The organism is Methylobacterium aquaticum (assembly GCF_016804325.1).
Lineage (GTDB): Bacteria > Pseudomonadota > Alphaproteobacteria > Rhizobiales > Beijerinckiaceae > Methylobacterium > Methylobacterium aquaticum_C.
In genome coordinates this window covers 1256782-1314452 of record NZ_CP043627.1, presented here as the reverse complement: position 1 = coordinate 1314452, position 57671 = coordinate 1256782, and the positions used below count along the sequence as shown (strand labels likewise).

Sequence of the window (57671 nt, the reverse complement as noted above, 5' to 3'; positions counted from 1 at the left end):
GAGGGATTCCGGATCGAGACGGCGCGGCTCCTGTCGCGCATGGCCGTCCTCGCCCTTTGCGCCCGCCGCCGGCCGGACAGGCTGCCGATCGCGCTCTACCAGTGGCTGCGCCGCGACGCGCGCCGCCTGCGCAACACCCTGCGCATCGCGGCCTGCGTGCGGCCGGTTTCGCGATACCCGGTCTGGAAGGCGGAGCATGCGCGGCCGTTCGAGCCCGCCTTCGACCGGGTGCCCGCGGGTCTGCCGCGTCTCGGCCTGATCCTGGAGGCGGGGCCGGAGGACGAGGCGGCGGTCCGGCGCACCCTCGCGGCGCTGCTGGCGCAGAGCCATCGCGACTGGCGCCTCGCCCTGCGCTGGCGGGGCCCGGTGCCCGCCGGCCTTCCGGGCGATCCGCGGATCGCCGCCGATCCCGTCCCGGACGGAGCCGCGACCGGATTCCTGCATCCCGGCGACGCCCTCGCCCCCGACGCGCTCGCCCATCTCGCCGCCGCCTTCGCGGGAGCGGAGCCCGCCGACCTCGCCTACGCCGACAGCGAGGTCGAGACGCCCGAGGGCCTGCGACCCCGGCTCACGCCGGGATGGAGCCCGGACCTCGCCCTGACCACGCTCTATCCCGGGCGGCCGCTCCTCGTGGGGGTGGATCTCGTGGCGCGGAGCGGCTGGCGGCCGGGGCAGGGTGCCCGCGCGCTCCTGCTCGCCGCGACCCTGGCGGGACCTCGGCGCGTCCGGCGCATCCCCCGCCTCCTCGCCCGCGTCGCCCCGGAGGCGCCGGATCCCGACGGCCACGCCGCGGACCTCGCGGTGGCGCTGCGCCGTGCCGGCAATCCCGCCGTGCCGGTGCGGAACGGCGACATCCTCGACCTCGACTGGCCGCTGCCCGACCCGCCGCCGCTCGTCTCGGTCATCGTCCCGACCCGCGACCGGCCGGAACTGCTGCGCGTCGCCGTGCGGGGCGTGCTGCACGACACCGCCTATCCGGCCCTCGAACTGGTCATCGTCGACAACGGCTCGACCGATCCGGCGGTCGCCGCCCTCTACGCCGAGTGGGAGACGGACAAGCGGGTGCGCCGCCTCGACCATCCGGGTCCGTTCAACTTCTCGCGCCTCGTCAACGACGGCGCCAGCGCGAGCCGCGGCGAGGTTCTGGTGCTCCTCAACAACGACGTGGAGGTGCTGCATCCCGACTGGCTCTCCGCGATGGTGCGCCAGGCCCTGCGGCCGGAGGTCGGGGCCGTCGGGGCGAAGCTCCTGTTCGGCAACGGCCGGATCCAGCATGCCGGGGTCGTGGTCGGGCTCGGCGGCCGGGCCGGGCACATCCTGCGCAACCGCCCCGCCGACACGCCCGGCCATCTCGGCCGCCTCACCGTCGCGCACGAGGTCGCCGGCGTCACCGCCGCCTGCCTGGCGGTGGCGCGCCGCAAGTTCGAGGCGGTCGGCGGGCTCGATGCCGAGGCGTTTCCGGTCGATTTCAACGACATCGACCTCTGCCTGCGCCTCGGCGCCCGCGGCTGGCGGTCGGTCTGGACCCCGCGTGCCGTGCTCGCCCACCACGAATCGGTCAGCCGCGGTCCCAGCGTCGGCCCGGCCCGGGCCCGATTCGAGGCGGAGGGCGACCGCTTCGCCGCGCGCTGGCGCTCGGTGATCCGGGACGACCCGTATTACCACCCGGCCTTCTCGGTCACGACCTTCGGGGAGGAGCTGGAATGAGGCTGCCGCCTCACCCGGCCTTCGACATCGTGCGCTTCGCCGAACGACAGCCCGGGCCCGCCCGGCGCTGGCTCGTCCGGTTGCTGCTGGCGCTGATGCGCCCGGGCGAGGCCTGGGCGGTCGCCCGGGCGCTCCTCGCCGGCAAGAAAGTGCGCGCCCGCGACCGTGCCGCGATCCTCTGGGGCGCCCGCCACGCCCTCCGGCCGCCGCCGTTGCCGACCGGCGAGGCCGAGGCGGTCCCGAGCCTGCGCGTCGCGACCCCGGCCGAGATCCTGTCCGGCGGGGGCGGCGCGGCCGCGGTCGTCGTGCTGACGGCCCCGGGTCACCGGCTCGTGCCGGGCGCGCCCACCGCCATCGCGGAGGCCTTCGCGGCCGATCCCAACCTTGGCGCCCTCTATGGCGACGCCGTGGTGCTCGGGCGCGGGGGTGAGCCCCGGCTGCCGATCCTGCGCCCGGCCTTCGACCCCGATTACCTGCTCGCCGCCGACCTCATCGGCCCGGTGGTCGCGGTCCGCCGGTCGGTGCTCGACCGGCTCGGGCTCGATCCCGCCCTGCCGGGTGCCGAACCCGCCGACCTTCTGTTGCGGCTCGCGGCCGAGAACCCGCGGGCGATCCGCCACCTGCCGCGCATTCTCTCGACCTGGTCGCCCTTCGCGGCCGACCCGCCCGAGGGCTGGGGGCAGTCGCGCCGGGCCCTCGCCGAGCGCCATCTCGCGGGAGCCGGCCGCGTCGAAGCCGCCGGCGGGATCCTCACCCTGCGCCGCGACCTGCCCGTGCCGCCCCTCGCCAGCCTGATCATCCCGACCCGCGACCGGGTCGAGCTGCTGCGGGCCTGCATCGAGAGCATCCGGGCCCGGACCGACTGGCCGTCCCTCGAGATCATCGTCTGCGACAACGACAGCCGCCATCCCCGCACGCTCGCCTATCTCCGGCGGCTGGCGGGGAGGGCGTGCGCGTGCTGCCCTGCCCGGGCCCGTTCAATTTCGCGGCGATGAACAACCGGGCGGCCGCCGAGGCGCAGGGCGGGCTCCTGGTCTTCGTCAACAACGACGTGGTGGCCTGTCAGGGCGACTGGCTGCGCCGGATGGCCGAGGAGGCCCTGCGGCCGGGGGTCGGCGCGGTCGGCGCGAAGCTCCTCGACGTGCGCGAGCGGATCCAGCACGGCGGCATCGTGCTCGGTACCGGCGGCCTCGTCACCCATGCCCACCGCCACATCCCCGGCACGGCGCCGGGCTATCTCGCGTCGCTGCGGGCGACGCACCGGGTCTCGGCGGTCACGGCGGCCTGCCTGGCGGTCGAGACACACAAGTTCCGGATGGTCGGCGGCTTCGACGAGGCGACCTTCGCCGTCGATTTCAACGACGTCGATCTTTGCCTGCGCCTGGAGGCGGCAGGCTGTCGCACGCTGATGGTGCCGGGCGCCGTGCTCCATCACCACGAGGCCGCGAGCCGGCGCTGGAACCCGGAGGCGCGCACCCGCCACGAGGCCGAGGTGGCGGCGTTGCGGGCGCGGTGGGGGGCGCGTCTGGATGCCGATCCCTGGTACCACCCGGGCTTCGATCCGCAGGCGGGGACGTATGTCCGGTTGCGGGCAGGGGCCCGGTGACGAGGTCTCCGACCGAATCACGACGATCGTGACGCCCTCCGGGTCGTCTCCGGTGGGTGTGATCTAGGCTGCTCGCGCCCTTCGACCAAGTCGCATCGTCTTTCGGCGATGCAGCGCCCATCATCGGTGCTTACTAGCCGAATTTCGCACGATTACGTGGGATTCGTGAAGTCATTCAGAGCCTGGTTTAGCTGAGAGATTTGACGAACACTGAGAGATATCAAGAGATATCCTACCTTCCCACCTCATCCTGAGGTGTCAGTCGATCGCAGATCGACTGACCTCGAAGGAGGGCTCCAGAACTCTCAGGGCTAGCTGGAAGTCTCCTTCGAGGTCAGCCGATTTTCAATCGGCTAACACCTCAGGATGAGGTTGGAGGGTAGGATGATCCCGCCCGCCTCAAGTCTTGGGTAAAAATCCTGCTCAGACAGGCTCTCAGACCGCTGGTCTTCCTGTGTCTTCCGCGGCGAACCGGCGCCGGCTTCGTCGTCAGATGCGTCAGCCCGCCTCCTCCGGCTCCGGGCCGCGGGTCTGGTCGAGGGCCTTGCCCGTCCGCTCCTTGCCCTCGCCCGTTTCGTCCTTGCCGACGACCCGCTCCGGCCCCTTCAAGGCCACCGTCGTGCCGGTGCGGGCGGCCTCGTAGATCGCCTCCATCAGGATCTGGTCCTGCAAGCCCTCCTCGCCCGGGGTGCGGGGCGTACGGTTCTCCAGGATGCAGGTCGCCATGTGGTCGATCTCGAGGGCGAACTGGTTCTTCTCCCCCAGCACCCGCTCCTCCTTCGCCTCGGCCTTGCCCTCGCGGTGGCTCAGGAAAAGGCGCTGGCCCTGATACGCGAAGGCGTTCTGGAGCTGGATCGCGCCGCCCTCGGCCTGGACGGTGAGCGAGCGGGTCTCGTGCGCGCCGTAGCTGGTGGAGCAGAGCGCCAGCGCGCCGGACGGAAACCGCAGGGTGAACGCGACCGTCTCCTCGACCTCGCGATAGAGCGGATCGTCGGGCGAGTGGATCTGCGCCTGGACCGAGACCGGCTCCTCGCCGGTGAGCGCCCGCACGCCGTTGAGGCAGTAGAGCCCGATATCCGGCAGCGCGCCGCCGCCGGCCAGGGCCGACTTCATCCGCCACTGCTCGGGCAGGCTCATGGTCTGGGTGTTGGTCGCCTCGATCAGCTTGACCTTGCCGTATTTCCCGCTGCGCGCAAGCCGCACGACCTCGCGGTTATGGGGCTCGTACTGGCAGCGATAGGCGATCATCAGCTTCACCTTCGCCCGCGCGCAGGCATCGATCATCGCCCGCGCCTCGCCCGAGGAGACCGCCATCGGCTTCTCGCACAGGACGTGCTTGCCGGCGCCCGCCGCGGCGATCACCTGGTCGCGGTGGAGCGCGTTCGGGGTCACGATGTAGACCGCCTTCACCTCCGGGTTGCGGGCGAGCGCGTCCCAGCCGTCATAGCCGTAGACCGCATCGGGCCTGACGCCGTATTGCGCCGCCACCGCTTTGGCCTTCTCCGGCGAGCCCGACATCAGGGCGACGAGCTTCGCCTTGCGGCACTGAGTGAGCGCGGGAAGGATCTCCTCCAGCGACAGCCGGCCGAGGCCGACGACCGCGAAGCCGACCCGCTCGCCCGGCGGCAGCGGTGCCGGCGGCGGCGCGGAAGGGCGGTCGGAGGGGCCGCGCCAGTTCGGAAACGTCACCTTGCCGTTCTCGACCTTGCCGGTATCGACCGGCCGCTCGGGTCCGGGCGTTCCTTGCGCCGCCGCGCTGCCGAGTCCGACCAGGGTGGCGCCACCAGCCATCATCAGGCTCCGGCGCGAGAGGGCGGTGACATCGTCCGGCATCGGGCAACCATCCGTTGGGCCAAAGAGCCTGCGCAACGTGCCGGGGATGGGAGGGTTCCGCTGCCGGCCGGCGCCGGACCGGACAAGCGAAAGGCCGGCTCTCCCGGGCCGGCCTTCCAAAAAACTCCAGGCGGAAAAGAACGGACTATTCGCCCGCCATCATCTCCGGCGAGAAATGCCCGCACCAATCCTGCGCCGAGACCACCGGCCAGAGGCCGTGGCCCTGCGGCTCGGGCTGGCTCACCGGCGGGTTGAAGCGGCACAGGCCCTCCTCGCCCTGGGCCGAGGCGCCGTTGAGCTTGTGGTCGTCGAAGTAGCGGCAGCTGCGGCAGTTCGCGGACGGGTTCGTCGCCATCGTGTGCCTCCGTGCAAATCAGAACGATTCCAATCGAGCAGATAACGGGGGGCCGGGCGGCGGGTTCCCGGGTGACCCGATGCGGCTTTCGACCACGGGGGAAAGACAGGTTCCGTCTTGAACATATCAGGAACGACCGCCAGTTTGCGGAGATGGATGACGCCCTGAAGAAGAAGCTCACGGTTCTCGCCGACGCGGCGAAATACGATGCCTCCTGCGCCTCGTCGGGGGCGCCGAAGCGCAAGGCTGAGGCCGGCGGGCTCGGCTCGACCACCGGGGCGGGCATCTGCCATGCCTACACGCCGGACGGGCGCTGCGTCTCGCTGCTCAAGATCCTGCTCACCAATTACTGCCTGTTCGACTGCGCCTATTGCGTCAACCGGCGCTCCTCGAACGTGCGGCGGGCGAAGTTCTCGGTCGACGAGGTGGTGACGCTGACGGTCGAGTTCTACAAGCGCAACTACATCGAGGGATTGTTCCTCTCCTCCGGCATCATCCGCTCGCCCGACCACACGATGGAACAGCTGATCCGGGTGGCGAAGACCCTGCGCCAGCGCCACGGCTTCCGCGGCTACATCCACCTGAAGACTATCCCTGAGGCGAGCCCGTGGCTGATCGAGCAGGCCGGGCTCTATGCCGACCGGCTGTCGATCAACCTCGAACTGCCGACCGAGGCAAGCCTGGAGCGGCTGGCGCCGGAGAAGGACGGCGCGGCGATCCAGACCGCGATGGGCCAGATGGGCGAGCGCATCCTGCAGGCCAAGGAGGAGAAGCGCCGTTTCGCCCCGGCCGGGCAATCGACCCAGGTCATCGTCGGCGCCGATGCCAGCACCGACGAATCGCTGATCCGCACCAGCGCCCGCCTCTACGACCATTACGGCTTGAAGCGGATCTACTACTCGGCGTTCAGCCCGATTCCCGACGCCGCCTCGATCCTGCCGAGCAAATCGCCGCCGCTGCAGCGCGAGCATCGGCTGTACCAGGCCGACTGGCTGATGCGGTACTACGAGTTCTCGCCCGACGACGTGGCGGGGGCGACCGAATCCGGCATGCTCGCCCTCGACGTCGACCCGAAGCTCGCCTGGGCCCTGCGCAACCGGGACCGCTTCCCCGTCGACGTCAACACCGCCGACCGGGAGATGCTGCTGCGGGTGCCGGGCCTCGGCGTGCGGGCGGTGGACAAGATCGTGGCGGCGCGCCGCCACGCGACCCTGCGGCTCGACGACGTCGCCCGCCTGACCTCGGGCCTGAAGCGCGCCCGGCCGTTCCTGATCGCGGCCGATTACGCGCCGACCCGGCTCACCGACCGGCTCGACCTGCGCGCGCGCCTCGCCGAGCCGCCGCGCCAGCTGAGCCTGTTCTAGATGGGCGCCCACACGATCCGGCTCGAACCCGGCGCCGACCTCGACGGGTTTCGCACCGCGATCCGACACCTCGTCCCCGCCGGCATCCCGCCCGAGACGGTGACGTGGATCGAGGGCGATGCCGCCTCGCTGTTCCCCGAGGAGGAGCCGACGGAGCCCGGCCCGCCGCTCGCCCTGCCGCGGGCGGCGGCAGCCCTGATCCCGCCGGTCGTCATGCACCGCGATCCCGAGCGCTACGGCCTCCTCCACCGGATGGTCTGGCGGGTGGCGCGAGGAGAGCGCCACCTGGCGGAGGTGGCGAGCGACCCGCTCGTCCATCGTCTGGCCATGATGCGAAAGAGCGTGGCCCGCGACCTGCACAAGATGCACGCCTTCCTGCGCTTCCGCCGGGCAGGGGAGGGAGCGGGCGGGCGCGAGCGTTTCGCCGCCTGGTTCGAGCCCGAGCATCACATCCTGGCGGAGGCGGCGCCGTTCTTCTCCGCGCGCTTCCCGTCGTTCGACTGGTCGATCCTGACGCCGGACGGCTCGGCCCATTGGGACGGCCGGGCCCTGCGCTTCGGGCCGCCGGGCCGGCGCGAGGACGTGCCGGAACAGGACGCCTTCGAGGCCGGCTGGACCGATTACTATTCCAGCACCTTCAACCCCGCCCGCACCAACCTGGCGGCGATGCGGGCCGAGATGCCCAAGAAATACTGGCACAACATGCCCGAGACCGCAGCGATCGCCGGCCTGGTGCGCGAGGCCGGCCGGCGGACCAGCGAGATGATCGCCCGGGCGCCCGAGGCGCCGGTCAAGCGCGTGCCCGCGCGCGCGCTCGCCGCGATGGCGGCGCAGGAGCCGGCCTCGCTGGAGGCGCTGAACGCGATCATCCGCGCCTCCGCGCCGCTGGTCCCGGGCGCGACGCAGGCCGTGCTCGGCGAAGGCCCACTGGGTGCGGACATCGCCTTCGTCGGCGAGCAGCCGGGCGACCAGGAGGATCTGCAGGGACGGCCCTTCGTCGGCCCGGCGGGGCAGCTCCTGTCGCGAGCCCTGCGCGAGGCCGGGATCGACCGCGATCGCGCCTATCTCACCAATGCGGTCAAGCATTTCAAGTTCGAGCAGCGCGGCAAGCGGCGCATCCACCAGAAGCCCGGTGCCGGCGAGGTGGCGCATTACCGCTGGTGGCTCGAACGCGAGCTCGCCTTCGTGGCACCGCGCCTCGTCGTCGCGCTCGGGGCCACCGCCGTGCTGGCGCTCTCCGGCCGGCAGGTGCCGATCACCCGCGCCCGCGGGCCCGCGACCTTCGACGACAAGCCGTATCGGGGCTTCGTCACCGTCCACCCCTCCTACCTGCTGCGCCTGCCCGACGAGGCAAGGGGGGAGGCCTATGCCGGGTTCGTCGCCGACCTGCGGCGGGCGGCGGCCCTCGCGGCGGAGCCGAGAGCCGCGTGAACCCAGCCGCTCACCGCGCGTCAACGCTGCGTTGCGGCAACCAACCGTCCGCTGCCGAGTTTGTCGCCAGACCAAATCGGGAAACGAGGACCATGAGGCTGATCGTGTCCGCCCTCGCGGCGGGAGCTTGCCTGGCCGGTGCCGTCGCGCCGGCTCTTGCCAGAACCAGCGCCAAGGCACCGAACCGCTTCGACGGCACCTGGAGCGTCGAGGTCATCACCGAGAGCGGGGCCTGCGACAAGGCCTACCGCTACGGCGTCATCATCGAGAACGGCCAGGCCCGCTATGCCGGCGGCGGCGACTTCACCGTGACGGGCCGGGTGCAGCCGAGCGGCGCCGTGCGGGCGACGATCAGCCGGGGCGATGCCGCCGCGCAGGTCGTCGGCCGGCTCGCCGAGGGCACCGGCAACGGCAACTGGAGCACCTCCGGCGGCGCCTCCTGCAAGGGCCGGTGGAACGCCGAGCGCCGCGGCTGAGACGGTGCCGCGGCTCAAGCACTGGCTGTGTATGGATGTCCCACTCGCGACCTCGTTCTGATGTGCGAGCGAGGCGAGCCTCGAAGGAGGGCTCCAGAAGTCTCCGAGCTGACTGGAGATCTCCTTCGAGGTCAGTCGATCAGAGCCTGTTTGACCTAATTAAGCACTTACTCCCACACACGACCTCATCCTGAGGTGTTAGCCCATCGAAGATGGGCTGACCTCGAAGGAGGGCTCCAGGGATCGCGAAGACTTCTGGAGCCCTCCTTCGAGGCTCCTTTCAGTCGCACCTCAGGATGAGGTCGCGAGAGGGATGAAAAAGGTCGTTGCAGCTAAGTTTTCGCAAATCAAACAGGCGCTCAGAGACCGGCTGACACCTCAGGATGAGGTGGCGAATGGGAATGGCTGACGCCGCAGATCGCATCATTCCTGCGGCGGTCCCCGACGCTCGCCATAGGTATGCGCTTCCTCGGGGAAGCGTCCGGACCGGACCTCGTCGGCGTAGGTGCGTACCGCCGCGTCGATCTCGTCGCGCAGGCGCCCGAACGGCCTGACGAATTTCGGAATGCGCTCGGACAGGCCGAGCATGTCCTCCAGGACGAGGATCTGGCCGTCGCAGAACGGCGAGGCGCCGATGCCGATGGTGGCCGCCGTCACCTCCGGCGCGCTCGCGATCGCCCGGGCCACCGGCTCGACGATGCCCTCCAGCACGATCGCGAAGGCGCCGGCCTCGCTGATCGCCCGGGCATCCTCCAGGAGCAGGCGCGGGGCGTCCGGTCCTTTCCCTTGCACCCGGAAGCCGCCCATCGTGTGGATCGATTGCGGCGTGAGGCCGACATGGCCCATCACCGGCACGCCGCGCCGGGTCAGAAACGCCACCGTCTCGGCCAGGTGCGCCCCGCCTTCCAGCTTCACCGCCCCGGCGCCGGTTTCCTTCAGGATGCGGGCCGCGCTGGTGAAGGCCTGCTCGCGGCTCGCCTCGTAGGAGCCGAAGGGCATGTCGACCACGACGAGGGCTCGGGCCGTGCCCCGCATCACCGCCTGCGCCTGGAGGATCATCATGTCCAGGGTCACGGGCAGGGTCGAATCGAGCCCGTGCATCACCATGCCGAGAGAGTCGCCGACCAGGACGATGTCGCAATGCGGATCGATGAGGCGCGCCATCTGCGCGTGGCAGGCGGTCAGCGCGACGATCTTGCCGCCGTCGGCCTTGCGCCGGGCGATGTCCAGGGTCGTCAGACGGCGGGATTCCACGACCTGCGACATGGTGCCGGCTCCTCGTTCCGGCGGGGGCCCCGCCCGGTTGCGCGGGGCTTTATAGAAGGCCCCGGCCCCCGGTGCAGCCCGTACGAGCGGGGGGCGGTCTCTGCTCGGCTAAGCTTCGGGCGCCAATCACACGACTCTGAAAATTCGACATCCCGATCGGATTTTGCCCAAGATCCGCCCTTGATCGGCACGAGGCTTGCCGGGACGAAAGCGGTTGATTCGGCCGAGGCCCGGATATGAGAGTTCTGCTGTACGGCGCGATCTGCACCCTGGCGGCGATGGAGCTGGCCGCTGCGGCCCACCCGGCCGTGGCCGCTCCGGCGTCCCGCGCCGAGCACCGGCGCGCGGTGCTCACCCCCCTGGAACAGGCGGCGACCGATTGCTTTGCCGAGACCATCGGCAACAATCCGGCGGCGCTCGCCCATGCCCGGGCCGGGCGGTGGTACGAGGCGGCGGGCGTGATCGGTTTCCTGTGCCGGCCCGAGGTCGACGCGATGACGAGAGCCCGCGACCATTTCGAGGGGCGCGGCGCCGGCGGCCGCTACTTCACCGGCCCCTATGCCCGCCATCTCGGCCAGGAACTGGCCCGGCGCCTCGAACCGCTGCTGACCACCAAGGCCGTGGCCAATGCCGAGCCGCGTCCCGACAGCGAGGCGCCGGCGGCGGCCGGGGAGCCGTGACGGCACCGGTTCCGGGGACGTTGCTGGATTCGATCCGGCGCGCTTAACCCCCCCGCAAGCCCGACCGGCTAGCAAGGAGCCTCACGCAGCGCGTTTCGGAGCGGCGGGATGGCGGCCGGGGCTTCGATCAACGAGACGGAAGCCGGCGGCGGCGCCGGCACCGCGCTCGCGGTGTTCGGCGTGCGGATCGCCGCGGCGGCCTGCGCCTTCGTCGCCCAGGTGCTGATGGCCCGCCTGATGGGCGGCGAGGAATACGGGATCTTCGCCACGGTCTGGGTCTGGACCGCCCTGCTCGGCCACGGCTCGACCTGGGGCCTGTCGCAAGCCGCCTGCCGCTTCCTGCCGACCTACCGGGCGCAGGGCGCCGCCGGGCCGGAACGCGGCTTCCTCGCCTTCGGGGCCGTGTTCTCCCTCGCCGCGGCCTCGCTCCTGGCGGGGCTCGGCGCCGGGCTGCTCTGGCTCCATCCCGGCCTCGTCGCCGGGGCTTACGCCGGCCCGGTGCTCGTCGCGGCCCTGGTGCTGCCGCTCTTCGCGCTCCAGGATTTCTGCGAGGGCGTGGCGCGGGGCCGCAACTGGACGCTGCTGGCCGTTGCGCCGCCCTATCTCCTGCGCCAGGGCCTGATCATGGCCTTCATGCTCGCGGCGGTCGGGTTCGGCGCGCCGGCCGAGGCCGCGGTCGCGGTGGCCTGCACGCTCGCCGCCACCGCCCTGTCGCTGGCGGTGCAGGCCGCGACGCTGCTGCGGCGCCTGGGACGGGAGCGCAAACCGGACCGCGCCCTCTATCCGTGGCGCGACTGGCTGCGGGCGGCCCTGCCGATGGCGCTGATCGATCTCGCCGGCTCCGGCTTCAACTTCGTCGACGTGCTGGTGCTGGGCTTCCTGCTGCCGCCGGCCGAGGTCGGCGCCTACTTCGCCGCGACGCGGCTGTTGCAATTCGTGGTCTTCGTCCAGTACGCCGCCTCCTCGGTGACGGCGCAGCGCTTCGCCGAGGCGCAGGCGCGGGGCGACCGGGCCGGGCTCGAAGCCCTGATCCGGCGCTGGTCGCGCCTCACCCTGCTGGCGACGCTGGCGACCGGCCTTGCCGTCGTGGCAGCGGGCCCGCTGCTCCTCGGCCTGTTCGGGCCCGACTTCCGCGAGGCCCTGCCGCTGCTGGCGCTCCTCGTCGCCGGCCACGGCCTCGCCGCCGCCTTCGGCCCGGCGGAGGATCTCCTGACCATGCTGGGGGCCGAGCGGGCCTGCGCCGCCGTCACGGTCGCGCTCCTCGTCGCCGCGGTGCTCCTCACCCTGGTCCTGGTCCCGCTCCTCGGCCTCACCGGCGCGGCGCTTGCCGCCGGCCTGGTGACCGCCGGGCGGGGTGGAATCCTGGCGCTCCTGGCGCATCGCCGCCTCGGTCTCCTCACACCGTCCTTCATACCGGCCTTCGCCCGATGAACGCCCACGCGCTCCCGACCGCGACCCTCGCCCCGGCCTGCGAGGTCACGACCCTTGCCGCCCTGAGCCGGGACTCCGAGGCCTGGGATGCCCTGGTCGCCCGTGCCGATGCGCCGACGCCCGATTATGCGCCGCGGGTCATGGCGGCGCATCGCGATCACGGGCTGGCGCCCGCGGACCTGCCCTGCCTCGCGGTGCGGGCCGGTACGGACCTCCTGGCGCTGCTGCCGTTCCGGATCGGGCGCGGGCCCCTCGGGCTCGGCCGGATCGCCCGGCCCTTCGCCTCGCCCTACCTCACGGTGACGGCGCCCCTGGTGGCCGCCGGGCCCGCGGGCGCCCCGGCCCTCGCGGCGCTGGCCTCCGGCATGCGGGGGCTCGGGGCTCCCTGGTGGTGGCCGCTCCTGCCGGATAGTTCGGGCCTGCTTCCGGCGCTCGCCCGCGACGGCTGGGGCAGCGCGGAGGTCTCGCGCTTCCTGCGCCCGGTCCTCGACCGGCGCGCCAGCCACGATGCCTTCCTGGCGGCCCACCCGCACAAGGGCCGGCTCAAGGACCTGCGCCGCCGCCGGCGGCGCCTCGACGAGGCCGGTACCGTCACGTTCGAGGCGATCGGGCCGGACGGGGATCTGGCGGGGGCGGTCGCGGAATTCCTCGCCCTCGAACGAAGCGGCTGGAAGGGGCGGGCCGGCACCGCGCTTGCCTGCCGGCCCCGGACCGAAGGCTTCGCCAAGGCCCTGTTTCGCGCCGGCGACGGACCGGTGAGCGCGCGGGCCGACCTGCTGCGCCTCGACGGGCGGGTGATCGCCGCGAGCCTCGCGCTGGTCTGCGGCGGCACCGCGACCCTGCTCAAGACCGCCTATGACGAGGATCTGCGCGCGCTCGCTCCCGGCGTGCTGCTGGAGGCCGAGATCGTCCGGGCCCTGCACGAGACCCGCTTCGCCGATCGGCTCGATTCGGCGACCCTCGCGAGCGCGGTGCTCGACGACCTGTATCCCGAGCGCGCCCGGATCGGCGAGGTCGTGGTCTCGCCGCCGGGCGGGCCCCGGCGGATCGCCTCGCCGCCCGGGCGCTGCGGCAGCATGCCGCCAAGGACTGGATCAAGGCGCGGCTCGCCGGCTTTCGCCGTCGTTGACCTCCTGCGCGGTCTCACCAGACTTGCGAGGGCAGGCCAACGCTCCGCCCGCTCAGGTTCTTGTCCGGACGCAGATTTTTCGCGCCGAACCGGTCACCGCTTCGGCGAAGTCGGCTCAGGTGCGCCGCGATCCGACCTGGGCCTGCGGCCGGGCATCGGTCGAGGCGAAGTAGGGCTTGATGTCGAGGAGCGGGGTGCCGTCGAGGCAGTCGAGCCCGCGCACCCGGAGCCGGCGGTCCTCGATGCCGAGCAGTTCGACCACGGAGACGGCGATCGGGTTCGGGCGGGCCGGCGAGCGCAGGGAAAACGTGCCGCGCGGGGCTGGCGCGTGGCGCGGCTGCTGCGCCACCAGGTTCCGCGGCGCCCGGTCCATCCAGTAGAGCACGATCAGGTGGGTGGTGCCGTCCAGGTTCGCCAGGGCCGGGGCGAAGAGGGGATCGACTTCGAGGGTGCAGACCGCGTCCGATTGCGCGGAGTTGCGCGGGCAGTCCCTCCGCTCGGTCCAGGGCGTGCGCACCCGGCCGACGAAGTAGAGGCCGGCATCGAACCCCGCCGGCAGGTCCACGCTCTCCTCGCCCGGCCTCGGGCCGAATTCCGCATCGCTCATCGCTCGTCCCAATCGATTCCGAGGGCGGGATCCGGGTCGCCCCGCCGCTCCGCCCGGTATAGGCTGGTCGCCGGGGCATCAGGGAGACCGATCGACCGTGTTCGCCGACGAACTGAGACCGATGGAGACGGTGGCCGATCCCGAGACGGCGGTCGACCGCCTGGCAGCGTTGCACGCCGCCGCCACCGGGAGCCTGCGGGACGCGCTGACCCGCTTCCTCGCGGAGGGCGTGCCTCCCGACGCCGCCGAGCGGCTGACCTTCCGCTATCCCGAATTGCGCCTGACCTACGACCCGACCGGGCCGATGCCGCGGATCACCCGCGCCACCGCGAAGTTCCAGGGCCCGGGCGTCTACGCCACCACGCTCACCCAGCCGGCGCATTTCCGCGCCTACCTGCTCGAGCAGTTGCGGCCGCTGGTGCAGGATTACGGCGCGACGATCGAGGTGGGCCTGAGCGCCCAGGAGATCCCGTACCCCTACGTCGTCGAGCCCGGGGCGGAGCTGGCCCGCGGCGTCACCTCGAGCGACCTCGCGCGCCATTTCCCGACCCCGATGCTGTCGAGCGTCGGCGACGAGATCGCCGACGGGCTGTGGCTGGAGGCCGGCGGCGAGCCCCGGCCGCTCGCCCTGTTCGACGGGCCGCGGGTCGATTATTCGCTGCGCCGCCTCGTCCACTATACCGGGGCCGACTGGCGCCAGATCCAGCCCTGGATCCTGCTCACCAACTACCACCGCTACGTCGACCAGTTCGTGCGCGTCGGCCTCAAGGCGCTGGCCGCCGAGCCGGAGCGCCATGCCCGCCTGGTCCTGCCCGGCGGCATCGTGGTCGAGGCGGCGGATGCGGCGGGAGCCTCGGCCGATGCGCTCATCGCCGCCTCGCCCTGGCACCGGTTCCAGATGCCGGCCTACCACCTCGTCGCCCGCGACGGGCAGGGGACGAGCCTCGTCAACATCGGCGTCGGCCCCTCCAACGCCAAGACGATCACCGACCACCTGGCGGTCTTGCGGCCGCATTGCTGGCTGATGGTCGGCCATTGCGGGGGCCTGCGCCAGTCGCAGACGATCGGCGACTACGTGCTCGCCCACGGCTACCTGCGCCGCGACCGGATCCTCGACGAGCTGGTACCGCCGGACGTGCCGATCCCGGCTCTCGCCGAGGTCCAGGTCGCGCTCCAGGAGGCTGCGGCCAGCGTCACCGGCGAGCGCGCGGAGGCCTTGAAGCAGCGCCTGCGCACCGGCACGGTGGTGACCTACGACGATCGCAACTGGGAACTGCGCTGGTCGCAGGAAAGGCGGCGGATCAACCTGTCGCGGGCGATCGGCGTCGACATGGAGAGCGGCACCATCGCGGCGCAGGGCTACCGCCTGCGGGTGCCCTACGGCACGCTGCTCTGCGTCTCCGACAAGCCGCTCCACGGCGAGATCAAGCTGCCGGGGGCCGCCAACGCCTTCTACGAGCGGGCGGTGGGCGAGCACCTGCTGATCGGTCTTGCCACCCTCGATTCCCTGCGGCGCAACCGCCACGGCCTGCATTCGCGGAAATTGCGCAGCTTCGACGAGCCGCCGTTCCGGTAGGCCCGATGTCCCTGCCGATCTCGAACAGCCGCCACGTCGCCGTGGCCGACGACGGCACGACGCGCGTCGTCGCGATCGCCGAACTGGCCGCGTCGCTCGGCGCCGACGCGCTGATCCGCCTGCACGAGGAGGATTTTTCGGCGCTGGCGGGTCACGGAAGCGACCTCGTCCACTTCAACCTCGAACGCACGATCAACCGCGTCGGGCTGCGCTACGCCCTGCTGCCGATCCACCGGGCCGGCCGCCGCCGGCCCGGCGGCGCCGAGGAGCTGCCGGTTCTCGACCCGACCCGGTTCCGGACCGGCCTGTGCGTGGCGGTGCGCCAGCGCGTCCCCGTGGCGGCGGTGACGCCGGAGCTGTTTGCGGCCTCGCTGCCGACGATCCGCGACGCGGACGCCCTCGCGGGGGCCCTGGTGCGCCGCTATGCCGGCCTGTTTCCCGACCTCGACCCGGCGGACCTCGTGGCCCGGGGCTGCGCGATCACGCGCCTGCGGCTCGACGAGGAATAGCGCGGAGGATATCGAAACCGTCGATGAGGAGAACGGGGCTCCGGCACTCTTCGACGTCTCGTCCCCGTTTCTCCACGACGTTCCGCAAGGTGTGCGCCAGGTCCGGGCAGACTAAGACCACGTTCCTATTCGAACGTCTGCCGGCCTCCGTGGTGACGGATTCGGGGCGCTGCCACCGTCCGACCGTTCGAATCCCGTGCGGGACATGCCCGGAGGTGAGAATCAGCCGAAGTATTTTACCGGTTCGCAACCGGCTTTCCGCCACGGTACCGGGAGCCGAGGCTGGACGTGACCCTCTCATGCTGCAGACCGCCGAAACCCTGCTCGCCCTGCATGACGGGCGGCTCATCGGCCTGTCGCTGCTGATCGGCGTGCTCGCCGCGATCACCATGATCGACCTGCTCCAGCACGCCCGCGCCACCAGCGGCACCAGCCGGGGGATCTGGATCTCGGCCGCCGCCATCGCCGGCGGGTTCGGCCTGTGGGCGAGCCAGGTCATCGCGCAGGCCGCGATCCGCGACCCCGACGGGATGCTGCAGCGACGCGAGGTGCTGCTGCTCGGCCTCGTGCTGATGGTGATCTTCGCCGGGTGCGGCCTGCGGGCCGCCGTCTCGGCGCCCCGCCGCATCGCGCCCGCCCTCGGCGGCGGCCTGATCGGACTGGGTCTCGCCGCGGTCGGAGCCTCGGTGTCGGCGAGCCTGCCGGGAGCGGGGGGGCGGCCTGGCTTGCCGGCATCGCCCTGTCCGGCCTGGCCGGCATGGTGCTCTCCGGCTTCGCCCTGACCTGCAGCCTGCGCGACAGCCCGGCGAGCCGCACCGCCGGAGCCATGCTCCTGTCCTGCGCCGTGATGCTGCCGCACGTCGTGTCGCTCGGCGTGGCCGGCGACGGGCTCGTGCCCGCGATCCTCGGCGGCCAGTTCGCCGCCTCGCTCGGCTTTGCCAGCCTGACGCTCCTCGTCCTCGCCTTCACCGGCCTGACCCTCGACGGCCGCTCCCGGCGCCGGCGCGAGGCGCAGGAGCTGATGAACAGCCTCGCCGACGCCGCGGTCGAGGGGATCGCGATCTGCGAGGGACAGCGCATCGTGACCGTCAACACCAGCCTCGCCGAGATGATCGGCCGGACGCCGGCGGCCCTGGTCGGCCAGCCGATCACCGAGATCCTGCCCGCTTCCGTGGTCGCCCGCCTCGATGCCGGCCCGCATGGCCAGCTCGTCGAGGCCGAGCTGCGGGGCGCGGATGGCGAGGCGCTGCCGGTGGACGTGATCCGCCGGCCGCTCGGCAACCGGCCCTGCCACGCGGTCGCCGTCCGCGACCTGCGGGCGCGGCGCAAGGCCGAGCAGGACATCCAGTTCCTGGCCCATCACGACACCCTGACCGGCTTGCCGAACCGGGCGACCTTCCGCGCCCGCCTCGACGAGGAGATCGCCGCGGCGCGGGCCGGCGGCGGCCTCGTGGCGGTGCTGTGCCTCGACCTCGACCGGTTCAAGGACGTCAACGACCTCTACGGCCACGCCATGGGCGACGGCCTGCTCCAGTCCCTGGCGCGCTGGATCGCCCCGGTGCTCGGGCCGCGGCAGATGATGGCCCGCCTCGGCGGCGACGAGTTCGCGATCCTGATGCCCGCCGTCGCGCGGCCCGAGGAGGCCGGGCTTTTGGCCGAGGCGATCCTGCGGGTGATCCGCGAGGGCAACCAGCGGGCGGGCACGGGGCCGATCCTGGCGACCAGCATCGGCATCGCCCTCTGCCCGACCGACGCCGACGACGCCCAGACCCTGCTCAACCACGCCGACGCCGCGCTCTACTGCGCCAAGAACCACGGCAGGGGCGTCCACCGCTATTTCGAGCCGGTCCTCGCCGCCCAGATCCGGGACCGCCGCTCCCTCGAGCACGACCTGCGCCACGCCGTCGAGCGGGGCGAGTTCCGGATCGTCTACCAGCCGCAGATGGCGATCGACACCGGGATCGTGGTCGGCTTCGAGGCGCTCCTGCGCTGGCAGCACCCGGACCGGGGCAACGTCCCGCCCGACCAGTTCATTCCGATCTCCGAGGAGACCGGCAGCATCCTCGGCATCGGCGAATGGGTCCTGCGCGAGACCTGCCGCGAGGCCGCCTCGTGGGACAAGCCCCTGCGCATCGCCGTCAACGTCTCGGCGATCCAGCTCCACGCCCCGGGCTTTGCCGAACTCGTCCACGAGGTGCTGTTCACCACCGGCCTCTCTCCCGCCCGCCTCGAACTCGAGATCACCGAGACGGCGCTCGTGCGCGATCCGGTCCGGGCGCTCGCCGCCCTGCGGCGGGTCAAGGCGATGGGGGTGCGGATCGCCATGGACGATTTCGGCACCGGGTACTCGTCGCTGTCGAACCTGCGCGCCTTTCCGTTCGACAAGATCAAGATCGACCGCTCCTTCATCCGCGCCGTCGACGTGAACCACGAGACCGCCGCGATCATGCGGGCGGTGCTGGGTCTGGGGCGGGGGCTGGGCCTCCCGGTCCTCGCCGAGGGCGTCGAGACCTCGGCCGAGCTCGCCTTCCTGGGATCGGAGAACTGCCACGAGGCCCAGGGCTATCTCCTCGGCCGCCCCGGCCCGATCGAGCAGTTCTCCGAGCATACGAGCGAGGCGCCCGGACAGGGGATCGCGGCGGCGTGAGGGTGTCGGATGGGGAGCCTCCAAGCCTGTTGAACAGGGTTTTCCTGAAGGCTTTTGACAATCGATAATGCCCTGTCCACTCACCTCATCCTGAGGTGTCAGTCTATCGGAGATGGACTGACCTCGAAGGAGGGCTCCAGTGACCGCTGCGACATCGGGAGCCCTCCTTCGAGGCTCCTTTCAGTCGCACCTCAGGATGAGGTCGTGGGTGGGACAGATGCCCTATGGGCTTCATGCCACGATCGTATACCGTGAGGCGGGATAACGAGCCCGATCAGGGGCGTAGCACGGCTTGCGCTGGATCGCCGGCACCCCATGCGCGCCGTGCCGATCGGGCCGATCGAGGACACTTCCACCATGTCGAAACGCCGGCTGATCGCCGCTGCCGCCTTCATCGGCCTCCTCGCCTCGGCTCGGGCAAGCGAACCCCTGCACCTCGTGCTCGCCACCGCGACGCCCGGCGGCGGTTTCCCGGCCTATGGCGCGGCGCTGGCGGCGGCGATCCGGGAGGTGGATCCGGATCTCACCCTGGAGTTGCGCGCCAGCAAGGGCTCGACCGAGAACCTGATCCTCCTGCGCGAGGGGCGGGTCGATCTCGGCCTCGTCCAGGGCGAATACGCCTACGAGGTGCTGGCCGGGCAGGGTACGCTGCCTGCCGTGACGGTGGTCGCGCCGGTCTACGCGGCGCCGGGCCTGTTCGTGGTGGCTGCCGACAGCCCGGTCCGCAGCCTCGACGACCTGCGCGGGCGGCCGGTGGCCCTGGGCACGCGCAGTTCCGGCCTCACCGCCATGGGGCGGACGATCCTGCGCGGGGCCGGCATCGACCCCGATCACGAAATCCGGCCGATCCTCCTCGACCATGCCGGCGACGGCCCGGCAATGGTGCGGGCGGGCCAAGCTGCGGCCCTGTTCGGCGGCGGCACCGGCTGGCCGGGCTTCCGCACCATGGCGGAGGGGCCGGGCGGGGCCCGCTTCCTCGGTCCCTCGGCGACGGCACTGCCTGCGATCCTCGCGGCGAGCCCGTCGCTACGGCGCATCACGGTCGCGCCCGGCACCTTCCCGGGCCAGGACGCGGCGATCGAGACGGTGGGATCCTGGAGCCTCGTCCTCGGCAAGCCCGGCCTCGACCCGGCGGCGGTGTCCCGCCTCGTCGCGGCGATCGACAAGGCGAAGCCGGCGCTTGCCCGGCGCCTGCCCCATGAGCGGCCGAGCGACCCGCGCGACCTGGCGCAGGCGGTCCCGGCGGCCTGGCTCCACCCGGCGACGGCGGCCTTCCTGCGCGGCGAGTAGAAGCCGGGAGGCTCCCGCCGCGGTGTGTTCCTGTGGACACAGGGCAGGCAACATTATTACATTGCGTTTCCGAGTGTTGCTTACGCACGGTCGGCCTGCCATGGATGGTGCCGCCAAGGTTCCCCGGGCGCGAGCTCGGGGCGAAGAGGGAATTCGGTGGGCCATCGAGTGCGTGAGCATTCGCGGCGAGACCGAGGCTGCCCCCGCAACTGTGAGCGGAGAGGTCCCGCCGCCGACAGCCACTGGTGCCCGCGCACCGGGAAGGCGAGGCGGGATCGACGATCCGCGAGCCAGGAGACCTGCCTTGCGCGCGCGCCTGTCGGCGCGGTCACGTCCCGCGGGCGGTGCGGCCCGGGGGAGCGCTCCGGCCGTGCGCCGTGCGATCGTCTTCGCGCGGGCGCGGCCTGCCGCTCGCCCGGACGCAGCCTCGCTGCAACATCGAGTGTGCCTCGTGAGAACCCGTCCGCTTCACCGCCCGCTGCCGATCCTGGCGACCGCCCTGGGGGTGACCCTTGCGGCCGGTGCCGCGCGGGACAGGAAACTATCGCCCTCGACGAGGTCGTGGTGGAGGGGGCGCTCCCGACGCTGTCGCCGGCGGCCGGCACGATCGGGCTGATCGGCCCGACCCCGGGCTTTCGCGCCGACCGGGCGGTGAGCAGCACGAAGACCGACACGCCCCAGCGCGACGTGCCGCAGGTCGTCACGGTCGCCCCGCGCGAGGTCATCACCGATCTCGCGGCGACCCGCGTCGAGCAGGTCGTCGCCTACACGCCGGGCATCGTGCAGCAGAACAATTTCGGCGGCCTCTCGCCCCTCGGCTATGCCGTGCGCGGCGTCGCCACGGCGGAGATCTACAAGAACGGATTTCCCCTGGCCCGCGGATTCCCGCCGCAGCAGGACGCCCAGAACGTCGAGCGGATCGAGGTGCTGAAGGGCCCGGGCGGCGGCCTGTTCGGGCGCAGCGACCCGGGCGGCCTCGTCAACATCATCACCAAGCAGCCGACGGCGGAGCGATTCGTCGAGATGGGCGGGCAATGGGGCTCGTTCGAGCAGGTTCGCGGCACGGTCGATTCCGGCGGCAGCCTCAACCAGGACGGTACGGTCCTCTACCGCTTCAACCTCGCCGCCGGGCGCCAGAACAGCTTTCGCGATTTCGTCGACGGCGACCGGCTCCTCGTCGCCCCGGTGGTGAGCTGGCAGATCACGCCCGACACCAAGGTGACGGTCGAGACCGAGTTCCTCCGCAACCGCGCGGTGTTCGACCGCGGCGTCGTCGCCGTCAACGGGCAGCTCGGCCTCCTGCCGATCTCGCGCTTCCTCGGCGAGCCGGGCCTGCGCATCGACCAGTCCAGCGACACGCTCCAGGTGCGGGTCGACCACCGCTTCGACGCCGACTGGCAGATGCGGCTTTCCACCTACCTCAACTCCAACTCGTTCGTCGGCGAGGCGGTCGAGGTGCGGGGCCTCGGTGCCGACAACCGCACGGCCCTGCGCGACCGCAATTTCCGCAATTATCGCGCGGCCGTCGCCCTCGGCCAGGCCGAGCTGGTCGGGCGCTTCGACACCGCCGGGATCGGCCACACCCTGCTGCTTGGCTTCGAGCGCGAGAGCACCGACGGCACCTACCAGCAGATCCGCTCGAACCTGCGCCAGAATCCCTACTCCCTCGACCTCTACGCCCCGGTCTACGGCCGGCCGCTCCCGCCCTATACCCGGCAGACCAACGGCGTCGAGCAGCTCACCAACACCGCGCTCTACGCCCAGGACCAGATCACCCTGAACCCGCAATGGAAGGCGCTGGTCGGCGTCCGCTTCGATTTCTTCGAGCAATCGTTCCGGGAGCGCACCACCGGGGTGCGGAGCGACCAGACCACCTTCGCGGCCTCGCCCCGGGCCGGCCTCGTCTACCAGCCGCTGCCGGAACTCTCCCTCTACGCCAATGTCGGCCGCAGCTTCCGGCCCAATACCGGACCCGACGCCTTCTCGGCGTCGTTCAGCGGCCCCTTCGCGCCCGAGACCGGCCTCGGCTACGAGGTCGGCACCAAGCTCGACCTCTATGGTGGCGCCCTGGCGCTGACCGGCGCCGCCTTCCGGATCGAGCGCGAGAACGTGCTGACCCCCGATCCGAACAACCCCGGCTTCTCGCTCGCCGCCGGCGCGGTGCGCAGCCAGGGCTTCGAGTTCACCGCCGCCGGCCAGATCAGCCCGGAGATCAAGCTCCTGGCCGGCTACGTCTTCGCCGACGCGGTGGTCACCAAGGACAACGTCCTGCCGGTCGGCGCGCCCCTCATCAACGTGCCGCGCCACTCGGGCAGCCTGCTCGCGGTGCACGAGGCGCAGGACGGGCCGTGGAAGGGTTTCGGGATCGGCGGCGGCGTGCGCGCCGTCGGCGAGCGGGCGGGCGACGCCGCCGGCAGCGGCTTCCGCCTGCCGGGCTACATCGCGGTCGACGCCCTGGCCTATTACCGCTGGGAGAATTTCCGCTTCGGCCTGAACGTCGAGAACGTGTTCGACACGACCTATTACGCGAGTTCGCTGAGCGCGCTGCGGGTCTATCCGGGGACGCCGCGCCGCGTCACCGGCACCCTGTCGGTGCGGTTCTGATGGCGGCTCTTCTCCGTCACGGCGCCGCGGTGCCCAGGAAGGGCGATGCCGGCCGCCATGCGGCGGCGGCCCGCGCCCAGCGGTTCCGGCGCGACCTCGCACCGGTGCTGGTCGCCATCGCCGCCGAGGCCGGCGGGACGCCCGAGGGCATCGCCGCCTCCCTGACCCGGCGCGGGGTCCGGAAGCCCCGCGGCGGCCGCGTCTGGACGCCGCCGGACGTGCGCCGGCTCCTCGCCCGCCTCGCCACCGAAACCGCATCCCGCGAGACCGCCTCGTGACGCCCGACACCGCGCCCGCCCCACGCATCGGCGCGATCGACGCCCTGCGGGGCTTCGTCATGCTGCTGATGCTGGTCGATCACGTCCGGGACATCTTCTACCTCCACGCCCAGGTCCGCGACCCGATGGACCTGAGCGTCACCCCGGCGGCCCTGGCGATGACGCGGCTGACCTCGCATCTCTGCGCGCCAATCTTCATCCTGCTCACCGGCCTCTCGGCGAGCCTCTACGCGGCCAGGCACGGCACGGGCTCGGGCTCGCGCTTCCTCCTCACCCGCGGCCTGTTCCTGATCGGGCTCGAACTCACCGTGGTGAACCTCGCCTGGACCGGACAGATCCTGCCGCCGGTGCTCTACCTGCAGGTGATCTGGGCGATCGGCCTGGCGATGATCGCGCTCGCCGGACTCCTGTGGCTGCCGCGCGCCGCCCTCGTGGGCATAGCGCTCCTGATCATGCTCGGGCACAACCTCCTCGACGGGATCGTGCTGGCGCCGGACCAGGACGGCTACGTCCTGTGGTCGATCCTGCACCAGCGCGGCCTCGTCGACCTGCCCTGGGGCGTGGCGCGCACCTCCTATCCGGTCCTGCCGTGGATCGGCGTCGCGGCGGCGGGCTACGCCCTCGGGCCGTATTACGCCCTCGACCCCGTCGCCAGGCGAGGCCGGCTCCTCGCCCTCGGGGCGGCGGCACTCGTGGGCTTCCTTGTGCTGCGCGGGCTCGACGGCTACGGCGATCCGTCGCCGTGGCAGGCCGGGCCGAGCTTGGGAGGGACGATCCTGTCCTTCCTGAACCTCACCAAGTATCCGCCCTCCGCCGACTTCCTGCTGCTGACGCTGGGCCTCGGGCTCTGGCTGCTGGCCCTGTTCGAGGCTTGGCCCGCCCCGCGCCTCGCCTGGCTGCGGGTGTTCGGCGGCGCGCCGTTGTTCTTCTATCTCCTCCACCTCTGGCTGCTGCGCGGGCTCTACGCTCTCGCGACTGCTGCCGGCCTGACGGGCGCCTCCGGCAAGGTCGAACTCGGTTCGCCGGGGCAACTCTGGCTGGTCGCGCTGGTGCTCGGTCCCCCGCTCTACCTCGCCTGCCGCTGGATGGTCGGGCTGAAGCGGCGCGGACGGCATCCGGTGCTGCGCTACCTGTAGCGTTGCGCTCCACGCCGGCTCGCCCGGCGTCGAGCCGTGCGCTTCCGGGCTGGACAGGAGGGCGCTGTCGTCGTTTCCTGCCGCCAGAACAAACGGGGGGGGCGACACGATGCGCAGGGCGGCCATTCACGGTCTCGCGGTTCTCGGCGTGATGCTGCCGGTCGCGGCGCTCGCGCAGACGGCGACGAACCTCGTCGCGCTCCAGGGGCTCGCCACCGTCAGCGCCCTCCAGGCGACGCCGGAGGGGAAGGCGGCGCTCGACGCCAACCTGAAGGTGACCGGTGACATCCAGTTCGGCATTCAGAAGCAGCCCCACCTGCTGCCGTTCGACCAGCAGCGCCAGCTCGCCCTGCGCGACGCCTTCATCACCGACGGCAACGCCACCGAGCTCGCCGACGGCCTCGGCAGCCGCCTCGGCGCGATCTACCAGGACAAGGCGCGCTATTCCGACTACAAGACCTTCAGCAACGTGACGCAGTCGGTGGCCGACCTGCTCGGCTACACCAACAACATCACCAAGTCGGATTCGAACTCCGGCAAGTTCTTCTTCGCCAACGGCACCACCGACGGCAAGAACCCGGTCTCGGACGCGGCCAAGGGCATCTTCGCGGCGCGCGGCGGCGTGCCGGACGTGTTCGGCAGGGCGTATGGCCGGCCGGGCGGCAGCAAGGGCGCCGATGCCTACGGCAATTCGCGCCCGTTCCAGACCCTGCCGCAGCTCTATGCCTATCGCGGCGACGATTACTTCAAGAACGCCTCGCACAGCCTCGGCTGGCTGCACGGGCCGAGCCAGAACCTGACCGACAGCCCGTCCTACCCGAGCGGCCACACCACCTTCGGCTACACCGAATCCCTGGTCCTCGCGCTCCTGGTGCCCGAGCGCTACCAGCAGATGATCGTGCGGGCGGCCGAGTACGGCAACAACCGCATCGTCGTCGGCGCGCATTACGCCATGGACGTGCTCGGCGGGCGCACGGTGGCGCTCCACGCGGTCGCCCACCTGCTCGCCAACGATCCGGCCTATGTCGGCCAGATCCGCAAGAACCCGGCGGTCATCAACGAGATGAGCCGGCAGACCAACGACGCGGTGGCGATCACCGATTACCGCGCCGCCCTGGAGGCGGCGCGCAACGACCTCGCGATGGTCCTGAAGGATGCCTGCGGCGACACGGTCGCGGCCTGCGCCGCCACCGATACCGGCCGGTTCCGGGATGCGGCGGCGAACCAGGCCCTCTACGACACGACCCAGACCTACGGCCTGCCGGTGGTCCACGCGAAGACCGCCGGCACGGTCGAGGATGTGGGCAAGCTCGCGCCGGAGGCCGGCTACCTCCTCACCGCGGCCTTCCCGGCGGTGACCCTGGCCGAGGCCAACGCCATCCTGACCGAGACGCAGGGGCCCGGCGGCGGCTTCCTCGACGACGGCTCGGCCTTCGGGGTCTATTCGCGCCTGAACCTCTACGCCGCCGCCGGCAAGGCCTCGGCGCTCGCCGCCTCGCGCCGGCCGCAGCAGCAGACGACCCGCTGACCGCCCTGAACCCTTCTTCCCGACCGCAGCGGAGTCCGCGCTTGCCCAGCCTCCTCGACCCGATCCGGCTCGGCGCGCTCGATGCGCGCAACCGGGTGTTCATGGCGCCGCTCACCCGCGCGCGGGCGACCCGGGACCACGTGCCGACCGATCTGATGGTCGAGTACTACGCCCAGCGGGCATCGGCCGGCCTCGTCATCTCGGAGGCGACCGGGATCAGCCCGCAGGGCCTCGGCTGGCCCTACGCGCCGGGGATCTGGAGCCCTGAACAGGTCGCGGCGTGGCGCCCGGTCACCGCCGCAATCCATGCGGCGGGCGGCAGGATCGTGTGTCAGCTCTGGCACATGGGGCGGGTGGTGCATCCGAGCCTGCCCGGGCGGGGCCAGCCGGTCTCGTCCTCGGCGACCACGATGCCGGGCCTGGCGCGGACCTACGAGGGCAAGGCGCCCCATGTCGAGGCCCGCGCCATGACCGAGGAGGACATCCGGGCCGTCCTCGACGATTACCGGCAGGCGGCCCGCAACGCGGTGCAAGCCGGCTTCGACGGCGTGCAGGTCCACGCCGCGAACGGCTACCTCATCGACCAGTTCCTGCGCGACAACGCCAATTTCCGCATCGACCGTTACGGCGGCTCGATCGAGAACCGGATCCGCTTCCTGCGCGAGGTCGTGGCGGCGGTGGCCGGGATCGTCGGGCCCGAGCGCACCGGCGTGCGCCTGTCGCCGAACGAGGAGCGCCAGGGGGTGAACGACAGCAACCCCGAGCCGCTGTTCGAGGCGGCCTCCGCGGCGCTGTCCGAGATCGGCATCGCCTTCCTGGAGGTGCGCGAGCCGGGATACGAGGGCACCAACGGCAAGGCCGAGCGCCCGCCGGTGGCCCCGCTCATGCGGGCGGCGTTCCGCGGCACCTTCGTGCTCAATTCCGACTATGACGGGGCGCGAGGCCAGGCCGCCCTCGATGCCGGCGCGGCCGACGCGATCGCCTTCGGGCGCCCCTTCATCGCCAATCCCGACCTGCCGCGGCGGATCGCCGAAGGCCTCCCGCTCTCCGCCGACGACGCCGAGACCTGGTATACCGGCGGGGCCAAGGGCTACGTCGACTATCCCCCGGCGGGGTGAGCGGGCTCGCCGCCGCGCGATGCCTGTCGACCGCCGGTCTCAATCCTCCGGGATCTCGCCCGGCGGCAGCAGGGCGGGGCCCGGCGCCGCCTCCCGCCGCAGCGGGGCGGCCGGGGCGTTCGGCGGAGCGGTGCGGGGAGCCTGGGCCACCGGCGGCGGCGCGCGGTCGACGATGTCCTCGGGCGCCTTCAGCTCGACCATCCGCGAACCCGTCGCCGCCACCCGGTAGCCGAGGGAGGAAGCCGTACCGCGCAGGTCGCGCACCGCCTGCCGGGCGACGTCCGGGCCGTGGCAGATGGCGAAGTACATGGCGACGAAGTTCGCGTTCTTGCGGATCGTCTCGCTGCTGTCCTCGGTGGCGAAGGGCGCCAGCATGAAGGCCGCCGTGCGGCTCGTGCCCTGGGCCATCACGGCGGGCTTCGTCGGCGAGCAATAGACGTAGCCGGCCTCCGCCTCGCGCTCGGCTCGGCCGCTGTGGCTGGCGTGGAAGGTCTTCACCTGCGTGCGCTTGAGGACACCCGTGGTGCCGGTCAGCATCGGCTCGACCCGCAGCACCTGGAACTCGTCGCAGCCATCCTTGTGGCAGAGGCCGCGCACCAGGTCGGCGCGGTTGTAGTCCTGCGCGACGGCGGACCCGGTGAGGAGGACGAGGAGCGCGGCTGAACGAGCGAGCATCGGCAATCGGGCAGTCTGTTCGTGAGGGGGAGCCGAATCCCGTAGCGGGCGTTCCGGGCGGGAGCGTGACCGCCCGGGCGGGTTTCGCCGAGGCAGCCACAGGCCTTGCGACGAGAGGCTACGGCAGGACAAGACCCCGAGCGGCCGAAGCGCTGCCCTGCTGACGGTACGCTACGGGACCGTTCATGCGAGGCTCCAGCCCTGCCCACCCACGCCCTCATCCTGAGAGCCCATTTGAGCAGAGTTGTTCGACAAAAACTGAGAAGAATTAGGCGATATCCTACCCTTCCACCTCATCCTGAGGTGTTAGTCGATCGCAGATCGACTGACCTCGAAGGAGGGCTCCAGAAGCCTCGGCGACCCCTGGAGCCCTCCTTCGAGGCTCACTTCGTTCGCACCTCAGGATGAGGTGAGCGGGTAGGATGATCCCGCCCGCCTCAAGTCTTGGCTAGAAGTGCTGCTCGAACAGGCTCTGAGGTGCGACTGAAAGGAGCCTCGAAGGAGGGTTCCAGTTCGCTCGGAGACATCTGGAGCCCTCCTTCGAGGCTCGCTTCGCTCACACCTCAAGATGAGGTGGTGAGTGGGAGCCCTGTCGCTGGCGAGCGTCAAGCCGCTGTCGTGTAGCGTGTGGCCTGCCACGCCAAGTCCGCTTAGGCTCGGGCCCTCGCGCCAACGTCGCGGGCCCCGGAACCGGGGAACGGGAGGGAATGAATGAGCCAGCGCCCCATCGCGCCCCCGGTGCGGATCGAGGCCGACTATCTCCTCGAGACCGCGAGCGATCCCCGCCGCGTGGCGGAGACGATGGCCGGCGAGCAATCGAGCGGCACCTTCGTGCCGGTGCCGGGCGAGACGCCGGAACTCAAGGCCCGCTCCGCCGCCCGGGTCGAGCGGCTGGAAGTGCTGGACGAGGGCGTCGCGTCCCCCTCGCTGCCGACCACCGCCGCCATCGACCCGGCGAAGCTGCGCCGCGCCCGCGTCACCCTGTCCTGGCCGATCGAGAATCTCGGCCCCTCCCTGCCGAACCTCCTCGCCACCGTGGCCGGCAACCTGTTCGAGCTGCGCCCGGTCACGGGCCTGCGCCTCCTCGACCTCCGGCTGCCCCAGGCCTTCGCCGACGCCTATCCGGGCCCGCGCTTCGGCATTGCCGGGACGCGCCGCCTCGCCGGCGTCGAGGGACGGCCGATCATCGGCACCATCATCAAGCCGAGCGTCGGCTTCGGGCCCGACGAGACCGCCGCCCTGGTCCGCACCCTGTGCGAGGGCGGGATCGACTTCATCAAGGACGACGAGTTGCAGGCCGACGGGCCGCATTGCCCGTTCGACGCGCGGGCGCGCGCCGTGATGCGGGTCGTCGACGACCATGCCGAGCGCACCGGCAAGAAGGTGATGGTCGCCTTCAACCTCACCGGTGAGATCGACGAGATGCGCCGGCGCCACGACCTCGTGCGCGATCTCGGCGGCACCTGCGTGATGGCGAGCCTCAACTCGGTCGGCCTCGTCGGCATGATCGCGCTGGCGCGCACGAGCGAGCTGCCGATCCACGCCCACCGGAACGGCTGGGGGTATCTCACCCGCCACCCGCTGCTCGGCTGGTCCTACGTCGCCTGGCAGAAGATCTGGCGGCTCGCCGGCGCCGACCACATGCACGTCAACGGCCTCGACAACAAGTTCTCGGAGGAGGACGACAGCGTCGTCGCCTCGGCCCGGACCTGCCTGACCCCGCTCTTTCCCGACAAGCCGTGCCTCGCCATGCCGGTCTTCTCCTCGGGCCAGACGGTGCGGCAGGCCCCCGGCACCTACGCGGCCCTCGGCGCGACCGACCTCATCGTCACCGCGGGCGGCGGCATCGTCGCCCATCCGGGCGGGCCGGGGGAGGGGGTGGCGGCGTTCCGCCAGGCCTGGGAGGCGGCGGTGGCGGGCATTCCGCTGGAAGACCACGCCCGCACCCATCCGGCCCTCTCCCAGGCGCTGGAGGGCGCGGCGTGAGCGGGACAATCCAGGCTCCCCGCCCGCTCCCCGACGGCCCCCTCGTCGCCTTCTACGGCGACGACTTCACCGGCTCCTCGGCGGCGATGGAGGTGCCGGCCTTCGCCGGGCTCGAGACCGTGCTGTTTCTCTCGACCCCGAGCGCGGCGCGCCTGAGGGACTTCGCGGGCGCCCGGGCGATCGGCATCGCCGGGGTGGCGCGCTCGCAGCCGCCGGCCTGGATGGACCGGGAATTGCCGCCCGCCTTCCGGCTCCTCGCCTCGCTGGGAGCGCCGGTGGCGCATTACAAGGCCTGCTCGACCTTCGATTCGGCGCCGCAGGTCGGCTCGATCGGCCGGGCCGCCGAGATCGGCCGGAGCATCTTTTCCGGCGACTGGATCCCGATGGTCGTCGCCGATCCGGGGATGGGGCGCTACCAGAGCTTCGGCCACCTGTTCGCGATGGCCGACGGCCGGGGGCACCGCCTCGACCGCCACCCGACCATGGCCCGCCACCCGGTCACGCCGATGGACGAGGCCGATCTCGGCCGCCACCTCGCCCGCCAGACGGCGCTCCCGGTCGGCCTCGTCGACTTCGTGGCGATGAAGCGCGGCGAGGGCGACGCCGCCTTGGCCCGGGCGAGGGAGGAGGGCGCCCGGATCGTCTCCCTCGACGTGCTCGACGAGGAGACCCTGGTCGAGGCCGGCCGCCTGATCTGGGAGCGGGGCGACAAGCCCGTCTTCGCGATCGGGTCGCAGGGGATCGAGGCCGCCCTCGTCGCCTATTGGCGCGCCGCCGGCCTGCTGCCGGCCGAGGCGCCGGCCTCCCGGCCCGGCCCGGTCGCGCGGATCGCCGCCGTCTCCGGCTCGGTCTCGCCGGCGACGGCCGGGCAGATCGCCCACGCCCTCGACCGGGGATTTGCCGGCATCCGCCTCGATGCGCGCCTCGTGGTCGACGCGCCGGCCTTCGCGCGGGAGATCGGCCGGGCGGCCGAGGCGGCGCTCCGGGCGCTCGGCGAGGGTCGCGACCCGCTGATCTACAGCGCTGCCGGCCCGGACGATCCGGGCGTCGCCGCCCTGCGGGAGGCGGTCGCCACGGCGGGCCTCGATCCGGTCGCGGCGAGCGAGCGGCTCGGTGCCGGGCTCGGGCGCGCTTTGCGCGACATCGTGCGGCCGGCCGGCCTGACCCGGGCGGTGATCGCCGGCGGCGACACCTCGGGCCATGCCGCGATGCAGCTCGGCCTCGACGCGCTGACCGCGCTCGGCCCCCTCGATCCGGGCTCGCCGCTCTGCCGTGCGCATGGCGCCGACACGCCCCTCGACGGGCTCGAACTGGCGCTGAAGGGCGGCCAGGTCGGGCGGCCCGACTTCTTCCTCGCCGTCAAGCAGGGCGGCCGCGCCGTCTCCTGACGCGACGGCGACGAGGCAGGGCGCGGTCGGCACCGCCGGCGCGCGTCTCGGGGAATGCGGGAGCCGGGGGTCGGGCCGCCGCCGTCCGGTCCTCGACCGACAGGCTGAGCGGATCTCGCCGAAGTGGTGACCGGTTCGGCGCGAAAATCTGCCACGAAACAAGACCTCAAGCGGGCGAAGCGTTGGCCTGCCAAAGCAAGTCCGCTCAGGTCCGTAGCGTCGCCGCGCCTTGCTGCCGGATCAGGTCGGCGATGCGCTCGGCGATCATCACGGTCGGGATGTTGGTGTTGGCCCGCGGGATCGTCGGCATCAGCGAGGCGTCGCAGACGCTCAAGCCGTCGATGCCGCGCACGCGGCCCGCGCCGTCGCAGACGCTCATCGGGTCGTCGGCCGCACCCATGCGGCAGGTGCCGGACGGATGCCAGGTGCCCCCGACCTCGGCCGACACGAAGGCGGCGAGCGTCCGCTCGTCGGCGAGCAGGCGGTCGAGGGTGACGCCTTGCGTGACGAGACCGTGGATCAGCGCGGCGCGGGCCGGGCCGGCGCTATCGAGGAGCCCCGACAGGATGCCCCGTTGCGCCGCCGGCCAGGGCCGGGGCGCCGCCGCCCGGGCGACCCGCGGCGAGTAGCTCGCCGGGAAGACCGGGCCGCGCAGACCCGCGAGGGAGGGATCGCCGAGGGCCCGGGCGCCGCGGCGGACCGCGTCCATCAGCCGGGTGAGGTCGCGCGGATCGGACAGCATGCGGAAATCGACTCGCGGCTCGCTCCGCGGGTCGGGCGAGGCCAGGGTGACCTCGCCGCGCGAATACGACTTGTTGACCCAGAAGAAGATCCCGCCGATCCGCCGGCCCAAGCTGTGCCAGCCGGTCCGCGACAGGATCGCGCCGTGCATGTCGCCCTCCGGCGTACCGGGCAAGCGAGATGAGTAGCGCAGGATCGCCTGCTCGTGGTGCTCGGCCCGGTCGCGGACCCGGCCGGCGCGGGTGAGATAGGCCGAGACCGCGATCGAGGGATGTTCCATCAGGTTGCGGCCGATCCCCGGCCGGTCGGCGACCACCGTCACCCCGTGCCGGCGCAACGCCGCCCCGGGCCCGACGCCGCTGCGCATCAGGAGGGCCGGGCTGTGGATCGCGCCCGCCGCCACGACGACGTGGTCGGCGTGGATCGTCTCGGGGAGGCCGCCGGCGAGCGGCGCCAGAACGGCGCCGACCGCCTGCCTGCCCTCGAACAGGATCCGCTCGGCGAGCAGGCCGGTGCGCACGGTCAGGTTCGGTCGCGCCCGCACCGCCGGGGTCAGGTAGGCGACCGAGACCGGCACCCGCTCGCCGTCATCCGAGATCGCGGTCGTGCCGACATAGACCCCGTCCCGCCAGGGCCCGTTCTGGTCGTCCCCGGCCGGGTGACCCTGCGCGTCGAGCGCCCGCATCGTGGCGGCGACGAAGGGCGAGAGCTGGTCGGGCCTCGCCCGGCGGATCGGCAGCGGCCCGTCCCGGCCGTGCAGGTCGCCGCCGCGATCGCGGTCGGATTCGAGCTTGCGGAAATAGGGCAGGCAGGTCTCCCACGACCAGCCCTCGGCGCCGAGCGCCCCCCACTCGTCGTAATCGCCCGGCGCGCCGCGATTGGCCATCATGGCGTTGATCGCCGAGCCGCCGCCGAGGCGGCGGGCCTGCTCGTAGCGCCGCGGCGCCGGCGCCTCCGGGCGGTTGCCGGCGGGGGCCCCCATCCTGGCGGTCAGCCGGGGCCAGATGTTGCGCGGGTCGAGATAGGCCCGGCCGGGATAGCGGCTGCGGATCTCCGGCGGCATTCCCGCCGCGGTCAGGTCGTTGCCGGCCTCCACCAGGGTGACGCGGAACGACGGCTCCTCCGAGAGCCGCGCGGCCAGCACGCAGCCGGCTGAGCCGCCGCCGAGGATCAGGATCGCGGTCATGAACGGGTGGACGACTTGCGGGCGCTCAGGCTCGCCAGCACCACCACCATCAGCGAGGCGGCGGTGAGCAGCGAGGAGATCGCCGCGATGGTGGGGTCGATCTCGTCGCGCAGCGAGGTGAACATCCGCTTCGTCAGGGTCTGGTTCTGGCCGCCGGCGATGAAGATCGCCACCACGGTCTCGTCGAGGGCCGAGATGAAGGCGAACAGCGCGCCCGAGACCACGCTCGGGCGGATCTGCGGCAGCGTCACCGACAGGAAGGCGCGCAGGCGGTTCATGCCGAGGCTGCGCGCCACCATCTCCTGCGCCGGGTCGAAGCCGCGCAGGCCCGCCAGCACCGAGGTGACGACGTAGGGGGTGGCCAGCATCACGTTGGCGAGCACCAGCCCCGGCAGGGTGGCGAGCAGCCCGGTCCTGGCGAAGACGAAGAACACGCCGATCGCCGTGATGACGATCGGGACGACCAGCGGCAGGAGCAGGATCACCGTCAGGCTGCGGGCGAGCCGCGACCCGCTCATGCTGAGCGCGTAGGCCGCCGCGGTGCCGATCAGCGTGGCGCCGAGCGCGGTGGCGATTGCCACCCCGAGGCTGACCCGCGCCGCCTGCATCCAGGCCGGGCTGCCGAAGAACGCCTCGTACCAGCGCAAGGAATAGCCCGGCGGCGGGAAGGTGAGGAACCGCGCGTTCGAGAACGACATCGGCACCACGATCAGGATCGGCAGCACCAGGAACAGCAGCACCAGGGCGACGACGGTGCCGAGCGCGAGGCGGGCGGGGAGCGAGGCGTTCATCAGCGGGCTCCCATGATGCGCTCGAGGGGGACCACCCGGGAGGCGAGCCAGAACAGGGCGGCGACGCAGACCAGCAGCACGACCCCGATGGCGCTCGCCGCGCCCCACTGGTTGTAGAGCTCGACGTTGCGGCTCACCAGCATCGACACCATGAAGGTGCGCCCGCCGCCGAGCAGTTCCGGCGTGATGTAGAAGCCGAGCGCCAGCACGAAGACCAGCACCGTGCCGGCGACCACGCCCGGCATCGACAGCGGCAGGAACACCCGGCGGAAGACGTGGAGCGGGCAGCCGCCGAGGCTGGCGCCGGCGAGCATCAGGTCGCGGGGGATGCGCTGCATCGTGGCGTAGAGCGGCAGCACCATGAAGGGCAGGAGGATGTGCAGGGTGGCCAGCACCGTGCCGAACTCGTTGTTGATGAGCGCGATCGGCTGGTCGGTGAGGCCGAGCCCCTGGAGCATCCCGTTCACGAGGCCCCGGCGCTGCAGGAGCACCATCCAGGCATAGGCGCGCACCAGCACGCTGGTCCAGAACGGCAGGATCACCAGCCCGAGCACCACGACGCTCCAGCGCCGGGGCAGGGTCGCGGCCGCGTAGGCGACCGGATAGCCGAGCAGAACCGCCAGCACCGTGACGGTGAGCGCGATGCGGAAGGTGAGCAGGAAGCTGCGCCAGTAGATGTCCTCGGTGAGGAAGCGCCGGTAATGCTCGAGGGTGAGGGCCCCGTCGGCGGTGACCGACTGCACGGCGAGCCAGGCGAGCGGCACCGCGAGGAGCGCCGTGACGACCGCGAGGGCGGGGGCGAGGAGCGCGAGGACGATCAGCTGCTCGCGCCGCTCGTGCCGCCGCAGGGCGGGGTTGGTGTGGGTCATGGCGGGGTGTCCGTCGGCATGGACTCGGCTGGGTCACGGACAGGGCGGGACGTCGCCACCGCGAACCCTCCCCCCTCTGCGGGGGAGGGTGGTCCCTGCGTCAGCAGGGGCCGGGAGAGGGGCAGCGCGACGCCGATCCAGATGGCGCCCGTCAGAATGGTTCAGTGACTTCCGGAAGCGGCGTCCCCTCTCCCGGCCTGGCACGAGTGCTGCGCACTCGCCGCAGGCCACCCTCCCCCGCGGAGGGGGGAGGGCTCACCGCGGCGGCGCGCACCCTACTTCTTCTGCACGAACTCCGCCCAGCGCTTGAGCGCCGCCTCGCCGGCCTCGGAGGTCCACCACTCGGCCGAGAGCACCGCCTGCTTCCTGGCATTGTCCGGCGCGCTCGGCAGCTTGGCGGCCAGCGCGGCCGGAATGATGCCGGTGTCGAAGGCCGCCGGGTTGCCCGGGCCGTACGGGATGTTGAGCGGCAGGTTGGCCTGGAGCTTCGGATCGATCGCCTGGTTCACGAACTTCACCGCGGTGGCGAGGTTCGGGGCGTTCTTCAGGATGCAGAGCGAGGTGTTCTGGAGGATGCCCTGGTTGAAGCTGAAATCGGCCTCCGCCCCGGCCTCCATCACCGCGGCGGCGCGGCCGTTCCAGATCATCTCCATGTCGACCTCGCCGCCCTGGAGCAGCAGGGCCGACTGGCCGCCGGAGGTCCACCACACCGAGATGTGCGGCTTGATCTGTTCGAGCTTGCGGAAGGCGCGGTCGACGTCGAGCGGGTAGAGCTTGTCGGGCGCCACGCCGTCGGCCATCAACGCGGCCTCCAGGGTCGCCAGGGGGTGGTTGCGCAGGGCGCGGGCGCCCGGAAACTTCTTCACGTCCCAGAAGTCGGCCCAGCTCTGCGGCGGGTTCTTGCCGTACTTGGCCTTGTTGTAGGCCAGAACGCTCGAATAGAATTCGTAAGGTACGGAATACTCGGTCTTGTACAGGGCCGGGATCGCGGCGGCGTTCGGGATCTTCGAGAAGTCGAGCTTCTCGATCAGCCCGGCCTTGCCGCCGCGCACGCAATCCTGGGTCGGGGTGTCGACCACGTCCCAGGTCGGCTTGCCGGTGGCGCCTTGCGTGCGGATCACCGGCCAGGCATCGGGGGCGCTGTCCTGGTTGATGGTGATGCCGAGCGCCTTGGCGGCCGGATCGAGGATCGCCACCGTCTGGGCCTGCTGGTAGGCGCCGCCCTGCGACACGAAGGTGATCTGCTCGGCGGCGAGCGCCGGAGCGGCCGTGCCGAGGAGGCAGGCCAGGACGGTGGTTCGAATCAGCGACGCCATCTCGACTTCCCCTCTGTTGATGAAGGCCGCGCCTCAGCGGCCGATCGCGTCCAGGAACTGGTACCAGCCGGCGACGAGCCGGATCACCGGCTCGCGCAAGCCGTAGAACGGGACGGGCTGGAAGCCGCCCGCGCCGAGGAGCGCCACGTCGGGGCTCTCGCCGAGGGCGAACGCGGCCGCGAGGCCGCCGAGGTGGCTCGACATCGCGACCCCGGCGCCGTTGTAGCCCATGGCGAAGCTGACCCGGCCGTCGAGCCGGCCGACATGCGGCAGGGCGTCGAGCGTCATCCCGACGAGGCCCGACCAGCGATAGGCCACCGGCGTGTCGGTGAGCGCTGGGAAGGTGCGCACCATCGCCCGGCGCAAGGTGGCGAAGGCGGCCTCGGAATCGGAGCGCCCGAAGGCACCGCGGCCGCCGAACACCATACGGCCATCGACCATGCGGAACCAGCGCATCATCCGCCGGGTCTCGACGTAGATCCGCCGGCTCGGCAGGAGCGCGGCGCGCAGGTTGTCGGACAACGGCTCGGTGGCGAGGATCGCGCTGCGGAACGGGATCAGGCGGGTGCGCAAGGGGGCGCCCGCTCCGGTGAGGTCGGTATAGCCGTTCGTCGCCACGATCACCTGGCGCGCCCGCACCGAGCCGCCCGGCGTCTCGACCCTGATGCCGCCGGCCTCACGGTGGAAGCGCAAAGCCGGGCTCGCCTCGTGGATCGCGATGCCCTTGTCCGTGACCGCCCGGGCGAGGCCGCTTGCGTAGTTGAGCGGGTGCAGCCCCCCGGCCTTTGTCGAGAGCACCCCGCCGACGAAATCCTGCGAGCCGGTCTCCGCCGCCACCGCCTCGCGGGACAGGACGGAGACCGACGCGTCACCCATCTCCCGGCGCATCCACTCGCTGTCGGCGACCGCCGCCGCCAGGGTGGCGGATTTGTGGGCGCATTTGAGCTGGCCGACCCGGGCGTAATTGGCCTCAGTGATGCCGTGCTCGGCGATCAGCCGCTCCAGGGTCTCGACCGACTGGTACGCGATGGCGTGCATGCGCTTGGCGACGGACAACCCGTGCCGGCTCGCGATGGCCTGGAAGGACGGGCGGTACTTCGCCGAGACGACGCCGCCGTTGCGCCCGCTGGCGCCCCAGCCGATCGCGTTGGCTTCCAGCACCACGGCCCGCTCGCCGCGCCCGGCCAGGGCGAGCGCCGCCGAGAGGCCGGTATAGCCGCCGCCGACGATGGCGACATCCGCCTGGACGTCGCGATCGAGCGGCCCGAAGCGCCCGGCCGGCACGGCGCCGGCGGCCCAGAGCGAGGCGGCCGGAGGCTTCGGGAAGGCAGCCATGTCAGGCCGCCTGCCGGGCGGCGGAGGCGAAGGCCGCATCGGCGGCGTCGGCGAGCTTTTCGAGCGTCGGGAAGTGATAATCGGGCGTGGTCAGCCGCTCGGGCTCGGGCGTGCCGCCGAATCCTTCGAGGCCCTGGCGGCGCTCGATCCAGCAGACGGTGTAGCCGAGGTCCCGGGCGACGCCGATATCGTGGTACTGGCTCTGGGCGACGTGGAGCATGTCGCTCTGCTTGTAGCCGAAGGCCGATTGGCGGCCGCGGTTGAAGGCGAAGAATTGCGGGTTCGGCTTGGCGACCCCGGCCTCGTCGTAGGTGACGCTGTCGTGGAACGGCCCGCCGAGGGTGTGGGAGTAGAACGAGAAGGCCGAGCGGTCGGCATTGGTCATTGCGACGAGGCGGTAATGCTTGCGCAGGCGCTTCAGCGCCGCGACCGAATCCGGGAAGGCCGGCCAGCGCAGGACCGAGAGCTGGAACGCATCGGCGTCGGCATCCGAATTCGGGAAGCCGAGTTCCTTAGCGACGTGGCGGTAGACGTCGGCGAAGACCTCGCTCGAGCGTTCGTAGTTCAGCTCGCGGCCCTTGAGGTACGAGGCGAAGATCCGGGCGTCGCTCAACTCCGCCGGGGTCCGGCGGGAGACGGCGCGCAGGTGGTCGAGGATGCCCTTCTCGAAGTCGATCAGGGTGCCGACGACGTCGAAGGTGAGGACCTTGAAGCTGTCGAGGGAGGGAGCGGGCATGGGCTGTCCTTTCGAAGATCTGGCTTTTGAAAGACCTGGCTTTTGAAAGACCTGGTCTCTGGAAGACCTGGAGGGGTCAGGCGGATTCCGCCGGGACGACGATCGTGTCCTGCGGGTGGAGGAGGGCGGTGATCGCGCCGCCGGGGGCGGGAATCGCGAGGCGCCCGGCATGGTGGGCCGGCTGGCGCAGGGAGATCTCCGGGCCGCCGTCGAGAGCGACGAACACCCGCAGGCTCTCGCCCTGGTAGACGATGTCGGTGACGCGGCCCGTCAGGCGGTTGTAGCCCTCGGGGCCGCCTCGCCGCCGACGATCAGCTTCTCGGTCTGGATCGCGAGAAGCAGGGCCTCGCCCGCCGGCAGCGGCCGGGCGCTGCGCAGGGTCGTCGCCCCGAGCGCGACGGCGTCGGACCCGGCCCGGGTCACCGGCACCAAGGTCGATTCGCCGATGAAGCTCGCCACGAAGGCGCTCGTCGGCCTGTCGTGCAGGCGCTCGGGCGTGTCGACCTGGGCGAGCCGCCCGCCGCGCAGGATGGCGATGCGGTCGCTCATCGTCAGCGCCTCGCGCTGGTCGTGGGTGACGTAGATGATGGTGGCTTCGAGCTGCCGGTGCAGGCGCCGCAGCTCGATCTGCATCGTCTCGCGCAGGTGCTTGTCGAGGGCCGAGAGCGGCTCGTCCATCAGGATCAGCCGCGGCCGGAACACGATGGCGCGGGCGAGCGCCACGCGCTGGCGCTGGCCGCCGGAGAGCTGCGAGATCGCCCGGTCCTCGTACCCGGACAGTTCGACCATCGCCAGCGCCTCGGCCACGCGGGGGCCCCAGCCGGCCTTGGGCTCGCGCCGGGCCCGCAGCGGGAACGCGACGTTCTCGCCCACGCTCAGGTGAGGGAACAGGGCGTAGTTCTGGAACACCACGCCGATGTCGCGCTTGTGCGGCGGCAGGAACGTCACGTCGGCGCCGCCGAAATGCACGCTTCCGGAGGAGGGCACGATGAACCCGCCGAGGATGCCGAGCAGCGTCGTCTTGCCCGAGCCCGAGGGCCCGAGGAGGGACAGGAACTCGCCGGGCGCGACGTCGAGCGAGACGTCGTCGAGGGCCGTGAAGGCGCCGTAGCGCCGGGTGGCGTTGCGGATCGACACCCCGACGCTGCCGCCGGCGAGCGGTCCGTTGCCCGCGCCCGAATTCGTGCCCGCTGCCGCCATCGTGGGGTGCCGCCTTCGCGTCCGGTGCCGCCGATGGACCGGATGCTCACAAAAGCGTCGCGCGGGTTCAATGTCTAAAGAATCCGCCGGGTCATAACTCCAGGTTATGGGGTGGGGCAGGGCGGCGGGAAGCGACTCCTCACCCCGCGGCGAGCCGCCGGCGGAACTCGGCGACGGCCGAGCGATCGGCGTGGGATCCGGCATCGTCTTCGGCGGCCGGCACGGTCACGGTCCGTGCCGTCATCGTCTCTCTTCCTGAGCGCCTGTTTGCGCGGATGGGTCTGACCAAGGCTGAGCGCCTGTTTGATTGACTCAAGCACTTACTCCCACACACGACCTCATCCTGAGGTGTCAGTCGATTGAAAATCGACTGACCTCGAAGGAGGGCTCCAGGGATCGCGAAGATGTCTGAAGCCCTCCTTCGAGGCTCCTTTCAGTCGCACCTCAGGATGAGGTCGCGAGAGGGATAAGGACAGGTCGTCGCCGCTGGATTTTTGCGAGTCAAGCAGACTCCAAAGTAAATCATGGGATATCCTGTCATTCCCCTCATCCTGAGGTTAGAGATTGGGATGATCCCGCATGAATCAAATCTTGGGTATAAATCCTGCTTGAACAGGCCCTCAGGCATTCGGAAGCCGTCGAACGAGGCGACTGATGTTCCGCTTCGTTCTACACCATCGGCGGTTCCGGGCTCCGCGACGCAGCCCCCGAACGACCCTGGGGGTACAAAGTCGACCAAGGACGTCGAACAGGCTCCGAGTTTGTCTCACGCCCTGTCGAAGCAGGCCCGGCTCAGGCCGAGTTCCGGATAGAGCCCGTCGACCTTCGCGACGTCGGCCCGCATCTCCGCGACGATCCAGTCGCGCACGGCGGCGACCGAGCGGCGCAGGGGCCGCGAGCGCAGGTGGATGAGCTGGCATTCCCGCGCCGTGCGGGTGAGCCGGGAGGCGGCCGGCACGAGGTCGCCGGTCGAGAGCCAGTGCGAGACCACGCTGGCCCAGCCGAGCGCCACGCCCTGGCCGAGGAGGGCGGCCTGCAGCACCACGGCATAATCGGAGAAGTTGAGCGAGGCGCGCGAGCCGTTCCAGTCCGGCCCCGGATCGACCCCGCCGGTCCACATCGGCGAGGTGGCCGTGAGGTTGACGAAGGTGGTGCGGGCATCGGGATCGGACTTCCGGCCGGCGAGGTAGGCCGGGCTGCACACCGGCAGCATCACCTCGTTCATCAGGAACACCGCCTCGTGATCGAGGTCGGGCCCCTCGACGAAGCGCATGCCGAGATCGACGTCGTCGACCGGTCCGGCGAGCGCCCCCGGGATCAGCTGGAAGCGGAAATCGACCGAGGGGAACGCCTCCTGCAGGGTGTCGATGCGCGGCAGCAGCCAGTGGGTGGTGAAGGCCGAGGACAGGGAGAGCGTGACCGTGTCGATGCCCGTGCGGCGGATGTCGATCTCGCGAAGCGCCGCCTCGATGCCCCGGAAGCCCTTCGCCACCCGGCGATGCAGGATCGCGCCGTCCTCCGTAAGCGCGATGCCCTCGCCCGAGCGGTCGATGAGGCGCACACCGAGATGGCGTTCGAGCTGCGCCATCGCCTTGCTGACCGCCGGCTGCGTCACGTTCAGCTCGGCCGCCGCCCGGGTGAAGCTCAGGTTCCGTGCCACGGCCTCGAACACGAACAGGGCGTGGTTGGACGGCAGCATGCGTCGGAGGGGATTCATGGTCTCGGGCTCTGGTCTCGCTGTCGCGGTCTGGTCGCGACGATGTCGCCTGCCCGGGCGGATGGCTATCCCGAACCACAGCCGGGCCCGGGACAGGTCAGGATCGAAGAGGGCCGCCGCCAGGTCCGTCGGCCGAGAACAGCCGCACCGAGCCCGCCCCGTGCGACCGGACATGCGTGGGACCGACCAGGTCCGACGGCACGTCGGTGACGCCGAGGGCGACGGGATTGTCCGGAAACAGGGACGCGATCTGCTCGGGATTGCCGAGCCCGTTCTGCAAGGTCAGGAACCAAGTGTGGCGCCCGGCGAGGTGGCGCACCGACTCGACCGCCGCCCGGGTGTGCATGCCCTTCGTGAAGACGAGGATCAGGTCGACCTCGCGCGTCAGGTCCGCGGCTTTCGCGGCGGCGATCGGGACGCGCCGGTCGCCGGCATGGTCCTCGATGCGCAGGCCCTCCCGGGTGAGAGCGGACAGCCGCGCCTCGTCGACGTCGATCAGTACCACCGTTCCGCCCTGTTCGGCGATCCGTCCGGCAAAATAGCCCCCCATCGCACCGGCCCCCAGGACGGCAACCTTCAGGGCGCCCTCCGCCTCGCCCGGCTCCCGCAGCGAGGCCTGTCGCGTCGCCCTCATCGCCCCTCCAAAAATTAGTTGGTATGCCAACCAACTTGACATGGGCCCGAGGAAGGCGCAAGCAGGGATCGCGAGCCTGGCAGCAAGCCGGGCCGCCTCCGGGAGAAACGCCATGACAGCTTCGGCAGGAGAGCCGCGCGTCGTCGAACCGCCTGGGCCGGTCGGGTCGGCGCGGTCGGCCATCGCGAGCCATCGCATCAGCGAGGTTGCCACCATCGTAGCGGGGAGGTCGGCATGAGCGCCGCGGCATCCCCGGCGCGCAGCGCCACCGACATCGGCGAACTGCTCGATGCCGGCCACTGGACGACGATGCAGAAGACGGTCGTCTTCCTCGCCGCCCTGTCGATCGTCATGGACGGGTTCGACGGCCAGCTGATCGGCTTCGCCATCCCCGTGCTCATCAAGGAGTGGGGCGTCGCCCGCGGCGACTTCGCCCCGGCTCTGGCCGCCGGCCTCGTCGGCATGGGGATCGGCAGCGCCTGCGCCGGCCTGTTCGCCGACCGCTTCGGCCGGCGCTGGGCGGTCATCGGCAGCGTGCTCGTCTTCGGGCTCGCCACCTGCGCCATCAGCCTTGCCGGCAACCTGTGGGAGATCGGAATCCTGCGGTTCGTCGCCGGGCTCGGCATCGGCGGAGCGCTGCCGAGTTCCACCACGGTCACGGCGGAGTTCACCCCGGCCCGGCGCCGGACGCTGGCGATCACCGCCACCATCGTCTGCGTGCCCCTCGGCGGGATGCTGGCGGGCGTCTTCGCCAGCTACGTGCTGCCGACGCTCGGCTGGCGGGCCCTGTTCCTGCTGGGCGGCTCGGTGCCGGTGGCCTACGGCCTCGCCCTGATCGCCGTCCTGCCGGAATCGCCGCGCTTCCTCGCCCGCCGGCCGAACCGCTGGCCCGAACTGGTCCGGCTTCTCGGCCGCATGTCCCGCCCGGTTCCCGCCGGCGCCGCCTTCACCGACGCGGCCGAGCAGCGGCTGGAGCAGCGCGAGGGCGTCCCGGCCCTGTTCGAGGCGGGCCGCGCGCGGGACACGATCGCGCTCTGGTGCGCGTTCTTCCTCAACCTGCTGGCGGTCTACAGCGCCTTCAGCTGGCTGCCGACGATGCTGAACGCCGCCGGCCTCGACATCGCCGTCGCCGGCTCGGGCCTCACCGCGTACAATTTCGGCGGGGTCTTGGGCGCGCTTCTCTGCGCCGTCGCGATCACCCGCTTCGGGTCGCGCTGGCCGCTGCTGCTGTGCTCGCTGGGCGGTGCCGCCACCGCCTTCGCTCTCACCGGCGTGGACATCCGGACCTCGACCGGCATCCTGATCGCCGGCTTCGGTCTGCAGGGCTTCTTCGCCAACGCCACCCAGTCGACGATGTACGCGGTCTGCGCCCACGTCTACCCGACCACCGTGCGGGCGACGGGCACGGCCTCCGCCCTGGCCTTCGGCCGCCTCGGGGCGATCCTGAGCGCCTTCGCGGGCGCGGCCGTCATCACCTCGGGCGGATCGAGCGGCTACCTCGTGATGCTCGGCCTCGCCATGACGGGGGTCGCCATCGCGCTCGCCCTGGTCGCGCGGCACATCCCGGCGATGCGCAAGGCCGCCGCCCCGGCGGTGGCGCCGGGCGCTGTCGCGGCCGAACGCTGAACCCACCGTCCACTGGCAACCTCACATCTGGAGTTCACGATGCAGATCGATCTTCTGATCGGCGGCCGCGGCCGGCAGGCCGCGGGCGGGGCGACCTTCGAGCGCCGCAATCCGATCGACGGCGAGGTGGTGACGCGGGCCCCCGCCGCGGCGGTGCGCGACGCCGAGGCCGCCGCAGAGGCGGCGGCCCGCGCCTTCCCGGGCTGGTCGAGCCTCGGCCCGAATGCCCGCCGCGCCATGCTCCTGAAGGCCGCCGACCTGATGCAGGCGCGGGCGGAGGACTTCGTCGCCGCCATGACCGCCGAGACCGGCGCGACGGCCGGCTGGGCCCGGTTCAACGTCATGCTCGGCGCCGGCAACCTGCGCGAGGCGGCGGCGATGACCACGCAGGTCACCGGCGAGGTCATCCCGTCGGACCGGCCGGGCTGCCTCGCGATGAGCGTCCGCCGGCCCGCCGGCGTGGTGCTGGGGATCGCGCCCTGGAACGCCCCGGTGATCCTGGGCGTGCGGGCTCTCGCGGTGCCGCTGGCCTGCGGCAACACCGTCGTCCTGAAGGCCTCCGAGGCCTGCCCTGCGACGCACCGGCTGATCGGCGAGATCCTGCAGGAGGCCGGCCTGCCGGACGGCGCGGTCAACGTCGTCACCAACGCGCCCGATGACGCCGCCGAGGTGGTCGCGGCGCTGATCGCCCACCCCGCCGTCAAGCGGGTCAACTTCACCGGCTCGACCAAGGTCGGCCGCATCATCGCCGAGACCGCCGGGCGCCACCTCAAGCCGGTCCTGCTCGAACTCGGCGGCAAGGCCCCCCTGGTGATCCTGGCGGATGCCGACCTCGACGAGGCGGTGAACGCCGCGGCGTTCGGCGCCTTCCTGAACCAGGGTCAGATCTGCATGTCCACCGAGCGCATCGTCGTGGACGAAACGGTCGCCGACGCCTTCGTGGAGAAATTCGTCGCCAAGGTCGCGCGCCTGCCGGTGGGCGATCCGCGCAACGGCGACGTCGCCCTGGGGGCGGTGGTCGACCGTCATGCCGCGGCCCATGTCGCGGGCCTCGCTCGCGACGCGGCCGCGAAGGGGGCGCGCCTCGCCCTCGACGGCGGCGCGGGCGAGGGGGCGATCGTGCCGCCGACCATCGTCGATCATGTCGGGCCGGAGATGGCGATCTACCGGGAGGAATCCTTCGGGCCGATCGTGGCGATCATCCGCGCCAAGGACGACGAGGACGCGATCCGGCTGGCCAACGATACCGAGTACGGCCTGTCCGCCGCCGTGTTCGGCCGCGACATCGGCCGGGCCATGCGGGTGGCCGAGCGGATCGACTCCGGCATCTGCCACATCAACGGCCCGACGGTCTACGACGAGGCACAGATGCCGTTTGGCGGCGTGGGGGCCAGCGGCTATGGCCGGTTCGGCGGGCGGGCGGCGATCGCCGAGTTCACCGACCTGCGCTGGATCACCATCAATGCGCAAGCGCCCCACTACCCGTTCTAGCCGGACGAAGACGGCCTCGCCGGCAGACGAGGCCGTCATCGACACCGCACAGGACCCGGTCCGGCTCGGACGCCTGGGCGAGACGATCGCCTACAACCTGCGTCTCGCCCAGAACGCGTCGTTCCAGGCGTTCAGCGCGCTGACCGGGGATCTGGGCCTGCGTCCCGGCTGGTATGCCTTGTTGCAGCTCATCGGCGACAATCCCGGCGTCAGCCAGACGGCGCTCAGCCTCGCGACCAGCCGCGACAAGAGCACCCTGACGCCACTCCTCGGCGACCTCGAGCGGCGCGGGCTGATCCGGCGCGAGCCCGACCCCGCGGACCGGCGGGGGCGCCGGATCAGCCTGACGGAGGACGGGCGCGCCAAGCTGGCCTTGCTCGCGGATTGCGCGGCCCGACACGACGCCCGGCTCAACGCCCTGTTCGCGCCCGGGCAGCGCCAGCAGATCATCCTACTCCTGAAGACCCTGACCGAGGCCTTGAGCACCGATCCGCATCGATCGAGCCCAGCGGCCGACGAGGACTGAGAGCCATGTACACGACGAGCAGCGCCTTCCTGGATGCCCTGATCGAGGCCGACGTCTCGTTCATCTTCGCCAATGTCGGAAGCGACCACCCGGCGCTGATCGAGGCGATCGCCGAGGCGCGGGCCGCCGGACGCAAGATCCCCGACATCGTCACTTGTCCCAACGAGATGGTCGGCATGAGCGCCGCCCACGGCTACTGGCAGGCGAGCGGCGTGCCCCAGGCGGTCGTCGTCCACGTCGAATGCGGCACCCAGGCGCTGGCGGGCGCCGTGCACAACGCCGCCAAGGGCCGCGCGCCGATGATCATCTTCGCGGGCGCCTCCCCGTTCACCCAGGAAGGCGAGCTGACGGGCAGCCGCAACGAGTTCATCCAGTGGATCCAGGATGTCCACGACCAGCGCGGGCTGGTGCGCGGCTACATGCGCTACGACAACGAGATCCGCACGGGCAAGAACGTCAAGGACCTCGTCCATCGGGCGCTGCAATTCGCCCGGTCCGACCCGAAGGGCCCGGTCTACCTGATGGGCGCCCGCGAGGTGATGGAGGAAGAGGTCGCCCCGACCCGCAACGATGCCGCCGCGTGGCGGCCGATCGAGCCGGCGGCCCTGAGCCGGCGGGCCGTGCGGGAGATCGCGACCGCGTTGGCGGGCGCTCGCCGGCCCCTCCTCGTCACCTCCTTCGTCGGCCGCAACCCGAACGCGGTCGCGCCCCTGACGGCGCTCTGCCGGCGGCTCGGGATCGGCGTTCTGGAATCGGTGCCGAACGCGATGAACTTTCCGCACACCGACCCGCTCTACCAGGGCAATCAGTGGAACCACCCGCGCCAGAACCCGGTGCTGGCGGCAGCCGACGTGATCCTGGTCGTCGACAGCGACGTGCCGTGGATCCCGACCGTGTCGCGGCCGGCCGACGAGGCCCGCATCTTCCACATCGACGTCGACCCGCTGAAACAGCAGATGCCGCTCTGGCACATCCGCGCCGAAGGCGTGTTCGCGGCCGATGCCGAGACCGCCCTCGACCAGCTCAACGACTGGTTCGACGCCCACCCCCCCGAGACCGCCGCCGTCGAGGCCCGCGCCGGCCACTACGCCGAGCTTCACGCCGCCCGCCAGCAGGCGCTCCGTTCGCTGGAACAGCCATCCGCCGACGACGCCGTCACCTCGGAATACCTGATCTCCCGGCTGCGGACGCTCGCGGGCGACGAGGCCTTGTTCGTGAACGAGGGCATCTCGCACTACCACACCGTGTTCGATCACCTGGCCCTCGATCGGCCCGGCGCGATCTTCACCAGCGGCGGCGGGTCCCTCGGCTGGAACGGCGGCGCGGCGATCGGCATCAAGCTGGCGCAGCCCGACAGGACCGTCGTCGCGCTCACCGGCGACGGCTCCTACATGTTCACCGTGCCGTCCTCGGTCCACTGGATGGCGCGCCGCTACGAAACGCCCTTCCTCCAGATCGTCTTCAACAACCGCGGCTGGAAATCACCGAAGCTCTCGACCTTGGCCGTCCATCCCGACGGCTACGCCGCGCGGGCCAACCACCTCGATACCTCGTTCGAACCGGCGCCCGATTACGTCGGCATCGCCGCCGCCGCGGGGGGGCCTGGGGGCGTCAGGTCAAGACGGCACCGGAGGTGGACGAGGCTCTCACCGAGGCCCTGCGGGTGGTCCGCGAGGAGAAGCGCTGCGCCGTGCTCGACGTGTGGCTGCCGCACCACTGACGCTCATGCGCCTCTGCCGGGAGGCAGCCGCGCCGGGCCTGGTCGGCGCCGTCGGACGCCCCGTGCGCGGCCGTCCGGCGTATCCGGTCATGCATCGCGATGCGAACCGATGCCAGACGGGTTCCAAGACGTAGATGGTCCCGCCAAGGACGTATCTTTTACTGCTTTCGATATGAATCACTATAGCCAGAAGGCGAGCGGTCTGCCGGCGCTGGCCTCTGGGGCGACGTGCGGCACCACCGGCAGGCCGCCGACGGAGTCGAAACCCTCCATCGGGAAGCGGCCCGACGGCATCAGGTCGCGGGGCAACGCACGGCGCGCCCGAGGCGGTCGACGTCGTCGAGGGGACCGGCCCCGGCCCCGGCGGTGCCGCCGGAGACCGGCGCGTCGATGTCGGCGACCCCGCGCTCGGCGAGGCGGGCGGCGTGGCCTTGGCACGGGAGCCGTCTGACCCGAGACGAACAGCCTCCGGGAAACCCGGAGCGGTTCACGCGGGAAGGCCCGTGGAGTGCCGGAGCGAGCGCTCGGCGTGGCCGCCGCAAGCGCCCCCCACCTCATACTCCCCAAGGCCGTGCCCCCGCGCGCTTGCTCCCGCTGCCGGCCTCCGGCACACCGGCTGACGCGTGAGCGAATCGTGTGCGGGCGGGTGTCGGGCGGCGATGGCATTGGTGAAGAAGGCGAAGCTCGCGGGCCCGGCTCTGCCGGACCGCCGGGACGACGCGCCCCGGTCGCCGGACGCGGCCAAGGAAACCGCTCCCGTCGCCCGGCGCGGTCGGGTGCGCGCGCGCGACGAGGCGGGCGAGGACACCCGGACACGCCGGCAGAAGGCGACCGAGCGCCTGGGCGCCGCCACCGAGGAGCTGGCTGCCGGCGTCACGCAGGCCTCCGCCGCGGCCGAGGAGCTGCGCCGGGCGATGGAGCAGATCGCCGGCGGGGCCGAGGAGGCCGCGGGTGCCGCCCAGGAATCGCTGGCCGCGGTGGCGGCGATCGCCGGGCGGCTCGGCGAGGCCCGGGAGCGGGCCGACCTGTCGCGCCAGCGCACCACCGCCTTCCAGTCGCTCCTCGCCGAGGCCGGTGCCCAGGCGACCCAGTCGGTCGCGGCGATCGAGGCCGAGGCCGGGCGCCAGGCGGTGACGGTCGGCATCGTCGACGAGCTCGACCGCGGGGCGGCGAGCATCGGCGCGGTCACCGCCACGGTCGCGGAGATCGCGGACCAGACCGGCTTGCTCGCCCTCAACGCCGCCCTGGAGGCCTTGCGGGCCGGGGAGCAGGGCCGCGGCTTTACGGTCGTCGCCGACGAGGTCCGGGCGCTCGCCGAGACGGCCGAGGCCGGTGCCGGCGAGGTGCGCGAGCGGGCCGAGGGTATCCGGGCCGAGATCGGGGCGCTCAGGCAGGCGGTCCGGGACGCGGCCGCCCGGGCCGTGGCCGAGGCGTCGTCCGGCGCCCGCGTCGGCCGGCAGCTGGAGGCGGCGCGGGGCGATCTCGGCACACTGGCGGAGGGCGCGCAAGCGATCCTGGCGGCGGCGCTGCGGGCGGAGGCGACCACCCGCGAGGCGCAGGCCGGCGCCGAGCAGGTCGCGTCCGCGGCCGAGCAGCAGGCCGCCGCCGCCGAGGAGGCGCAACGCGCCGTGGCGCAGCAGACGGAAGCCCTCGACCAGGGCCAGATCACCGCCGAGGCGCTGGCGGCCCTGGCCGAGACCCTGCGCGGCAGCGTCGCGGCGCGGGCGAGCGCGGAGGAGATCGGGGGTGCCGCCGATGCGCTCTCGGCCTCGATCCAGGAATTGTCGGGTGCGGCCGCCGAGATCCTGGCCGCCATCGACCAGATCAGCCGCGGCCTGACCCTCCAGAGCGCCGCCGCCCGGCAATCCGCCGCCGCCATGGTGGAGATCGAGCGCGCCGCCGCCGGGGCCCGGGCCGGCGCCGACCACGCGCTGGCGCAGGTCTCGGAGCTTGCCGGGACCCTGCACGAGGCCCGTGCCGCCCTCGAGGGCCTCGCCGACGGGGTCGGCCAGGCCCTCGACGGGATGCGCGCCTCCCTCGACCGCCTCGGCACGATCGAGGCCGGCACCGGGCGGATCGAGACGATCGTCGAGGGCATCGCCCTCGTGGCGGTGCAGATCGGCATGCTGGCGGTGACCGGCGCGGTCGAGGCCGCCCGGGCCGGCGAGGCGGGCCAGGGCTTCGCCCTGGTCTCCGCCGACATCCGGGCCCTGTCGCGCGATGCCGCGGGGGCGCGGAGCGGATCCGCGCGACCGTGCGGACGATCCGCGACGGCGCCGCCGCCTTGCGCCGCGCCCTCGAACGCTCGGTCGCCGCCGCCGAGGCCGAGGTGGCGAAGAACCGGGCCCTGACGGCGGGCCTCGCCGCGGTGGCGACCGACGTCGCCGAGCTGGAACGGGCCAACCGCGAGATCGCCGAGGGCGCCGACCACATCCTCACCGCCGCCGCCGACATCGCCGCGGGCGCCCGCCAGATCGCGGCGGCCGCCGAGGAGGCCGACCGCGCCTCGACCGAGGCCGCCACCGCCGCCCGCCAGCAGGCCCGCGGCGCCGAGGACCTGGCGGCGGCGGTCGAGGAGATCGCGCTTCTCGCCGACGAGCTGCAGGGCACGGATGGCTGAGGCCGAGTCCGCCCGCTTCCTCGTCGTCGCGTCCGACGCGGACGGGACGCGCGTCGCCCTTCCGGCGGAGCGGGTGCGGGCCCTGGCGCCGGTCCCGGCCCTGACCCGGGTGCCGGGGGCGCCGGCGGCGCTCGCCGGCCTCGCCGAGCGGCGCGGGACCGCGCTCCCGGTCCTCGATCTCGCCCGGCTGCTCGGGGCCGGTTCGACGCCGGCCGGCCGGATGGTGCTGGCCGAGGCGGGGGAGCCGGTCGGGCTCCTTGTCGCCCGCGTCGTCGGCCTCGCGGCGGAGCCGGGCGGGGCCGCGCTCCTCGATCTGCCGGGCCTCGTCGCGAGGCTGCTGCCGCGGCGGACGGAAGCCGCCGATCCGGCCACCTCGCGCAATGAGCGGGCCACGCCGCCGGACGCCCCGCGCGCCGCCATCCCTCTCCTGGCGCTCACCGTCGCGGGACGCGCCTACGCCCTGCCGCTCGGCGCGGTCGAGGCGGTGACGCGCTTGCCGGATGGCGCGGCGTCGGACGCGATGCCCTGGCAGGGCCGGTCGCTGCCGCTCCTGCATCTGGCGACCGGTCTCGGGCTCGGCCCCGCCCCGGGCAAGCGGGTCGCCGTGCTCGGCGGGATCGGGCTGGTGGCCGAGCGGGTCGGGCCGGTGCTGCGGGTGCGCCCGGACGCGATCGACCCGGTGCCCCGGGCCCTGCGCCGCGACGGGCCGGCGGCCGGCTTCGTCCGCCTCGACGACGGAACCCTCGTCTGCCTCCTGTCGCCACAGGCTCTGATTCCGGCCGGCACACCGGAGCCGGACCGGCCGCCGGCCACGATCGCCGATATCGAGCCGATGGTGGTGATCGATCTTGCCGGGAGCGCCTACGGCCTGCCCGCCGGGGCCGTGCGCGGGGTGCAGCGGGCACCGGAATCGCTGATGCGGGTGCCCGGGGCCGCCGACGGTCTCGCCGGGATGCTGGCGATGCGCGGCGGCGCCGTGCCGGTCCTCGATCTGCGCCGTCGCCTCGGCCTGCCGCCCGGGGGCGAAGGCGACCGTCGGCGCCTGGTGGTGGTCGAGGCCGGAGGTGCCCGAGCGGGTCTGCTCGTCGATGGGGCGACCCGGCTCGTGCGGCCGGAAGCCGGCGCGATCCGGCCGGCGGTGGATGGGACTGACGCCGTCACCCGGCTGGCGGAACTGCCGGGGGATCCCTGCGGTTGATCGACCCCGCCGCGCTCCTCGCCCGCGCGGGTCCCGCCGGGAGGGTGCCCGCATGATCCGTCTCCTCGTGGTCGACGACTCGGCCCTGATGCGCAAGGTGCTGGGCGGCATCTTCGCCGCCGAGGGCGATTTCACCCTCGCCTTCGCCCGCGACGGCCTCGAAGCCCTCGATCTCCTGCCCCGCTTCGCGCCGGACGTGGTGACCCTCGACGTGACCATGCCGGGGCTCGACGGGCTCGCCTGCCTCGACCGGATCATGCTGGAGCGGCCCTGCCCGGTGGTGATGCTGTCCTCCCTCACCGGGGAGGGGGCCGAGGCGAGCCTGGACGCCCTGGCTCGCGGCGCCGTCGACGTGATCGGGAAGCCGGCCGGGGCGGTCTCGCTGGCGCTCGATCGGTTCGCGCCCGCTCTGGTCAGGACGGTGCGGGCGGCGGCCCGGGCCCGGCCGCGCACCGCCCACGGGCTCGCGGCCCGCCTGCGTGCGCGCCATGCCGGCCTCGCCCCGCGCCCCGCCTTCCGCTCGGGGTCGCAGGCCCCCGACCCGATCGATCCCGCCCCCGACCGGGACGCCTCCGCGCATCCCGCCCCGTCGCCGGACCCGGCCGGCGGCCTCGTCCTCGTCGGCGCCTCGACGGGCGGCCCCCCGGCGCTCACCGCGCTTCTTAGCGGGCTGCCCGCCGGCTTTGCCTGGCCGATCGTCGTCGCCCAGCACATGCCGGCGACCTTCACCGGGCCGCTCGCCCGCCGGCTCGACGGGCTCTCCGCGCTCGACGTCCAGGAGGTCACGGCCCCGGTGCTCCTGGTCCCGGGGCGGGTCTATGTCGGGCGGGGCGACGCCGACGTGATCGTGGTGCGCCGGCCCGGCGGCCTGATGGCGGCGCCGGCTCCGGCGCAAGCCGAGTATCCGTGGCATCCGAGCGTCGACCGCCTGGTGGAGACCGCCCTCGGCCTCGTGCCGCCCCGGCGCCTGGTCGGGGTTCTGATGACCGGCATGGGCCGCGACGGCGCCCGCACCATGGCGGAGCTGCGGGCCCGCGGCGGACGCACCATCGCGGAGGCCGAGGCGACGGCGGTGGTCTGGGGCATGCCGGGGGAACTGGTGCGGGCCGGCGGCGCCAGCGTCGTCGCCCCGCTGGAGGCCATCGCGGCCGAGCTGACGGCGATGGTCGCATGATCCTGACCGAACCCGACCTGACGCGGATCTGCGACCTGCTCTACCGGCAGACCGGCATCCTGGTGCCGGGCAACCGGCGCGCCTTCGTCGAGCGCCGGGTGCTGGAGCGGCTGCGCGCCACCGGCCTTTCCGCCCTGCCGGCCTATCTCGCCTGCCTGCGCGCCGACGCGGACGGCGAGGTGCAGCATTTCGTCAACGCCTTCACGGTCAACGAGACCTATTTCAACCGCGAGGAGCACCAGCTGCGCTGCCTCACCGGTTCGCTCATGGCGGCGGTCACCGCCGGGCGGACGCGGAGCGATCCGATCCGGATCTGGTCGATGCCCTGCGCCACCGGCGAGGAACCTTATTCGGTGGCGCTGTGGCTCCTCGAACACTGGCCCGCGGTCGACGACTGGGAGATCGAGATCGTCGGCTCGGACATCGACACGAGGGCGCTCGCCGCGGCGGAAACCGGGCGCTACGGCGCCCGGGCGCTCGGCCGGCTGCCGCCCGCCCTGGTGTCGCGCTACTTCACCCGGGAGGACGAAGCCTCCTGGCGCATCCTGCCGGACTTGCGCAACTCGGTGCGGTTCAGCCGTCACAACCTCGTCGACGGGACCGGGATGGCGCAGGAGGGGCGGTTCGACATCGTGTTCTGCCGCAACGTCCTGATCTACTTCGACGACGAGTCCCGCAAGGTGGCCGCCGCCAACCTGTTCGCCGCCCTGCGGCCGGGGGGCTTCCTGTGCCTCGGCCACACCGAATCGATGGCCCGGATCCCGTCGCGGTTCGTCACCCGCCGGTTCCCGGACGCGATCGTCTACCAGCGCCCGGAGATTGCGGATGAGTGAGGCGCCGGTCACCGACGACCTCGTGGCGGATTTCGTCGCCGAGGCGCGCGATCTGATCCAGGCCGCGGCCGAGGACCTGCTGGCGCTCGACGGTCCGGCCGGCCCGGGCGTGCTGAACCGGGTGTTTCGCGCCTTCCACACCCTCAAGGGTTCGGTCGCCCTGTTCGACTGGCCGGACATGCTGGCGGCGCTCCACGCCGCCGAGGACGGGCTCGACGCCGCCCGCACCGGCCGTATCGCCACCGGCCCCGACCTCGTCGACCTGTCGCTCGCCGCCCTCGACGCCACGGCCCGCTGGACCGAGGCGATCGCCGCGACCGGTGCGTTGCCGGCCGGGACCGCGGCGGAATCGGCCCGGCTGGTCGAGAGCTTCCGGGCCCTGCTGGCTCCCGCCACCGGGGAGCCCGATGGCGTCCCGTCCGGTCAAACCCCCTCTTGCCAAACCCCCTCTTGCCAAATCCCCTCCAGCCCGGTGCCCGACTGGGCCGCCGGCCTCCTCGCCGCCTTGCGAGAGCGGCCGGACGGTCCCGTCACCGCCCTGCGCTACGTCCCGCGGGCCGATTGCTTCTTTGCCGGCGACGATCCCCTCGGGCTGGTGCGCCGGCTGCCCGGGCTCATCGCCCTGGACCTCGCCCCGGCCGGCCCCTGGCCGCCGGTGGAAACCCTCGACGTCTTCGCCTGCAACCTCGCGGTGACGCTGCTCACCGCCGATCCGCCGGCGGAGGTCGAGGCGGTGTTCCGTCTGGTGCGCGACCAGGTCGTGCTGGCCGCCCTGCCTCCGGCCAGCCAGGTGCCTCGGGATGAGCCGGTCCTCGAGGCCGATCCGGTCTCCGCCGAGCCGGCCGCCCGGACCCTGCGGGTCGATGCCGGGCGGCTCGACGCCCTGGTGGCGCTCGCCGACGACCTCGCCACCGCCCGGGCGGCCCTCGGGGCGGTCGTCGCCGAGGCCGGCTCGGGGGCCGACCTCGCCGGGCTTCTCCCCTCGTTACGCGCCAGCGACGAGCGCATCGGGCGTCTTGCCGCCGAGCTGCATCGCGAGGCGGTGGCCTTGAGGCTCCAGCCCCTGGGCCGGGTCTTCCGCCGCTTCCCTCGCGCCGTGCGGGACATCGCCCGCGGGCTCGGCAAGGAGGTCACGCTGAGCCTGGAGGGCGAGGCGACGGAGGTCGACCGCGACGTGGCCGAGGGGCTGTTCGAGCCGCTGCTCCACCTCCTGCGCAACGCCGTCGACCACGGCATCGAGCCGCCCGCGGCGCGGGTCCGCGCCGGAAAGCCCGCCTCGGGTCGGATCCGCCTGCGTGCCGAGAGCCGGGCTGAGCGGGTGATCGTCTCGGTCTCGGATGACGGCGGCGGTCTCGATCCCGCCCTCATCCGCGCCCGCGCCGCCGAGCGCGGTCTGAGGACGCCCGATGCGCTTGCGGGGCTCGACGAGGCCGGGGTGATCGACCTGATCTTCGCCCCCGGCTTCTCGACCGCGGCGGCGGTCGGCGCCGTCTCCGGCCGCGGCGTCGGCATGGATGCGGTCCGGGCGGCGGTCTCGCGCCTCGGCGGCTCCTGCACCGTCGAGAGCCGGGCCGGGGCGGGCACCACGATCCGCCTCGCCTTGCCCCGGGCGCAGTCCCTCGCCCGGCTGCTGCTCGTCGGGATCGGGCCGGAACTCTACGGCCTGCCGATGGAGGCCGTGGACGAGCTCGCCCGGGTTCCGCGGGAGCGCATCGGCGACCACGGATTGGGGGCCGCCACGGTCTTGCGCGACCGTACCGTGCCGGTTCTGCACCTTGCCGACCTCCTCGGCCTGCCCCGCGAGGCGGCATTCCCCGAGGCCCGGCTGGCGGTGCTGCGGCTCGGCGAGGAGCGCGTCGCCCTCGAGGTCGACCGGTTCGCCGGCCGTCTCGACGGGCTGGTGCGGCCGCTGCCGGGCCTCGCCGCCTTGCCCGGACTCGCCGGGACCACGCTCACCGGCGACGGCCGGGTGCTGCTGGTGCTGGATCCCGAGACCTTGCCCGACACCCCGATCGATCGGGGACGAGAGGAGAGGGCGCCATGAGCGTGCGCCGCGACGGAGACCTGATCCGCCTCGAGGGCGCCTGCCCGGTGGAGGAGGCCGAGACCCTGGCCGCCCTGCTCCTCGCCCATCCGGGGACCGGCATCGACTGGAGCGCCTGCACGGGGATGCACACCGCCGTGGTCCAGGTGCTGCTCCGGCTGCGCCCGCCGCTCCATGGCCCCTGCACCGATCCCTTCGCGGCCCGCTGGCTGGCGCCGCTGCTAGGGCAGCCGGTCAATCCCCGAACCGGACTCGCTCCGCGGAAAAACTGAGCGCGACGATACCAGTTTTCAGCTATGGCATGGGTCGTGCGGCCGCGCCCATGCCTGCCGTCACGACCCCGAGAGTTCCCGCAAGGGCGCCATTCCCTTTCGTCAGAAGCAGCCTAGATGCCGCCCATGTCGCAATCTCCGACGTCGCAGCCTCCGACCGATCCCGCGCCCGTCACCGTCCTCGTGGTCGACGACAGCAAGCTCGCGCGGGCCGTCGCCATGCGGCTGCTGCGGCAGGCGAAGCCCGATTGGGCGTTGCGCGAGGCGGCCAATGCCGAGGAGGCCCTGACGATCGTGGCGGGCGGACCGGTCGACGTGGCGCTCCTCGACTTCAACATGCCGGGCAAGGACGGGCTCGCCCTCGCGGCCGAGCTGCGCGCCGGGCGGCCCGCGATGCCGATCGCCGTGATCTCGGCCAACATCCAGGACGAGGTGATCGCCCGCGCCCGCGAGCTCCAGGCGACCTTCCTGGCTAAGCCCCTCACCGGCGACGCGCTGGCGGGCTTCCTCTCGGGCGCCGCCTTGCGCCTGCGCCGGGGCGGCCCGGCATGAGCGGGGATGCCATGGAGGACGGGGCGACGATCGGCCTGACCGAGCTGCAGCAGGACGCCTTCACCGAGCTCGTCAACATCGGGGTGAGCCGCGCCGCCGCGAGCCTGCGCCAGATGATCGGCACCCAGGTGCTGCTCTCGGTGCCCTCCGTCGAGATCGTCTCGCGCCACTCCGCCGCGCGGCTGATCGGCGAGCGCGAGGCGGCGCCGCTGGTGGTGGTCCACCAGGATTTCGAGGGCGCCTTCGCGGGCCGCGCCCTCCTGATCTTCCCGCAGGAGAACGGCCGCGAGCTGGTCCGGGCCGTCGCCGGCGAGGAGCTGTCGCCCGAGGAGGTCGCGGCGCTCGAGGACGAGGCCCTGGCCGAGACCGGCAACATCATCCTCAACGGCTGCCTCGCCACCATGGCGAACATGCTCCAGCGCACGCTGACCATGTCGCTGCCGGGAATCCTGCGCGGGGACGGCCCGCGGATCTTCGGGACGCAGGCCGGCGAGACCTCGGCCGCGGATGCCCTGGTGCTGTTCCTCTACATCGACTTCTCGGTGAGCGAGCGCGACATCCGCGGCTACCTGGCGATGCTGATGGACCTGCCGTCGCTGGAGAACCTGCGGCTCCTGGTGGACGAGTTCATCGCCCGCGCCCTCGGCGACCTGGACGCGTGATGGCCGGCGCACCGACCGGAGGCGTGAGCGCGCCCGACGCCCGCGGCGACGCGCTCGGCCTGGCCATCGCGGCGGCACGGGCCCGCGTCGGGCCGTTCCTCACCGCCCTGGAGCATTCGCGCCAGCCGATGCTCATCAGCGATCCCCACCTGCCCGACAACCCGGTGGTCTTCGCCAACCAGGCCTTCCTGACGCTCACCGGCTACGACGCCTGCGAGGTGCTGGGGCGCAACTGCCGGTTCCTGCAGGGGCCGGAGACCGATCCGGGCGCGCTGGCGGCGATCCGCGAGGGCCTGCGCGAGGAGCGCGTGGTCCGGGTCACGATCCTGAACTACCGCCGCGACGGCAGCCGGTTCTGGAACCAACTGCTGATCTGCCCGATCCGCGACGAGGCCGGCCGCCTCGTCAACCACTTCGCCTCGCAGGTGGACATGTCGCATGTCCACGAGGCGGAGGCCGGGCGCTCGCGCCTCGCCGACATCGAGCGGCGCTTGTCGGAGGCGCAGCGCCAGCTCTCCCTGACCCTCTCCTCGGCCGGAATCGCCGGCACCTGGGACTGGGACATCCAGGCCAAGCTCCTGCACGTCGACGGGCGCTTCGCCGCGCTGACCGGGCTGTCCCCCGCACCGCGGCCCGGCACCGTGCCGATGAGCCCCGGCCCGCTCCCGGCCAGCGCCTTCTTCTCCGGCATCCACCCCCTCGACCGCCTGCGGGTGCGGCTCGCGGTGAGCGGCATCCTCGGCGGGGCCGAGGTGTTCGACAAGGAGTACCGCCTGCTCTCACCGGACGGCTCGGTGCGCTGGGTCCATGCCCGCGGCCGCTGCCATTTCGGCGTGGACGGACGGCCCGCCCGCTTCACCGGCGTGCTGGTCGAGGTGACCGACCAGAAACGGGTCGAGGAGCGCCTGCGCATCGCCCAGTCGGCGGGCCGCGTCGGCGCCTTCGAGCACGTGCCGGGCTTCGCCACCGTGGCGGCCTCGCCGCAATTCTGCAGCCTGCTCGCCTGGTGCCGGCCCGCACCGTGGCGGCGAGCGCCGTCAACGCGCTGGTGGTCGAGGGCGACCCGCCGCTGCTGGCGCCCGACCAGCGCCACGAGGGCGAGCTGCCGCCGGTCGAGACCCGGGTGCGGCTGTCCGATACCGGCGAGGTGCGCTGGCTCGCCCGCCGCGGCGAGGCGATCCGCGACACCGAGACCTCGGGTCTGCGCCATGTCGGGGTGGTCTACGACATCACCGAATCGAAGCAGGCCGAGGTGGCCTTGCGCGAGCTCAACGACACCCTGGAGGCGCGGGTGCGCGAGGCGGTGGCCGAGCGCGAGCGGGCCGAGGAGCAGCTGCGCCAGTCGCAGAAGATGGAGGCGGTGGGCCAGCTCACCGGGGGCATCGCCCACGACTTCAACAACCTGCTCACCGGCATCGTCGGCTCGCTCGACCTGATGCAGACCCGCATCAACGAGGGCCGGACCGAGAACCTGACCCGCTATGCCGGCCTCGCCATGGCTTCGGCCCAGCGCGCCGCCGCGCTCACCCATCGCCTGCTCGCCTTCTCGCGCCGCCAGCCGCTCGAATCGCGCCCCGTCGACGCCAACCGGCTGGTCAGCTCGATGGACGAGCTGATGCGCCGCACGCTCGGCGAGCGGGTGCAGCTCGAGGTGGTGGTGGCCGGCGGCCTGTGGCTGACCCTCTGCGACCCCAACCAGCTCGAGAACGCGATCCTCAACCTCGCCATCAACGCCCGCGACGCGATGCCGGAGGGCGGGCGCCTCACGATCGAGACCGCCAACGCCCATCTCGACGACGCTTACGCGG

The 57671-nt window shown here is 72.4% G+C and carries 43 protein-coding genes, 7 pseudogenes and 1 riboswitch (2 of these 51 only partly in view); of the genes and pseudogenes, 35 read left to right on the top strand and 15 right to left on the bottom strand.

Annotated features, from left to right (window positions below):
- Both F1D61_RS05740 and F1D61_RS35265 read left to right on the top strand, forming a co-directional pair.
- Window positions 1-1707: the 3' portion of a glycosyltransferase family 2 protein gene (locus tag F1D61_RS05740; RefSeq protein WP_203156873.1), read on the top strand. It extends 276 nt beyond the left edge of the window; 1707 of the gene's 1983 nt are visible here — the last part of the coding sequence; its start codon lies off the left edge, out of view; it ends in the stop codon at window positions 1705-1707.
- A pseudogene (locus F1D61_RS35265) lies at window positions 1704-3313 on the top strand (glycosyltransferase). Before F1D61_RS05740 ends, F1D61_RS35265 begins: the two are co-directional and overlap by 4 nt.
- 498 nt (window positions 3314-3811) lie before the next feature.
- On the opposite strand, the gene F1D61_RS05730 reads toward F1D61_RS35265, so the two are convergent.
- Together F1D61_RS05730 and F1D61_RS05725 are read right to left on the bottom strand one after the other, a co-directional pair.
- Complete coding sequence (locus tag F1D61_RS05730) at window positions 3812-5146, bottom strand: Gfo/Idh/MocA family protein (RefSeq protein WP_203156872.1); 1335 nt, start codon at window positions 5144-5146, stop codon at window positions 3812-3814.
- 145 nt (window positions 5147-5291) lie between these two features.
- On the bottom strand, window positions 5292-5501 hold the full coding sequence (locus F1D61_RS05725; RefSeq protein ID WP_203156871.1) for a hypothetical protein: 210 nt from the start codon (window positions 5499-5501) through the stop codon (window positions 5292-5294).
- A 152-nt stretch (window positions 5502-5653) separates the two neighbouring features.
- On the opposite strand from F1D61_RS05725, the gene F1D61_RS05720 reads away from it, so the two are divergent.
- The 3 genes from F1D61_RS05720 to F1D61_RS05710 all read left to right on the top strand — a co-directional run bounded on the left by F1D61_RS05720 (window position 5654) and on the right by F1D61_RS05710 (window position 8772).
- Entirely contained in the window at window positions 5654-6865 is a 1212-nt protein-coding gene (locus F1D61_RS05720; RefSeq protein ID WP_203156870.1) for a putative DNA modification/repair radical SAM protein, read from the top strand.
- Window positions 6866-8296, top strand: a complete 1431-nt coding sequence (locus F1D61_RS05715) for a UdgX family uracil-DNA binding protein (protein ID WP_203156869.1) — start codon at window positions 6866-6868, stop codon at window positions 8294-8296.
- A gap of 92 nt (window positions 8297-8388) precedes the next feature.
- Window positions 8389-8772 (top strand): hypothetical protein, encoded by a 384-nt coding sequence (locus tag F1D61_RS05710; RefSeq protein ID WP_203156868.1) that lies wholly within the window; start codon window positions 8389-8391, stop codon window positions 8770-8772.
- Window positions 8773-9195: 423 nt separating this feature from the next.
- On the opposite strand, the gene panB is transcribed toward F1D61_RS05710, so the two are convergent.
- A complete protein-coding gene (panB, locus tag F1D61_RS05705; RefSeq protein ID WP_203156867.1) occupies window positions 9196-10038 on the bottom strand; it encodes a 3-methyl-2-oxobutanoate hydroxymethyltransferase in 843 nt (280 codons plus the stop codon).
- A 236-nt stretch (window positions 10039-10274) separates the two neighbouring features.
- Between panB and F1D61_RS05700 the strand changes: the two genes are divergently transcribed.
- From F1D61_RS05700 to F1D61_RS34990, 3 genes and pseudogenes are all read left to right on the top strand, one after another.
- Complete coding sequence (locus tag F1D61_RS05700) at window positions 10275-10718, top strand: hypothetical protein (protein WP_246775733.1); 444 nt, start codon at window positions 10275-10277, stop codon at window positions 10716-10718.
- Between the two features lie 108 nt (window positions 10719-10826).
- Window positions 10827-12149: a lipopolysaccharide biosynthesis protein gene (locus F1D61_RS05695; RefSeq protein WP_203156866.1), complete on the top strand. Its 1323-nt coding sequence runs from the start codon at window positions 10827-10829 to the stop codon at window positions 12147-12149.
- A pseudogene (locus F1D61_RS34990) lies at window positions 12146-13021 on the top strand (GNAT family N-acetyltransferase); the annotation flags it as partial. The gene F1D61_RS05695 and the pseudogene F1D61_RS34990, both read left to right, overlap by 4 nt.
- 372 nt (window positions 13022-13393) lie before the next feature.
- On the opposite strand, the gene tsaA reads toward F1D61_RS34990, so the two are convergent.
- Window positions 13394-13885, bottom strand: a complete 492-nt coding sequence (gene tsaA, locus F1D61_RS05685; RefSeq protein ID WP_203156865.1) for a tRNA (N6-threonylcarbamoyladenosine(37)-N6)-methyltransferase TrmO — start codon at window positions 13883-13885, stop codon at window positions 13394-13396.
- 97 nt (window positions 13886-13982) lie between these two features.
- Here tsaA and F1D61_RS05680 point away from each other — a divergent pair, with 97 nt between their 5' ends.
- The 10 genes from F1D61_RS05680 to F1D61_RS05640 all read left to right on the top strand — a co-directional run bounded on the left by F1D61_RS05680 (window position 13983) and on the right by F1D61_RS05640 (window position 26571).
- Entirely contained in the window at window positions 13983-15461 is a 1479-nt protein-coding gene (locus tag F1D61_RS05680) for an AMP nucleosidase (protein ID WP_203156864.1), read from the top strand.
- A 5-nt stretch (window positions 15462-15466) separates the two neighbouring features.
- Window positions 15467-15970 (top strand): hypothetical protein, encoded by a 504-nt coding sequence (locus F1D61_RS05675; protein WP_203159399.1) that lies wholly within the window; start codon window positions 15467-15469, stop codon window positions 15968-15970.
- A gap of 299 nt (window positions 15971-16269) precedes the next feature.
- Window positions 16270-16752 carry a hypothetical protein gene (locus F1D61_RS33910; protein WP_246775732.1) on the top strand — a complete coding sequence of 161 codons (483 nt, stop codon included), beginning with the start codon at window positions 16270-16272 and terminating at the stop codon, window positions 16750-16752.
- Entirely contained in the window at window positions 16728-18617 is a 1890-nt protein-coding gene (locus F1D61_RS05670; RefSeq protein ID WP_246775731.1) for a putative bifunctional diguanylate cyclase/phosphodiesterase, read from the top strand. The genes F1D61_RS33910 and F1D61_RS05670 overlap by 25 nt, the downstream gene beginning before the upstream one ends.
- A 357-nt stretch (window positions 18618-18974) precedes the next feature.
- On the top strand, window positions 18975-19907 hold the full coding sequence (locus F1D61_RS05665; protein ID WP_203156863.1) for a TAXI family TRAP transporter solute-binding subunit: 933 nt from the start codon (window positions 18975-18977) through the stop codon (window positions 19905-19907).
- A gap of 99 nt (window positions 19908-20006) precedes the next feature.
- A riboswitch (cobalamin riboswitch) is annotated at window positions 20007-20228 on the top strand.
- 243 nt (window positions 20229-20471) lie between these two features.
- Complete coding sequence (locus F1D61_RS05660) at window positions 20472-22511, top strand: TonB-dependent siderophore receptor (protein ID WP_246775730.1); 2040 nt, start codon at window positions 20472-20474, stop codon at window positions 22509-22511.
- Entirely contained in the window at window positions 22511-22789 is a 279-nt protein-coding gene (locus F1D61_RS05655; protein ID WP_203156861.1) for a hypothetical protein, read from the top strand. The genes F1D61_RS05660 and F1D61_RS05655 overlap by 1 nt, the downstream gene beginning before the upstream one ends.
- A complete protein-coding gene (locus tag F1D61_RS05650) occupies window positions 22786-23925 on the top strand; it encodes a DUF1624 domain-containing protein (RefSeq protein ID WP_432443211.1) in 1140 nt (379 codons plus the stop codon). Before F1D61_RS05655 ends, F1D61_RS05650 begins: the two co-directional genes overlap by 4 nt.
- Before the next feature lie 109 nt (window positions 23926-24034).
- Window positions 24035-25453, top strand: a complete 1419-nt coding sequence (locus tag F1D61_RS05645) for a phosphatase PAP2 family protein (RefSeq protein WP_203156860.1) — start codon at window positions 24035-24037, stop codon at window positions 25451-25453.
- A 41-nt stretch (window positions 25454-25494) separates the two neighbouring features.
- A complete protein-coding gene (locus F1D61_RS05640; RefSeq protein ID WP_203156859.1) occupies window positions 25495-26571 on the top strand; it encodes an alkene reductase in 1077 nt (358 codons plus the stop codon).
- A gap of 39 nt (window positions 26572-26610) precedes the next feature.
- Here the strand turns inward: F1D61_RS05640 and F1D61_RS05635 are convergent, their stop codons facing one another.
- Window positions 26611-27246: a hypothetical protein gene (locus F1D61_RS05635; RefSeq protein WP_203156858.1), complete on the bottom strand. Its 636-nt coding sequence runs from the start codon at window positions 27244-27246 to the stop codon at window positions 26611-26613.
- Window positions 27247-27957: 711 nt separating this feature from the next.
- On the opposite strand from F1D61_RS05635, the gene F1D61_RS05630 reads away from it, so the two are divergent.
- Both F1D61_RS05630 and F1D61_RS05625 read left to right on the top strand, forming a co-directional pair.
- On the top strand, window positions 27958-29232 hold the full coding sequence (locus tag F1D61_RS05630; protein WP_203156857.1) for a ribulose-bisphosphate carboxylase large subunit family protein: 1275 nt from the start codon (window positions 27958-27960) through the stop codon (window positions 29230-29232).
- Window positions 29229-30620 (top strand): four-carbon acid sugar kinase family protein, encoded by a 1392-nt coding sequence (locus F1D61_RS05625; RefSeq protein ID WP_246775729.1) that lies wholly within the window; start codon window positions 29229-29231, stop codon window positions 30618-30620. The genes F1D61_RS05630 and F1D61_RS05625 overlap by 4 nt, the downstream gene beginning before the upstream one ends.
- 205 nt (window positions 30621-30825) lie before the next feature.
- On the opposite strand, the gene F1D61_RS05620 is transcribed toward F1D61_RS05625, so the two are convergent.
- From F1D61_RS05620 to F1D61_RS05580, 9 genes and pseudogenes are all read right to left on the bottom strand, one after another.
- Window positions 30826-32547, bottom strand: a complete 1722-nt coding sequence (locus tag F1D61_RS05620; RefSeq protein ID WP_203156856.1) for a GMC family oxidoreductase — start codon at window positions 32545-32547, stop codon at window positions 30826-30828.
- The gene (locus tag F1D61_RS05615; RefSeq protein ID WP_203156855.1) at window positions 32544-33338 is read right to left on the bottom strand and encodes an ABC transporter permease; all 795 of its coding nucleotides are present in this window, start codon (window positions 33336-33338) and stop codon (window positions 32544-32546) included. Before F1D61_RS05615 ends, F1D61_RS05620 begins: the two co-directional genes overlap by 4 nt.
- Window positions 33338-34207 carry an ABC transporter permease gene (locus F1D61_RS05610; protein WP_203156854.1) on the bottom strand — a complete coding sequence of 290 codons (870 nt, stop codon included), beginning with the start codon at window positions 34205-34207 and terminating at the stop codon, window positions 33338-33340. Before F1D61_RS05610 ends, F1D61_RS05615 begins: the two co-directional genes overlap by 1 nt.
- Before the next feature lie 275 nt (window positions 34208-34482).
- Window positions 34483-35523, bottom strand: a complete 1041-nt coding sequence (locus tag F1D61_RS05605) for an ABC transporter substrate-binding protein (protein WP_203156853.1) — start codon at window positions 35521-35523, stop codon at window positions 34483-34485.
- A gap of 33 nt (window positions 35524-35556) precedes the next feature.
- Window positions 35557-36858 (bottom strand): NAD(P)/FAD-dependent oxidoreductase, encoded by a 1302-nt coding sequence (locus F1D61_RS05600; RefSeq protein ID WP_203156852.1) that lies wholly within the window; start codon window positions 36856-36858, stop codon window positions 35557-35559.
- Between the two features lies 1 nt (window position 36859).
- A complete protein-coding gene (locus F1D61_RS05595) occupies window positions 36860-37594 on the bottom strand; it encodes an HAD-IA family hydrolase (protein ID WP_203156851.1) in 735 nt (244 codons plus the stop codon).
- Window positions 37595-37670: 76 nt separating this feature from the next.
- A pseudogene (locus tag F1D61_RS05590) lies at window positions 37671-38794 on the bottom strand (ABC transporter ATP-binding protein).
- 766 nt (window positions 38795-39560) lie between these two features.
- A complete protein-coding gene (locus tag F1D61_RS05585) occupies window positions 39561-40511 on the bottom strand; it encodes a LysR family transcriptional regulator (RefSeq protein ID WP_203156850.1) in 951 nt (316 codons plus the stop codon).
- 97 nt (window positions 40512-40608) lie between these two features.
- Window positions 40609-41145, bottom strand: coding sequence for a ketopantoate reductase family protein (locus F1D61_RS05580; RefSeq protein ID WP_203156849.1), 537 nt, complete (start codon window positions 41143-41145; stop codon window positions 40609-40611).
- 234 nt (window positions 41146-41379) lie between these two features.
- Here F1D61_RS05580 and F1D61_RS05575 point away from each other — a divergent pair, with 234 nt between their 5' ends.
- The 4 genes and pseudogenes from F1D61_RS05575 to F1D61_RS05560 all read left to right on the top strand — a co-directional run.
- Entirely contained in the window at window positions 41380-42771 is a 1392-nt protein-coding gene (locus F1D61_RS05575; RefSeq protein ID WP_203156848.1) for an MFS transporter, read from the top strand.
- Window positions 42772-42810: 39 nt separating this feature from the next.
- Window positions 42811-44262, top strand: coding sequence for an aldehyde dehydrogenase (locus F1D61_RS05570; protein ID WP_203156847.1), 1452 nt, complete (start codon window positions 42811-42813; stop codon window positions 44260-44262).
- Window positions 44234-44788 (top strand): MarR family winged helix-turn-helix transcriptional regulator, encoded by a 555-nt coding sequence (locus F1D61_RS05565; RefSeq protein ID WP_203156846.1) that lies wholly within the window; start codon window positions 44234-44236, stop codon window positions 44786-44788. Before F1D61_RS05570 ends, F1D61_RS05565 begins: the two co-directional genes overlap by 29 nt.
- 5 nt (window positions 44789-44793) lie before the next feature.
- A pseudogene (locus tag F1D61_RS05560) lies at window positions 44794-46347 on the top strand (thiamine pyrophosphate-requiring protein); the annotation flags it as partial.
- Between the two features lie 502 nt (window positions 46348-46849).
- On the opposite strand, the pseudogene F1D61_RS33905 reads toward F1D61_RS05560, so the two are convergent.
- A pseudogene (locus F1D61_RS33905) lies at window positions 46850-46936 on the bottom strand (NAD(P)-binding domain-containing protein); the annotation flags it as partial.
- Window positions 46937-47176: 240 nt separating this feature from the next.
- Here F1D61_RS33905 and F1D61_RS05550 point away from each other — a divergent pair.
- The 11 genes and pseudogenes from F1D61_RS05550 to F1D61_RS33890 all read left to right on the top strand — a co-directional run.
- Window positions 47177-48859, top strand: a complete 1683-nt coding sequence (locus F1D61_RS05550) for a methyl-accepting chemotaxis protein (protein WP_246775728.1) — start codon at window positions 47177-47179, stop codon at window positions 48857-48859.
- A complete protein-coding gene (locus F1D61_RS33900) occupies window positions 48763-49128 on the top strand; it encodes a hypothetical protein (protein ID WP_246775727.1) in 366 nt (121 codons plus the stop codon). The genes F1D61_RS05550 and F1D61_RS33900 overlap by 97 nt, the downstream gene beginning before the upstream one ends.
- Complete coding sequence (locus F1D61_RS05545; protein WP_203156844.1) at window positions 49121-50326, top strand: chemotaxis protein CheW; 1206 nt, start codon at window positions 49121-49123, stop codon at window positions 50324-50326. Before F1D61_RS33900 ends, F1D61_RS05545 begins: the two co-directional genes overlap by 8 nt.
- Window positions 50327-50378: 52 nt before the next feature.
- Complete coding sequence (cheB, locus tag F1D61_RS05540; RefSeq protein WP_203156843.1) at window positions 50379-51500, top strand: chemotaxis-specific protein-glutamate methyltransferase CheB; 1122 nt, start codon at window positions 50379-50381, stop codon at window positions 51498-51500.
- A complete protein-coding gene (locus tag F1D61_RS05535) occupies window positions 51497-52333 on the top strand; it encodes a CheR family methyltransferase (protein ID WP_203156842.1) in 837 nt (278 codons plus the stop codon). The genes cheB and F1D61_RS05535 overlap by 4 nt, the downstream gene beginning before the upstream one ends.
- Complete coding sequence (locus F1D61_RS05530; protein ID WP_203156841.1) at window positions 52326-54377, top strand: chemotaxis protein CheA; 2052 nt, start codon at window positions 52326-52328, stop codon at window positions 54375-54377. Before F1D61_RS05535 ends, F1D61_RS05530 begins: the two co-directional genes overlap by 8 nt.
- Window positions 54374-54649 (top strand): hypothetical protein, encoded by a 276-nt coding sequence (locus tag F1D61_RS05525; protein WP_203156840.1) that lies wholly within the window; start codon window positions 54374-54376, stop codon window positions 54647-54649. The genes F1D61_RS05530 and F1D61_RS05525 overlap by 4 nt, the downstream gene beginning before the upstream one ends.
- Window positions 54650-54775: 126 nt before the next feature.
- Entirely contained in the window at window positions 54776-55201 is a 426-nt protein-coding gene (locus tag F1D61_RS05520) for a response regulator transcription factor (protein ID WP_203156839.1), read from the top strand.
- Window positions 55198-55863: a chemotaxis protein CheX gene (locus tag F1D61_RS05515; protein WP_246775726.1), complete on the top strand. Its 666-nt coding sequence runs from the start codon at window positions 55198-55200 to the stop codon at window positions 55861-55863. The genes F1D61_RS05520 and F1D61_RS05515 overlap by 4 nt, the downstream gene beginning before the upstream one ends.
- Window positions 55863-56711: pseudogene (locus F1D61_RS33895) on the top strand (PAS domain-containing protein); the annotation flags it as partial. The gene F1D61_RS05515 and the pseudogene F1D61_RS33895, both read left to right, overlap by 1 nt.
- 266 nt (window positions 56712-56977) lie before the next feature.
- Window positions 56978-57671: pseudogene (locus F1D61_RS33890) on the top strand (ATP-binding protein); its annotated part runs 665 nt beyond the window's last position; the annotation flags it as partial.

Excerpts from the sequence above, each read along its gene's own strand:
- F1D61_RS05730 (WP_203156872.1), bottom strand. The coding sequence starts at position 5,146 with ATGCCGGACGATGTCACCGCCCTCTCGCGCCGGAGCCTGATGATGGCT.
- F1D61_RS05725 (WP_203156871.1), bottom strand. The coding sequence starts at position 5,501 with ATGGCGACGAACCCGTCCGCGAACTGCCGCAGCTGCCGCTACTTCGAC.
- F1D61_RS05720 (WP_203156870.1), top strand. The coding sequence starts at position 5,654 with ATGGATGACGCCCTGAAGAAGAAGCTCACGGTTCTCGCCGACGCGGCG.
- F1D61_RS05715 (WP_203156869.1), top strand. The coding sequence starts at position 6,866 with ATGGGCGCCCACACGATCCGGCTCGAACCCGGCGCCGACCTCGACGGG.
- F1D61_RS05710 (WP_203156868.1), top strand. The coding sequence starts at position 8,389 with ATGAGGCTGATCGTGTCCGCCCTCGCGGCGGGAGCTTGCCTGGCCGGT.
- panB (WP_203156867.1), bottom strand. The coding sequence starts at position 10,038 with ATGTCGCAGGTCGTGGAATCCCGCCGTCTGACGACCCTGGACATCGCC.
- F1D61_RS05700 (WP_246775733.1), top strand. The coding sequence starts at position 10,275 with ATGAGAGTTCTGCTGTACGGCGCGATCTGCACCCTGGCGGCGATGGAG.
- F1D61_RS05695 (WP_203156866.1), top strand. The coding sequence starts at position 10,827 with ATGGCGGCCGGGGCTTCGATCAACGAGACGGAAGCCGGCGGCGGCGCC.
- tsaA (WP_203156865.1), bottom strand. The coding sequence starts at position 13,885 with ATGAGCGATGCGGAATTCGGCCCGAGGCCGGGCGAGGAGAGCGTGGAC.
- F1D61_RS05675 (WP_203159399.1), top strand. The coding sequence starts at position 15,467 with ATGTCCCTGCCGATCTCGAACAGCCGCCACGTCGCCGTGGCCGACGAC.
- F1D61_RS33910 (WP_246775732.1), top strand. The coding sequence starts at position 16,270 with ATGCTGCAGACCGCCGAAACCCTGCTCGCCCTGCATGACGGGCGGCTC.
- F1D61_RS05670 (WP_246775731.1), top strand. The coding sequence starts at position 16,728 with ATGGTGCTCTCCGGCTTCGCCCTGACCTGCAGCCTGCGCGACAGCCCG.
- F1D61_RS05665 (WP_203156863.1), top strand. The coding sequence starts at position 18,975 with ATGTCGAAACGCCGGCTGATCGCCGCTGCCGCCTTCATCGGCCTCCTC.
- F1D61_RS05655 (WP_203156861.1), top strand. The coding sequence starts at position 22,511 with ATGGCGGCTCTTCTCCGTCACGGCGCCGCGGTGCCCAGGAAGGGCGAT.
- F1D61_RS05645 (WP_203156860.1), top strand. The coding sequence starts at position 24,035 with ATGCGCAGGGCGGCCATTCACGGTCTCGCGGTTCTCGGCGTGATGCTG.
- F1D61_RS05635 (WP_203156858.1), bottom strand. The coding sequence starts at position 27,246 with ATGCTCGCTCGTTCAGCCGCGCTCCTCGTCCTCCTCACCGGGTCCGCC.
- F1D61_RS05630 (WP_203156857.1), top strand. The coding sequence starts at position 27,958 with ATGAGCCAGCGCCCCATCGCGCCCCCGGTGCGGATCGAGGCCGACTAT.
- F1D61_RS05620 (WP_203156856.1), bottom strand. The coding sequence starts at position 32,547 with ATGACCGCGATCCTGATCCTCGGCGGCGGCTCAGCCGGCTGCGTGCTG.
- F1D61_RS05615 (WP_203156855.1), bottom strand. The coding sequence starts at position 33,338 with ATGAACGCCTCGCTCCCCGCCCGCCTCGCGCTCGGCACCGTCGTCGCC.
- F1D61_RS05610 (WP_203156854.1), bottom strand. The coding sequence starts at position 34,207 with ATGACCCACACCAACCCCGCCCTGCGGCGGCACGAGCGGCGCGAGCAG.
- F1D61_RS05605 (WP_203156853.1), bottom strand. The coding sequence starts at position 35,523 with ATGGCGTCGCTGATTCGAACCACCGTCCTGGCCTGCCTCCTCGGCACG.
- F1D61_RS05600 (WP_203156852.1), bottom strand. The coding sequence starts at position 36,858 with ATGGCTGCCTTCCCGAAGCCTCCGGCCGCCTCGCTCTGGGCCGCCGGC.
- F1D61_RS05595 (WP_203156851.1), bottom strand. The coding sequence starts at position 37,594 with ATGCCCGCTCCCTCCCTCGACAGCTTCAAGGTCCTCACCTTCGACGTC.
- F1D61_RS05585 (WP_203156850.1), bottom strand. The coding sequence starts at position 40,511 with ATGAATCCCCTCCGACGCATGCTGCCGTCCAACCACGCCCTGTTCGTG.
- F1D61_RS05580 (WP_203156849.1), bottom strand. The coding sequence starts at position 41,145 with ATGAGGGCGACGCGACAGGCCTCGCTGCGGGAGCCGGGCGAGGCGGAG.
- F1D61_RS05575 (WP_203156848.1), top strand. The coding sequence starts at position 41,380 with ATGAGCGCCGCGGCATCCCCGGCGCGCAGCGCCACCGACATCGGCGAA.
- F1D61_RS05570 (WP_203156847.1), top strand. The coding sequence starts at position 42,811 with ATGCAGATCGATCTTCTGATCGGCGGCCGCGGCCGGCAGGCCGCGGGC.
- F1D61_RS05565 (WP_203156846.1), top strand. The coding sequence starts at position 44,234 with ATGCGCAAGCGCCCCACTACCCGTTCTAGCCGGACGAAGACGGCCTCG.
- F1D61_RS05545 (WP_203156844.1), top strand. The coding sequence starts at position 49,121 with ATGGCTGAGGCCGAGTCCGCCCGCTTCCTCGTCGTCGCGTCCGACGCG.
- cheB (WP_203156843.1), top strand. The coding sequence starts at position 50,379 with ATGATCCGTCTCCTCGTGGTCGACGACTCGGCCCTGATGCGCAAGGTG.
- F1D61_RS05535 (WP_203156842.1), top strand. The coding sequence starts at position 51,497 with ATGATCCTGACCGAACCCGACCTGACGCGGATCTGCGACCTGCTCTAC.
- F1D61_RS05530 (WP_203156841.1), top strand. The coding sequence starts at position 52,326 with ATGAGTGAGGCGCCGGTCACCGACGACCTCGTGGCGGATTTCGTCGCC.
- F1D61_RS05525 (WP_203156840.1), top strand. The coding sequence starts at position 54,374 with ATGAGCGTGCGCCGCGACGGAGACCTGATCCGCCTCGAGGGCGCCTGC.
- F1D61_RS05520 (WP_203156839.1), top strand. The coding sequence starts at position 54,776 with ATGTCGCAATCTCCGACGTCGCAGCCTCCGACCGATCCCGCGCCCGTC.
- F1D61_RS05515 (WP_246775726.1), top strand. The coding sequence starts at position 55,198 with ATGAGCGGGGATGCCATGGAGGACGGGGCGACGATCGGCCTGACCGAG.